Genomic DNA, 56,570 nt, shown 5'->3' on the forward strand with positions numbered 1-56,570 from the left:
TGGGCGCAACTTTCGCAGCTATTGCGCAAAAGCGCCTTGAAAATGCGCCGTTTGCGAGGTGTCGTGAGACATCTCGCGCGGGGCCACATTGGCCGCACTCTCGCGCTCACTCTACATTGCAGGTTGTTATGCCCACAGCGTCTAAACTCGTTGCCGCACTTTGGTTCGCCCTTTTAGGTTGGTTTGCCGCCGAACTGGCCAAAGGGCACATGCCCGATGGCACGCAGTTCGGTTGGTTTTCTTACATGACGGGCGTGATCGGCTTTGTCGTGGGGTGGAAGTTTTTGGGCAAACGCGCGGGCGACACCATGCGCGCGGCCTACGGCTACGGGTTCACGGCAAGTATATTATTGGTGTTTTGGGCGCTGCTGTACTTTTCGGGCGAGGAAATGATTCACCGCGCTTTGGACACGCGGTATCGCGGCCCGATGCATGCACTGGCGGGCATGGTCGATCTGTTCAAAGATTATGCGCTGAGCGTTGTGATCCGGTTCGATGTGGCCATTACCCTCGTCGTGGGCGGGCTGTTTGGCGGATGGTTGACAGAACAAACGGCGCGGCGGTGGTCATGACGACAGATCCGTTTGCGGGCCTTGGCGCTGAATTCTCCGATCATGAACACGCGTTTTTGCGTGCAGTACTCAAGGATCAAACTGGCCTGACCCACGATATCGTGCGTGCGGCGGCCGTTGAAATTTTGGCCCACAAACACAACGGGCGCAGCGTCGAGACCGTGCGCGGGCATGTGGCGCAAATCCTGACGCGGGCGTGGTCGCGGGTGCGCGCACAAAACAGTCCGCGCGCTCTTGACCCGCGCAGAGAGACCATGACGCGCACCGCCGTCACAACTGTGCGCCATGTGATGCCGTATTTGAACTACTTCACCTTGGAAGACAGCCATTTTACCCATGCCCGCTTTGACGGGACGCAATCGGGTGAGATGCAACGGGCGGTTTTTCATATGGCCGATGCCGTGACCGTATTGCCTTATGATCCTGTGCGTGACCGCGTTTTACTGGTTGAACAGTTGCGCTTTGGTCCGTTCGGGCGCGGCGATGTGTATCCATGGACCTATGAGCCTGTAGCGGGACGCATTGATCTGGGCGAGCCGCCAGAGGTGACCGCACGCCGCGAAGCGCATGAGGAGGCGGGGGTCACATTGGCGGCGCTGCACAAAGCGGGCGATTACTACGTCAGCCCTGGCGCTGCGACCGAGTTTTTGGTGTCATATGTCGGCATCGCGGATTTGCCCGATGATGCGGCGGGTGTCGGCGGATTGGCCGAGGAGCACGAGGATATTCGGGCGTTTCTCGTGCCGTTCGACGCCCTTATGGCGATGTGTGACGCGCATCAACTCGACACTGGCCCGCTGTATCTCACCGCACTTTGGTTGGCGCGTCATCGTGACAGGTTACGCAAAGAGTGCGGCGTAACGGCCTGACTTTAGGCCTCTTTTGGCTGCATCCAAAGCCAGATGAGAGCCGCACCCGCAAGCGTGAGAAACGGAATCATCGCAAGGTTGACCGCGTTCCATCCGTCTTGCGGTGATCCGCCCGAACAGTTCATCAAACCGCCTGAGGCCAGCGAGGCCACGGTTACGCCGCCAAAGACCAACAAGTCATTGACCCCTTGGATACGGCCGCGCTCGGAGGGCTCATGGGCCGAGGCCAACATGGCGGTCGCTCCGATAAAGCCAAAGTTCCAGCCAATACCAAGCAAGACAAGAGCGATAAAGAAATTCTCGACGTTGACGCCCGCCATGCCGACAATGCCTGCAAGACCAAGGATGATGAGACCCGCCGCCATGATCTTTTGCACGCCGAACCGCGCAATCAAACTACCGGTGAAAAACGAGGGGACAAACATCGCAAGGACGTGCGCCGACACGATATCGGCGGCCATGTTTTGCTCAAACCCGCAGCCGACGACCGCCAGAGGCGTCGAGGTCATCACAAGGTTCATCAACGCGTAAGACACCATTCCCACGATGATCGCCACGGCCACGCGTGGCGTGCGCAACAACGCCATGGTCGAGCGGCCAAGGTGTTCACCGTGTTTGGCCACGGGTGGTTTGGGGATTTTGAGAAACAGGAATAGACCCGAACCGATCAGGTTTATTGCGATAACGGCGAGATAGCTGCCAAGGAACGGGACGACCATGGCTTGGGACGTGGCTTTGACCAATTGCGGGCCAATGATGGCCGAGGCCAGACCGCCCGCCATAACCCATGAAATGGCTTTCGGTTTAAAGGCGTCGTCGGCGGTATCGGTGGCGGCAAAGCGAAAGAACCCTTGGCTCGACTGATACAGGCCGGTGAACAGGCCGCCGACAACAAAGAGCCAAAAGTTCTGTTGTAACAAGGCGATAGCGCCAATAGATGCGCCCACGGCCCCCGCAGATGTTCCAATCCAAAACCCAACGCGCCGCCCGAACCGCTGCATGATCCACGACAGCGGTGTGGCCGACAACATCGACCCGAGAACAACGGCGGTAATGGGCAATGTGGCAAAGCACAGGTTCGATGCCAACGACTGACCCGCTAGCCCTGCGATGATAAAGATCATCGACATCTGCGCGCCCAAGAATGCCTGAGCCGCCACAAGGATATAGACATTGCGGCGCGCGACATGGGGCAAAATGTGAGAGTGCGTATCTGGCTGAGCGGCTGACTGAGAGTCGGACATGGGAAACATTCCAAATTATATATCTGTTTGTGCTTTACCAACACGGTCCCCGCTTGGAAAGGGGGGCACCTCACGTCCCGCTCGATCGGTTTTGCACAGCCGCGCACGTTTGAGCGTGCACTGTGGTCCTATGTGCGGTCGATCAGGTGGACGAATGAGCCGCTCACAGCCCCGTGAACCAAGCCTTGTGGGCCTAAATCCGTACCTTCGGCGTCCGAGGTGTTCAAAAGCGGTGTCCCGTCGGCTTTGAGCGTGGTCGCGTAGTGAAATTCATGCGCGCTCCATGAGCCTGCAAAAGGGCCATGCATCACAGTTGCGCTGCGGTATCCCAAGTGCAACTTGCGCGTCTCGAATGATGTCTCAAGGGGCAAAAGCCCCGCCATTCGGTGGCGCACACCGTCTTTGTCGATCAACCCATCGCCCAGAACCATATAGCCACCACATTCGCCGTAAACGCGCCGCCGTGCTGCGGCTTCGCGCAAGGATTGTAAAAAACGGTGGTTCGCGGCCAGTTTGCCCGCGTGCAATTCGGGATAGCCACCCGGCAAGTAAATCAAATCGCTCGGCGGTGCCGGTTCGTCGGCAAGCGGAGAAAATGTTGTAATATCTGCGCCTTGTGCACGCCAGTCGGACAATAGGTGCGGATAGGCAAAGGCAAAGGCCGCATCGCTTGCCACCGCGATGCTTTGCGCAGGTGGCGGTGTGCGCGGGCCCGAGGCGAGGCTGTGAAACGCACTGGCACTGGTCAAAAGGGCGTCGATATCCACGCTCGCCTCGATGGCGTCCGCCGCGCGATCCAAAAAGGCGTTAAGATCGGATCTCTCACCGGCTTGGACCAACCCGAGGTGGCGTGATGGCGTGGCAAGGCTGGCATCACGCGGCAGGGCGCCAAGGACCGGAATGGACAGGGGCGCGAGCGCGCGGGTCAGCATCGCGGCGTGGCGCAGACTGCCCACTTTGTTGAGGATCACGCCCGCAATGCGTACGCGCGCATCATGGCCCGCAAATCCGGCGACCATCGCCGCCGCCGAGTGTGCCATACGAGAGGCATCCACAACGAGGATCACGGGGATATCAAACATTTTGGCCAGATCGGCACATGCGCCTTTGCCGTCTTGCGTGGGATCCGTGGCGTGGGGCGCGCCGTCAAACAGGCCCATTGCGCCCTCGATGATCATCAGATCTTCGGGACCATGGGCGAGTGCCGCGAGCCGCTCGGTCGTCATCGCCCATGCATCAAGGGTCACACAGGGCGCACCACTGGCCGCCTCGTGAAAGCGCGGATCTATATAATCTGGGCCGGATTTGGCGGACCGCACGGTGTGCCCGCGCCGTTTCAAGGCCCGCAATAGACCAAGGGTGACGGTGGTTTTGCCCGAACCGGACGCAGGTGCGGCGATCAAAACTCCGCGGCTCATCCTAGCGCTCTTCGGCGGGTTTGCCGCGTCCCAATGGATCGAGATTGCGCGGAGTCTCGCCGCGCTCCAAGGCCTGCCAGTCCAACACTTGCCGCATCAAGACGTTGCGCCCGACACAGATAATCGCGGGGGGCTCCATCTTTGTCGCGGCGATATCATCAAGCATCGCACCAAGCGTGGTTTCCAACACTTTTTGGTTTGGCGTGGTGGCTTGCGACACAATCGCCACAGGCTCGTCCTCACTGCGCCCCGCACCCAAAAGGCCGCTGCGGATAACTGGGGCGTGTTTCATGCCCATGTAGATGACCAGAACGCCCGAGGCGCGCGACAGGGCGTCCCAATCAAGGCTGTCTGGGGTTTCGCCGCGTTGGTCATGGCCCGTCACAAAGGTCACGGATTGATTGACATCGCGGTGGGTGACGGGAATGCCTGCATAGGCCAGACCGCCAATACCTGCGGAAATACCCGGAATGATGCGCACGGGGACACCGTGTTGAATGAGGGTCTGGGCCTCTTCGCCACCGCGCCCGAACACGAACGGATCGCCGCCCTTGAGGCGCAACACCCGTTTGCCCGCACGTGCCAGATCAACCAGTCGCAATGAAATGTCGACCTGTTTGGCCGAAGGCTTGCCGCCACGTTTGCCCGCATAGATCATGTCGGTACCTGCGCGCGCCCAGTCCAGAATTTGAGGGGCAACAAGGGCGTCGTATACGATCACATCCGCTTGGCGCAGAGCATTCACCGCGTGCAAGGTCAACAGGCCCGGATCCCCAGGGCCCGCACCACATAGCCACACCCATCCAGGTGTCAGTTCCGGCCAGTCGCCAGAGGGTAAAGAAAGCGTAGATTCGGTCATGTGATCCTTATGGCGCGGGTCTGGCCCTGTTGCAAAGGTAGAGCGTGCAATCTGTGTGTAAAAACAGCGTGGTCATTTGCGCGCTGCCCGCGATATAGTCGCTACATGAGTGAGACACCTGTCCTTAATCCCAAACCTTTGCGCCGTGGTTGGACCACAGGCGCCTGTGCGACTGCGGCCACGCGGGCCGCGCTGCATGCGCTTTGGGGGGCGGGCTTTCCCGATACGGTGCGCATCACATTGCCCAAGGGCGAGCGGCCGCGGTTTGCGCTGTCCTATACCGCGCAAGGGGACGGTTGGGCCGAGGCGGGTATTGTCAAAGATGCAGGGGACGATCCTGACGTGACGCATGGTGCGGAAATTCGCGCGCGGGTTGCTGTCTCAACGGGCGGTGTGACGTTCAAAGCGGGCGCAGGGATCGGCATTGTCACCAAGGCGGGCTTGCCCATTGGCGTGGGGGAGCCTGCGATCAATCCCGTGCCGCGCGACATGATGCGCGCGCAGGTTGCGGACATGGCGGCGCGATTGGGTCACGCGCCCGATGTCGAGATTACGATCTCCATTCCAAACGGCGAAGCGATTGCGAAAAAGACATGGAACCCGCGCCTTGGCATCAAAGGCGGGTTAAGCGTGCTTGGCACCACGGGCATTGTGCGGCCGTTTTCATGTGCGGCGTGGATTGCGTCCATCCACCGCGGTGTTGATGTGGCGCGCGCCGAAGGTCTTGCACATGTGGCGGGGTGTACCGGTGCAACCTCGGAGCGGGTGGTGCAGGCGCATTACGGCCTGTCTGATGGCGCGATGTTGGATATGGGCGATTTTGCCGGTGGTATGTTGAAATACCTCGCAAAACACCCTGTGGACCGCGTCACGATTGGCGGCGGCATCGGCAAACTTGCGAAACTGGCGCAAGGCGAAATGGACCTTCATTCCAAGCGCTCACAGGTTGATATGCAGTTTTGGGCCACGGAAATGCGTGATCCTGATGTGGCGGGGGCCAATACGGCCCTTGAGATATACGAGACCAAAGGCGCGTCCTTTGCCGCTCTTGTGGCGCACAAAGCCCTTGATGCGGTCAACGCGCGTTTTGGCGGGCAGGGCATGCGGTTCGACATTATTGTGATTGACCGTGCAGGTCAGATTATTGGGACGGCGCAATGATCCTTTTGTTGGCGGGTACGACTGAGGCGCGCAATCTTGCAGAGCATTTGGCGGATTGCGATATCGCTTGTGTGGCGTCCCTTGCAGGGGTGACGGACAGCCCTATTGCCTATCGCGGCGACACACGTGTGGGCGGCTTTGGCGGAGAAGCTGGGTTTGTGCGCTATCTCGAACAGGCGGGCATTCGCGCCGTGATTGATGCCACGCACCCGTTTGCCACGGCCATCACCGCGCGCACGGCGCGGGTCTGTGCGGCGCGTGGTTTGCCGTATTTGCGCTATGAGCGCGCCGAATGGCGCTCGCGTCAGGGCGACACATGGCACGAAGCCAAGGATCGTGCGGATTTGGCGCGGATCATCCCGCGCGGCAAACGCATCTTTTTGGCGACAGGGCGTCAGACCGTCGCGGATATGACCCATTTGAACCATAGCGCGATCTGGGCGCGGGTGGTGGATGCGCCACGTGATCCGTTTCCGATGTCGAACGGGGCGTGGATCACCGGACGCCCGCCGTTTAGCGTTGAGGCAGAAGTGGCGCTGTTTCGCGAACTCAAGCCCGACTGGCTTGTGGTCAAAAACGCAGGGGGCGCTGCGGGGCGGGCAAAACTTGATGCGGCGCGTGCCCTTGGCCTGTCGGTGGCGATGATTGCGCGGCCCAAGTCGCCCGATGGGGTGACGCGGCGCGAACAGCTTTTGGATGCGCTCGAATGGGCGCAAAGCCTATGAGGATCATCACCGAGACCGCGTGCGTGGCCGAAGGGGCGGCGTATTTGGCCGACCTTGAACCACGGTTTGCCTATGCGCTCAGCCAGACGGGACCATTGCCGCTGCGTCGCAAGACGGACGGGTTTGAACAGCTGTTATCCGCCATTGTCAGTCAACAAATCTCTGTGGCTGCGGCCAACGGGATTTGGGCGCGGCTGAAAGTGGCCAAATTGACGGGACCGCGCAAGATTATGTGGGCAAGCGACGACGATCTGCGCGCCTGTGGCCTGTCGCGCCAAAAAGTCCGCTATGCCCACGCATTGGCCGAGGCGCGCGTTGATTATAAGGCTTTGCGCACCGCACCCACCGATGAGGTGATCGCAACGTTGACACAGGTGTCGGGCATTGGCGTGTGGACAGCGGAGATATATGCGATGTTTTCTTTGGGTCACGCCGATGTCTTTGCCCCCGGTGATTTGGCCCTCCAAGAAAGTGCGCGGATGCTGTTTGATCTACCCGAGCGCCCCAAAGAGCGCGCATTGCGCCAGATGGCTGTGGCATGGTCGCCGTGGAGATCGGTTGCAGCGCGGCTATTGTGGGCCTACTACCATGTTGAAAAATCACGCGAAGGAATACGGTAATGGCAAATCTGGACAGTAAAACACGCGATAGTCAGTCGGGCCGCGTGAGCAATGTTGTGGTGTTCTTGCACGGCTACGGGGCGGATGGCGCAGATCTGTTGAGCTTGGCCGATCACATGGCTGAACACTTGCCCGATACCGTCTTTATGGCGCCTGATGCGCCAGAGCAATGCACCGGAAATCCAATGGGATTTCAATGGTTTCCAATCCCGTGGATTGATGGCTCATCGGAAGAAGAAAGCCGTGACGGGTTGTTGCGCGCCGTCGATGAATTGAACGACTACCTCGACACTATTTTGGTCGACTACAATCTCGAGCCGGATCAGTTGGCCCTCGTCGCGTTCAGCCAAGGAACCATGATGGCGCTGCATGTTGCACCGCGCCGCGAAGATGCGATTGCCACATTGGTTGGCTTTTCGGGCCGTCTGTTGGAGCCTGAACTGCTGGTCGATGAAAAACGCGTGACCTTTCCCGTTTTGTTGCTGCATGGCGACGAGGACGATGTTGTGCCGCCGCAATCGCTGCCCGAGGCCGCCGAAGCGCTTCAATCTGCGGGGTTCGAAGAGGTGTTTGCCCATATCGAGCGTGGCACAGCACATGGAATCGCCCCTGACGGTCTTTCGGTCGCTTTGGCGTTCTTGTGCGACAAATTGGGCTATGAGTGAGCGCTAAATCGGTGGCTTTTCTCTTGGTTTGCGGCAGTGCGGCGTAAAACGGCTAAATTTCGCCATAATGCGAAAGATCGGCTTGACGTTGCAGGCGGGGGTGTTACCGTCCCGTTACACAACTTGGAGGGTTATATGGACTTTATCGCGCTAACCGCACTCGCACTTGCTGCAATGGCTCTGGTGTCTTACGTTCTACGCCCAACCCAAGAGTGCGCACCTGTTCGTGTGCGTACGGATGATCGCCGCCGCTAACGCGCCCGACGAGACATCCAACGACAAAGAGCGCATCCATCGGGTGCGCTTTTGTCGTTTTTGGAGGCGAGACGGCCTGCGCAGACAAAGTTTCGCCCAAAGAATGGTCATCGCGCTGTTACATCGCCGTGCAACTGTGCCCTCAATCAAAACGGCATATCATGGGGCTTGTCAGGTTGCCGCTACGATATATAGTTTAATTATGAGTGGGGCGGGTGCCCGTCCTTAACTTGAACAGGTAGTCAAGGCGGAGGCGGCTGCGCGTCAAATGGATGGTGATTTTAGAACAGAGTTTGTGCGTGATCCAGGTTCAACGCGCATAAATCCCGCACTTGTGTTGAACGCAGATTACCGCCCGCTGAGCTATTATCCGTTGTCGTTGTGGCCATGGCAGGAGGCGATCAAGGCGATCTGGCTCGATCGTGTGGACATCGTGGCGCAATATGACAGTTATGTGCATTCTGCGAACCATAAAATGCGGATTCCGTCCGTTGTCGTCCTCAAAGATTACGTCAAACCGGCAAAGCGCGTGGCGTTCACGCGGTTTAATTTATTTTTGCGCGATGAATTTTGCTGTCAATATTGTGGCGCGCGGCGTGAATTGACGTTCGATCACGTTATCCCACGCGCACGCGGCGGGGTCACGTCATGGGAGAATATCGTGGCAGCTTGTGTGCCGTGCAATTTGCGCAAGGGGTCGCTATCGGTCAAGCAGGCCCGCATGCATTTGCGAAAGCCGCCGCGCATGCCGATGTCGGAGGAGCTGCGCAATAAAGGCCGCAAATTCCCACCAAACCATATGCACGATACATGGCTTGATTTTCTCTATTGGGATACGGAGTTGGAGGCCTAGTAAGGCATCACGCCGAACACGATGCCCCCCCCAGGACACAGAATTTGGCGCAATGCGGGTGGTTTAGCGCCACATCACGCGCCGCACCCTCAAGGGTGGGGCCAAGATCAAACTCAAGATCATAGGGCAGCAACGTGCAGGCCACAACGCTGGGCGCACAGCCTTTGCGTTTGACCACCATGCGGCTTGACGCGCACATCACGCTGTCGGGTGTCTTGCCCAGAATACCCCAGCACGCGGTGGTGATTTCGGGCACCTCTACTGTCTCGTCCATTTCGGGGAATATAACAGTCATAGCAGGGTCTTGCGCGTCGATGTTATAGTTGTGCGCGGCGAACATTTTTGCAAATCCCGCGCGGGTTTCGGCGTCTGTTTCATGCCACAGCGAGCGCGCCGCAACCGCCATTTTGACGCCCGCGCCGCGCAACCAGTCCATGCCTTTGAGGGTGCGCTCATAGCTGCCTGGGCCGCGCATCTCGTCGTGGGCGGCTTGTGACCAATGATCGAGAGAGACGCGCAATGTGAGTTTGTCGCCAAATTCCGCGCACAGTGCAGCCAAATCCGCCTGCACATTCGGCCGCATCATCGGCAGCATCGCGTTTGTGAGGATCAAGACCTCATACCCACGGCTCAACGCCTCACGCGCCATGGCGCACATCTGCGGGTTCATGAACGGCTCACCGCCGGTAAAGGCGATCTCGCGCACGGACCACGCAAGCCCGTCCAATTCATCCAGATAGCCGCGCAGATCATCCACGCCGATGTATTCAAGCGCATCGTTGGTGGGGGAGCTGTCTATATAGCAGTTCACACAGGTGATATTGCACAGCGTGCCGGTGTTGAACCAAATGGTTTGAGGATCGCTAAACGCCACGCGGGCGCGCGCACTGCCATCGGCGGTGATATCGGCGTTTTGGAACTTGCCCGCGTTTGCAATGGTGTCTTTCATTTGGCCCTCGTCTGTTTCAAAAGACGGTAAGAGATTGAGCTGGTGATGAAAAGTAGGCGTTTGCAGCCCCACGAGATCGTGAAAATCGGTTTTATTGTCGGTGGTGGGTTGTGAGAGGGGGGTGAGGTGCTAGACTTTGATCCAAGACAACGGTAAACGGCTATCGTTAGCGCTAACTAAGTCACTGCGATGTAGTGCGTGCCGGCGCGACAGACGCATAACACTAAAGCGGCGGCCTGATGCAAATGGCGCGCCGCAACTGGGAGACAAACGATGGTTTCACGTGTCATTCCGGTCGATGATTTCGACCTTGTGATTTTTGGCGGCACGGGCGATCTCGCACGCCGCAAAATTCTCCCGGGCCTGTACCGCCGCTTTTGTTCGGGCCAGATGCCAGAACAGGCGCGCATTATCGGCGCTGCGCGCGGTGACATGGATGACGCGGGATTTCGCGATCTGATCCGTGACGCGATCAAAGAATTTGCCAAAAAGAACGAGTGTGACGACGAGAAAATTGGCGCATTCTTGCAGCGGCTCCACTTTGTCACCATCGATGCCAAGGGGGAGGGCGGTTGGAGCGACCTGCGTGACCTGATGCGCGATGGCGTGGTCAAAGCCTTCTATTTCTCCGTTGCCCCAAGCCTGTTTGGTGATTTGGCCAAGCGCCTGCACGAATTCAAGATTGCCGACGACGAAAGCCGCATTGTGGTTGAAAAGCCGTTTGGCCGCGATCTTGCCACCGCCAAAGCGTTGAACGCGGGTCTTGCTGCGCATTTCGACGAAACACAGATTTACCGCATCGATCACTATTTGGGCAAAGAGACGGTTCAAAACCTGATGGCCGTGCGCTTTGGCAATATTTTGTTCGAACCACTTTGGAACAGCCAATACGTCGATCACATTCAGATCACAGTGGCTGAAACCGTGGGTGTTGGCGGGCGTGGCGAGTATTACGACAAATCGGGTGCGATGCGCGATATGGTGCAAAACCACCTGATGCAACTGTTGTGCCTCATCGCGATGGAGCCGCCATCACGCTTCGAGCCTGATTCCGTGCGCGATGAAAAGCTCAAAGTTATCCGTGCGTTGGAGGATATCGACCATCACCACATCGTGCGTGGCCAATACGATGCCACCGACACCGAACAAAGTTATCGTGACGATGCGGGTGATCCGCGCTCACGCACCGAGAGTTATATCGCGCTGCGTTGTTTGATTTCCAACTGGCGGTGGGCGGGCACCCCGTTCTATTTGCGCACAGGCAAAAAGCTCAAGGCCCGCACGTCCGAGATTGCCGTTGTGTTCAAAGATGCGCCACACTCGATCTTTGGCGAGGATGCAGGGCGTCACGCCAACGTCCTCACCATCCGGTTGCAGCCCAACGAGGGTATGACCCTCAAGGTGACGATCAAGGAACCCGGCCCGGGCGGCATGCGGTTGATTGATGTGCCACTTGATATGAGCTTTGCCGATGCTTTGGGCGAAGAGGCCGACGACATTCCAGACGCCTATGAGCGTCTGATCATGGACGTGATCCGTGGCAACCAAACGCTGTTTATGCGCGGCGACGAGGTTGAGGCGGCATGGGCATGGACCGATCCGTTGATCAATGGGTGGGAAGCACGCAATGATGTGCCCAAGCTGTATGACGCCTATTCATCAGGGCCAGAAGATGCCGCAATGATGTTGCACCGTGAGGGACGCCGCTGGCGGGAGGTCAAGGAATGAACATTGTAGAGTATCCCGACCGCGAGGCGCTTTTGCTCGATCTGGCTAACACAATCGCGGGAGAATTGCGGGCGGCATTGGAAAGCAATGACCGGGCATCTCTTTGTGTGCCCGGCGGCACCACCCCCGGTCCCGTGTTCGATACGCTGTCGGGCGTAACGCTGGATTGGGACCGCGTGGACGTGCTTTTGAATGATGAGCGGTGGGTGCCCGAGAGTTCTGATCGCTCAAACACGACATTGCTCAAGCAACGTTTGTTGGTGGATAAGGCGGCCGCGGCCACGCTCGTGCCGCTCTATGCCGACACGCCAACACCCGAAGAGGGGTTGGACGGCTTGATGGCCGCGATTGAGGCCACGTTGCCCCTTGATGTCCTTGTGTTGGGCATGGGCGCGGATATGCATACCGCAAGCCTGTTTCCGGGAGCGGATCAGTTGGAATTGGCGCTCAGTGATGCGGCCCCAACGCTTTTGGCAATGCGCGCGCCCAATGCGCCAGAACCACGCATTACCCTGTCCGCCAAGGCGCTCAAATCCGCAATGGCCACACATATTTTGATGACAGGCGACGAGAAACGCACCGCACTAGAGCGCGCCGCCACTTTATCGCCCATCGACGCGCCCGTGTCGGTGTTTTTGGCCCAAGCGACCGTGCACTGGGCGCCGTAGCGCGCCACGGTACGGGATATACGGATCCGTTTTCCACACCTTAACTGTTTTATGGTATCCACGCGCATGTCGCGCATTCAGATGAACGTAAGGACCACATATGCCTGTTGATTTTTCAGCGTTGAACGCGCTCCACACTGCGGCGGGATCGCGTCACATGCTCGATCTGTTCGACGCGGATAAATCGCGGGCCGAGGATTTTTCAGCCCGTGCGGACGGTCTGTTGTTCGACTATGCAAAGACCAACATTGATGTCCAAACGCGTGATGCCTTGTTTGCTCTGCTCGATGAGGCGGGTGTCGCCGACAAACGCGAGGCGATGTTCACCGGCGAAAAGATCAACGACACCGAAGGGCGCGCAGTGCTGCACACGGCGTTGCGTAACCTTGATGGCGGACCCGTTTTGGTGGACGGAAAAGACGTTATGCCCGAGGTGCTAAACACCTTAGCGCGCATGGATGATTTCGCGGATCGTATTCGGCGCGGGGACATCTCATCTGTGTCCGGATCGCCGTTCGAGGATATCGTCAATATCGGAATTGGCGGCTCAGACCTTGGCCCCGTGATGGCCTATGAGGCGATGCAACCCTACGTCGACGGGCCGCGCTGCCACTTTGTCTCCAACGTCGACGGGGCGCATATCCATGACGTTCTGGCCCGTGTGAACCCGCAAACAACCCTGATCATTGTGGCCTCAAAAACATTTACCACCATCGAGACGATGACAAATGCGCAAACTGCGCGTGACTGGCTTGTCCCGCATATCGGCGAAGATGGTGTTTCCAAGCATTTTGCAGCTCTCTCCACGGCCAAAGACAAAACGGCCGCGTTTGGTATCGACCCTGATCTTGTGTTCGGGTTTGAGGACTGGGTTGGCGGGCGCTATTCCGTGTGGGGGCCGATTGGTCTGTCGTTGATGATCGCCATTGGTCCGCAAAATTTTGCTGACTTCTTGCGCGGCGCTCAGGCGATGGACGTTCATTTTCGCACTGCAGCCCCCAAAGACAACTTGCCCGTCCTACTCGCACTTGTCGGGGTGTGGCACAATCAGGTGTGTGGACACGCGACCCGTGCCGTGCTGCCCTATGAGCAGCGCCTCGTGCGACTTCCGGCGTATTTCCAACAGTTGGAAATGGAAAGCAATGGCAAACGCGTCTCGATGGATGGCGAAGAGTTGCCCTATCATAGTGGCCCCGTTGTCTGGGGCGAGCCGGGCACCAATGGTCAACACGCGTTTTACCAGTTGATCCACCAAGGCACGCGAGTGGTCCCCTGTGAATTTATGGTCGGCAAATTCGGCCATGAGACCCATCTGGACCATCAGCATGAATTGCTCGTCTCCAACTGTCTGGCGCAATCCGAAGCGCTGATGCGCGGGCGCGATATCGATGAGGCGCGCGCTCTTATGGCGGCCAAAGGATTCGAGGGCGCCGAGTTGGAGCGTCAGGCGGCGCACCGCGTCTTCCCCGGAAACCGTCCTTCGACCACCTTGGCCTATGAGGTGCTCACGCCCTTTGTTCTTGGCCAGATCATCGCGCTCTATGAACACCGCGTCTTTGTTGAGGGTGTTATTTTGGGCATCAATTCATACGACCAATGGGGTGTGGAATTGGGCAAGGAGTTGGCACTGGCGTTGCAGCCGGTTCTGTCGGGCAACAAAAGTGGCTCGGACAAGGACGGTTCAACCCGTCACCTGATCGACTTTCTTAAGGTCTAAGAGATTATGATATAAAGACAATTTAGGGCAGGGGTCGCAATGATCCCTGCCTTTTTCGTGGTGCAAAGCTGTGTAAGGCCAGTCTCGCCTAGCGTGGCCTAGCCAAACAAGCTGCCAAACTTCATGGCCGTTTTTGCATCGCCGACGATTTTGAGTTTGCCAAACATCACCGCTTTCATCGGGTGCAATTCGCCGTGCAGAATTTTAGTGAATGTCTCTTGTGAGGCGATCACGGCCGCGTCCGCGCGCGCATCCGAGACCTGTGCATCGTGCCCGAGGATAAAGATATTGCCCACGTCGCTCACGCGCATCGACACGGATTTCTCGAACTCTACGTCCTTGAGGCGCGTCAATAGCTCTGCGACTGCCATGTCTAAAAACGGATCGGCCATTGAATGCTCCTGTTGCCCTGACCAATGGTGGCAGATGGACAGTCCAACCAACAGCGAGACGTTGCGTCGTGCAGTTGCATCGTGGTGATCTCATAGATTTGTGGATGTGGGTATTTGTTGGAGCGGGTAACGGGAATTGAACCCGTAACTAAAGCTTGGGAAGCTGCCGTGATACCTTTTCACCATACCCGCTCATGAGGTGAGAGGTAGTCAAACCCTGCGAGAGGGTCAAGGGATATGCGGCCCCGCGCGTTAAAAAAGCGCAAGGCCGCCTTTGGTTAGCGCCGTGCGCGGCGGCGTGGACGGCCACCGCCACCGCCCGCGTTAAAATCAACATCGGGGAGCGGCACCACCGCACGCAGGCCGCTAAAGGGCGCGGTTGCATGGGGAATGGCGTTGGCGGCGACGAAATGCTCTTGGAATCTCGGCTCGATTGCAGTCTCGATCTTGGTGATTTCATGCACAAGCGCCTCGACCTCGCGCCGCGCTGCCGCGTTCAACAGCGCAATCTGCGCCCCTGTCCCTGCGGCATTGCCCGCCGATGTGACGTGTTCAAGCGGACAGTCGGGGATCATCCCCAGAACCATCGCGTGTTTGGGCGAAATATGTGCACCAAATGCGCCCGCAAGCACCACGCGCTCAACTTCATCTGCGCCAAATTCATCCATCAGCAACCGTGCGCCCGCATAGAGCGCCGATTTCGCCAACTGGATGGCGCGAATATCACCTTGGGTCACTTCGATCACTGCGCCCCCCTCGGCGCTGGCGTCATGCAAGAGGTAGGAATAGGTGCGGCCTGAGGCGCGCAAGCGCTCCGTACCCGTGGCCTCGGCTGATCCGATCAACCCGTTGGCATCGACCAGACCCGCCATGCGCATTTCCGCGACGGCCTCGATAATGCCCGACCCGCAGATGCCCGAGACGCCAGATACAGCGGTTTGCGTGGCAAAGTCAGGATCGGTCGACCAAAGGTCACAGCCGATCACCTTGAACCGTGGCTCTTTGGTTATGGCGTCGATTTCCACGCGCTCTATTGCGCCGGGGGCAGCCCGTTGACCGCTTGAGATTTGTGCGCCCTCGAATGCGGGGCCTGTGGGGGATGAACAAGCCAAGACACGGGATTTGTTGCCTAAAATGATCTCGGCATTGGTGCCGACATCGACAATCAACGTGAGGGGATCGACTTTTTGCGGGGCTTCCGAGAGCGCGACAGCGGCGGCATCCGCGCCCACATGGCCTGCGATAAGCGGCAGGATATAGACCTGTGCCTCATCTGCGAGCGTCAACCCGATGGTGCGCGCAGGCAGGTCCATGGCCGAATTGGTCGCAAGCGCGAACGGCGCCTGACCCAAGGGTGTCGGATCAAGACCCAACAACAAATGATGCATGACGGGGTTCATCACGAACACCGCCTCATAGATGTCAGCCGTGGTGAGATCCGCTTCGGCCACCAACTCGGCGGCGAGCGTGTTCATCGCCTCGCGCACCGCGCGGGTCATCTCGCCCGCGCCGCCTTCGTTCATCATCGCGTAGGACACGCGGCTCATCAGGTCCTCGCCAAAGCGGATTTGCGGATTCATTACGCCACCCGAGGCCTTGACTTCGCCTGTCACAAGATTGGTCAAATGCGCGGCGATGGTGGTCGATCCAAGGTCCACAGCCAAGCCGAACAGCGCAGGCTCGGCAAAACCCGCCCAGACGCCGATCACCTGTGCCGCACCGTCGCGGGCGGTGTGAATGGCCACGGTTGCCTTGTACTCGGCGGCGATCAGCGCGGTTTGAAGTTTGGCGAGCATGGCAAGGGTTAGCGTGGCGCCCGTGATGTTCCATTGCTCGGCCAGCGCGGCTTGGGTGCGTTCCCAGTCGCCCGTGGGGGCGTGCATATCGGCGGGCTCGACCTCGATATAATAAAGCCGCGTTGCGGGGTCCATTTCGATGTGGCGCGTGGTTGCGGCCTTGCGCACCACCTGTTTGTGGACCTGACTTTCGGGCGGCACGTCCAACACGATATCGCCCTGAATACAGGCCTGACAGCCCAAACGCCGCCCCGTTTTGAGGCCGCGCACACGGTCGTAGCGCTCCTCAACCGAATTGAACGCGCTCAGCGCATCCTCTGACGCGGTGATCCCGTGTTTGGAGTGGTCGCCAAAGGCAGGTTGCACCTGACATTTTGAACAAATCCCGCGACCGCCACACACACTATCAAGGTCCACACCCATAGAACGCGCGGCCTCCAACACGGACGTTCCCGCAGGGACGCGGGCGCGTTTGCCGGACGGGGTGAAAACCACCAATGGGTCTTGTGAACTGCTCATAGCGTATCCCATGCGTTGCGTGGATCGGCGTCGCGCCATGCGCCGCTGTCGATCCCGTCGAGTGTATATGGCCCGATGGCCACGCGGATCAGGCGCAGGGTTGGAAATCCGACATGGGCCGTCATACGGCGCACCTGTCGGTTCTTGCCCTCGGTGATGGTCAATTGCACCCAACTGTCGGGCACGGATTTGCGGTAGCGCACGGGTGGCGTGCGCGGCCAAAGCCAGTCGGGGGCCTGCACACGCGCGGCGCGGGCAGGGCGGGTTTGACCGTCCTTGAGCATCACGCCACTGCACAAGGCGTCAATCGCCGCTGCGTCAATGTTGCCTTCGACCTGCGCCAGATAGGTCTTTGGCATCTTCGATTTCGGGTTGGCAATGCGGGCTTGTAGCTTGCCATCGTCGGTCAACAACAACAGGCCCTCGCTATCGCGGTCAAGACGTCCGGCGGGGTACACGTTCCGCACATCGACAAAATCGGACAGGGTGCGCCGCGTGCTGCCCTCCAATCCCTTGTCGGTGAACTGGGAGAGCACATCGAACGGTTTGTTCAAGGCGATTAACCGTGTCATCTGTGCGCTCCCTTTATGGTGTTTGCCCGAGTATGGGATTAACGGCGACGACGTCCGCCACTGCGACGCCCGCCACCTGATCCTGCAGCGGCCGCCGCCGTGGAGGCCTCGGCAAAGGTGGCGCCCTCGGCCACCGCATCAACGATACGGCTAAAGCTGATCCATTTTGCGCCGTCCGGATCGTGATCCATGAGCAAGTTGGCCGCACGGATCGCTTCCATCTCTTGCAACCGCACAGGGTTCATAATGGCTGATGTCATGCCCGCACCAATCGCCATGGGCAAGAACGCGGCATTGATGCCGTGGCGCTGTGGCAGGCCGAACGAGACGTTGGACGCGCCGCAAGTGGTATTCACACCCAATTCGTCGCGCAAACGGCGCACAAGCGTGAACACCTGTTGGCCCGCAGTGCGCATCGCACCGATGGGCATCACGAGCGGGTCCACCACGATGTCATGGGCGGGAATGCCGAAATCTGCAGCGCGCTCCACAATGCGTTTGGCCACGGCAAAGCGCACATCAGGATCCTCGGAAATCCCAGTGTCATCATTGGCAATCGCCACCACAGGCACGTTGTATTTCTTAACAAGCGGCAAAACCCGCTCAAGGCGCTCTTCCTCGCCCGTCACAGAGTTCAAGAGCGGACGGCCCTCGGCCATTTCCAAACCGGCCTCAAGCGCATCTGGCACAGAGCTGTCGATGCACAGTGGCACGTCAACAATTGCTTGAATGCGGGCGATGAGGTCACGCATCAGCGGCGGCTCGACAAAGTTGTTGTCGGCGTAACGGGGGTCTTCGGCCATCTTGTTGGAAAACACCGCGCCCGAATTGATGTCGAGAATATTGGCCCCACAAGCAACCTGTTCAATCGCGTCACGTTCCACCGTGGAGAAATCACCCAGCTCCAGTTCGGCGGCAAGTTTTTTGCGCCCCGTGGGGTTGATGCGTTCGCCGATGACGGCAAACGGCTCGTCAAAGCCGATGATGACGGTCTTACTCTTGCTCTCGATCACTGTGCGGGTCATGTTATTTGTCCTTTGGGTGCGGGCCGTGTGGCCGCGCAAAATATGCGCAAAATTTAGGCGGGCGCGTGCCCGTCATTGTTCACAAGCGCGATCAGGCGCTCTTTGTCATAGGCGGCGTCCAGTTCGGCCACTTTGGCGTCCACGGCCTCTTGGCCTTCGCCCTCAACCGCGATCACCACATCGCGCCACTCGGCGATATAGGCGTCTTGGTCGGTGGCCCCGATGCGCATGGCGACACGGTCGATGGCTTGCTCAAAGCGTTCGGGCAATACCGCACGCAATGCTTTGCGTCCACGGCCCATGCGTACTTGGGCAGGAATATCGCGCCAGTAAATAATTGTCATATCGGTCATGTGTTTTAGCCCTTGTTGTCGAGAAACAGACTTAGGCCAAGCGGGCATTGGGGGAAAGGGCTTGGTATCGGAAAAATCTTCATCACGTTTATGAACGAGGGCCATCTGATCTCTTGCGAGGGAACAAAAGCACGCGTAGTGTGAACCCAACTTGAAATGGAGGGCGTGTTATGGCGCCCAAGCGTCCCTATGGTGCGGGCGCGTTCCCGAAACCGGTTGAGCCACCCGTGCCTCAAACCGCAGATCGAGAAGAGCTATATGCCGCTCTCGATCTCGGCACTAATTCGTGTCGCATGTTGATTGCCCAACCAAAGGGCAGTCAGTTCCATGTGATCGACAGTTTTTCAAAATCCGTCCAGCTCGGGAACGGGCTGGAGGCGTCTGGCCGTTTGTCGCGTGGCTCGATCACGCGCACCATTCAGGCGTTGCGGGTGTGCCGCAAGAAACTTGATAAACACAAAGTCAAACGCATGCGTCTGGTCGCGACCGAAGCCTGTCGGCGTGCCAAAAATTCACGTGACTTTTTGCGCCGCGTCCAGCGTGAGACGGGGCTGACCCTCGAGATCATCAAACCCGAGGAAGAGGCGCGTTTGGCGGTGATTTCATGCGCGCCGTTGGTGTCGACCAAGACCGAACAACTCTTGGTCGTCGATATCGGCGGGGGGTCCACCGAACTTGTGTGGATTGATCTAAGTGCGGTTCCAATGGCGGATCGTCCGCGCGCGATTATGCGGCTGCACACAGGGTTCACGCCTACGGAACGTAGCATTTTCCCGCATGCCAAAGTCGTGGACTGGATTTCGGTGCCGTTGGGTGTCGCCACCTTGATGGAGCAGTTTTCGGATGTTGAGGATGATAGCGCGCGGTTTGCGTTGATGTCGTGGTTCTTTGAGGAAAAGCTCGCGGATTTCACGCCCTATGCCAACGAGCCCGCTCGTGACGGGTTCCAGATCATCGGCACATCGGGGACCGTGACAACCGTGGCGGCCTCGCACCTTGGCTTGCGGCGCTATGATCGCAACAAGGTCGACGGGCTGCGCATGTCGTCCGAGCAAATTGATAGTGTGATCCGAGATTACTTGCACCTTGGCCCTGTGGGGCGGCGCAATGATCCGCGCATCGGGCGCGACCGTCAGGCATTGATTATGTCGGGTGCCGCGATCCTTCAGGCGCTATTGCGGATCTGGCCCACAGACCGCTTGTCGGTGGCGGATCGGGGGCTGCGTGAGGGGTTGCTCTACGCACAGATGACTGCGGACGGCGTGCTTGAGGAGGCGCTCCCTTAGGAGAGAGGCGTTTAACAGCGCTCAGACATGAAAAAGCCCGCCGTAGTGGCGGGCTTTCATATGTCGAATAAATCCAAACTGTTACGGGATTATTCTCGTGTACTTTGTGCCCTCAATGGTCGCACCAGCGCGCAGGCCCGCTTGACCAAAGACCACACCAATTACGGGTGATAGCTGTGTTGTTGTGTCTGCCGACATCTCTTCGCCACGGTTGGAAATCGCATATTCGATATCCGCGCCCGCGGCCCATCCTTGGGAATTGCGGAAGTCTTGCAACGATTGTTCGGTCATAAAGAACAACACGTGCGCGTATTGCTGCGCGCCAATTTGCAGACCGATCGAGGCCTGAGCAGAGGAGTAATAATCGACCGATGCGCCGCCGACGCGCAATGCACCGCGCCCATATGAGCCGCCAACGCCAAAGCCGGCCTCGGTCACCAACGGCATGACCAACTGGCCCACGGATTTGTCACGAAGATCGCTTGTACCGGGGTAGTTGGAATAAAGCTCGTTCAGGGTACGATCAACGCGCGCGTCGATCACCGCGCTGCCGGTTGAGTTTAAACCATTGCCGCATGCGGTCAAAACAGCTGCGCTACCAAGGCCGATCAACAACGATCGGCGCGAAAAATGTGTCATGGGACTGCCCTTATAGTTACTGCCAGTTTCGAGCTCTCAAGGCTCTTTGGAGAGTATTATGGCGCAATTTTCATGCGCTGTCATTGTCTTATGTACAGGCGGGCCCGTTTGGGTGGTCCCCCGCCGATTCACGCACATGCGTCAGGCGTTTAACAGACGCGCGGCATCGCATGCAAAGTAGGTTAAAATGCCGTTACAGCCCGCACGTTTGAACGCCATCAGGCTTTCCATCATGACCTTATCGCGGTCCACCCATCCGTTTTGAGCGGCCGCGACCAACATCGCGTATTCGCCCGACACTTGGTAGGCAAAGGTCGGCACGCCAAAGGTGTCTTTAACGCGGCGACAGATGTCGAGATAGGGCATTCCGGGTTTCACCATCACCATATCCGCGCCCTCCATCAGGTCGCGCTCGATCAGGCGCATGGCCTCGTCGGAGTTGGCGGGGTCCATTTGATAGGTGTTTTTGTCGCCTTTTAAGGCGCCAGATGCGCCCACTGCATCACGAAACGGTCCGTAAAACGCCGAAGCGTATTTGGCGGCATAGGACATAATCGTCACCGTGTCGTGCCCGTCCGTCTCAAGTGCGCGGCGAATAGCGCCGATGCGTCCGTCCATCATATCGGATGGCCCGATGATATCCGCACCAGCCTCGGCCTGCGCCACCGCCATTTTCACAAGCGCCTCAACCGTCATGTCATTGACGATTTCACCATTCACAACAAAGCCGTCATGGCCGTTAATGTTATAGGGATCAAGCGCCACATCGGTCATAATCGCCAAATCCGGCACTTCGGCTTTCACGGCGCGAATGGCGCGGTTCACAAGGTTGTCGGGATGCCATGCGCCCGCGCAGTCCTCGGTTTTCAACTCAGGCTCGATGTAGGGAAACAGGCAGATGGCGGGAATGCCAAGGCCGTGTGCCTCAACCGCTTTGCGCACCAAACGGTCAATGGTCAGCCGCTCGACACCGGGCATGGAGGGGATCGGCGTGGCGTCATCCAGACCTTCGCGCACAAACACCGGCAAGATCAGGTCCGATACCCCAAGCGCGTTTTCACGCACAAGCCCGCGAATGGCGTCCATTTTACGGGTGCGGCGCAAGCGGGTCAGCGGGAAGGGGGCGGTGGAACGGGTCATGGCGGCTCTTTCGCGTGGGTGTATATATGCACCACTCAGGTGACATGGTTTTTGCCGCTCATCAAGGGTAGGAATCGCCGCGCAGCCACGCTAATGTCGCGCCAATCAGGGCATCGCGCCCGCAAATTCGCCCAAAAGAGCAGTCATCGTGAGTATCTGGCAAACCATTTTCGAAGTCATCGATATGCGGTCGTTTTCTAATCTTTGGTATTGGATCGCCTTGGCCGTGCTATGGTCGACCGCGTCCCACTTTGTGCTCGGCGTGCCGTTCGATTTGGCGCAAAAAGCGTTAAAACATGGCGGTGAGCGCATGCAGGATCTCGAAGATCTTGTTCGTATCAACGTCAACCGCTTGGGCAATATCGCAGAGATTTCCGGCCTCGTCATTGTGGCCATGGCCTCGGGTGGGTTGACCATCTTGTTTGCGCTCGGGGTCTTTTACGATGTCGAGTTTGCACAAGCCGTCTTTCTCATGGCCTTTCCAATGACGATTGTGTTCTTTTTGAATATCCGCACGGCGAAACGCATTTTGGTGAATGCGCCGCGTGGTGAGGCCTTGGTGGATGTCTTGCGGCGTCACCGGCTAAAAACGCAAATGATCGGCATGTTATTCATCTTTATCACGGCGATGTGGGGCATGTATCAAAACATCGTCACAGGACCGCTTGGCGGCTAGACGCAGTGGCTATCGCATCCAAATCCAACACCGCTCATGTTCAGATTGGCGGCGCGCCAGAGGGGTTTGACGCCTATCTTCTTGCGCGCGAAGTGGCCAAATCCGACGCCCCTGTGATCCACGTGGCCCGCGATGACAAACGTCTTGCGGCGCTCAAGGCGGCCCTTGCGTTCTTTGCACCCGATCTGCCTGTGATCGACTTTCCCGCGTGGGATTGTCTGCCGTATGACCGGATTTCGCCCAATGCCGATGTGTCCGCCTCCCGCATGGCGACCTTGGCCGCGTTAGCGCATGGGGCGATGCCCAAACGCTATGTATTATTGACCACATTGGCCGCAGCCACACAGCGTGTTCCCGCCAAAGAGACATTGGACGGGGCCGCGTTTTCACTGCGCAAAGGTCAGCGGGTCAACGAGGAGGCCTTGCGCGGCTTTTTTGTCCGTATGGGGTTCACGCAGGCGCCAACCGTTGTCGAACACGGTGATTATGCCATTCGCGGCGGCATCATTGATGTGTTTCCACCGGGCCATGATGCGCCGGTGCGTCTCGATTTCTTTGGGGATGAATTGGACGGGTTGCGCCGCTTTGATCCCGCGACACAACGCACCACCGAGACACTCGATGCGATCACATTCACGCCTGTGTCTGAGGTCATTTTGGACGATGCGGCGATCACGCGGTTTAGGCAAGCCTACCGGATCGAGTTTGGAGCCGCTGGCGCCGACGATCCCCTCTATGAGGCTGTTTCTGCAGGGAAAAAGCATGCAGGCCTTGAGCATTGGTTGCCGTTTTTTCACGACCATTTGGCCACCTTGTTTGATTATACGCCAGAGGCGACAATTGCATTGGATGACCAGACCACGGCGGCGCGGTTGGCGCGGTGGGACGGAATTGCCGATCAATACGACAGCCGCCGTGAGGCGATGACCTCGAAAAAGCGCCTTGATAGCGTGTATAAACCCTGTCCGCCTGCGTTGCTTTATCTGGATGATGCGGCGTGGGAGGCGGAAATTGCGGGCCGTAGGGTTCTTCATTTTCACCCCTCGGCGCAGGCCACAGGTCTTGGTGTTATTGATGCGGGTGGCCGCATTGGCCGCAACTTTGCACCCGAACGCCAACAAGAAAAACTAGATCTTTTCGGGGCGTTATCCGAGCATATTCATGCAAAACGTGAGAATGGTCATGTGGTCATGGCCTCATGGTCCGAGGGCGCGCGCGACCGGTTGCAGACGCTGCTCGAGGACCAAGACCTCGTTGATACGACCCTGATTTCCGATTGGCGCGATGTGCCGTCCGGAAAGGGTGGCGTGTTCTTAACCATTTGGCCGCTGGATGAAGGGTTCGAAGCCCCAACAGAGGCCGCGGATCACGTCACGGTCATCTCGGAACAAGATGTGTTGGGTGACCGCCTCATCCGACGACCTGGCCGCAAAAAGCGGGCGGATAATTTCCTCACAGAGCATTCCGCGCTTTCGGCGGGAGATTTGATTGTTCACGTGGATCACGGGGTCGGGATTTTTCGGGGCCTTGAGATCATCACCGCGTTGGGTGCGGCGCATGAATGCCTGTTGTTGGAATATGCGGGCGGAGACCGTCTCTACCTTCCTGTTGAAAACATTGAACTTCTGAGCCGTTATGGCAACGAAGAGGGGTTGCTCGACAAGTTGGGCGGCGGCGCGTGGCAGTCCAAAAAGGCCAAGCTGAAAGAGCGCATTCGTGAGGTCGCTGAAAAGCTGATCCGCATCGCCGCCGAGCGTCAGTTGCGCAAAGCGGATATTTTGGTGCCACCCGATGACATGTGGGAGGCGTTTTGCGCCCGTTTTCCCTATGATGAAACCGATGATCAGCTCAAAGCGATCGAGGACGTGTTGGACGATCTGGAGGCGGGTCTTCCGATGGACCGTCTCGTGTGTGGCGATGTCGGGTTTGGCAAAACCGAAGTCGCGATGCGCGCGGCCTTTGTTGCGGCGCTTTGTGGTCAGCAGGTTGCGGTGATCGCGCCGACCACATTGTTGGCCCGTCAACACTATCGCTCTTTTGCCGAACGCTTCCGTGGCTTTCCGATCAATGTGCGCCCGATGTCACGTTTTGTGAGCCAAAAAGAGATGACGCAAACCCGCGAGGGGCTTTTGTCCGGCGAGGTTGATATCGTCGTTGGCACCCATGCCTTGCTTGCAAAAAACGTTAAGTTTCATGATCTTGGCCTGTTGATTGTCGATGAGGAGCAACGGTTCGGCGTGACGCATAAAGAGCGCCTGAAGTCGATGAAATCCAACATCCACGTCCTGACGCTATCGGCCACGCCGATCCCGCGCACCTTGCAAATGTCGATGACGGGCGTGCGTGATTTGTCGATTATCGGCACGCCGCCCGTCGACCGTTTGGCCATTCGCACCTATGTCAGTGAGTTCGATACAGTGACGATCCGCGAGGCCTTGCTGCGCGAGCATTACCGTGGGGGGCAGTCCTTTTTCGTGGTGCCTCGCATCACCGATATCCCTGAAATTGAACAGTTTCTGGCCGATAATGTGCCCGAAGTCCGCTTTGTCGTTGCTCACGGCCAGATGGCTGCGGGTGAGCTTGATGACCGGATGAACGCCTTTTATGACGGCAAGTATGATGTGCTGTTGGCCACCACAATCGTGGAGAGTGGCATTGATATTCCGACTGCCAACACGATGGTCATCCACCGCGCAGATATGTTCGGCCTATCACAGCTCTACCAAATTCGCGGACGGGTCGGGCGCGCCAAAACCCGTGCCTATGCTTATTTGACAACCAAGCCGCGCGCGCCGTTGACCGATGCCGCGCGCAAACGGTTGCGTGTGTTGGGATCGCTCGACACCCTCGGTGCAGGCTTCACGCTTGCCAGTCAGGATCTCGATATTCGCGGGGCCGGCAATCTGGTGGGTGAGGAGCAATCTGGCCACGTCAAAGAGGTCGGGTTCGAGCTATATCAATCCATGCTCGAAGAGGCGATTGCCAAGATCAAATCTGGCCAAGAGGGTGTGACGCTGGACGATGATGGCGCATGGGCGCCACAAATCAATCTCGGCGTTCCTGTATTGATTCCAGAGGTTTACGTGCCTGATCTTGATGTTAGATTGGGTCTGTATCGCCGCTTGTCTGGGTTGCACACCAAGGTCGAGCTGGAGGGATTTGCGGCGGAATTGATTGACCGGTTTGGAAAATTACCCAAAGAAGTCAACACGTTGCTACTCGTTGTTCGCATCAAGGAAAAATGCCGCGCCGCAGGGATTGCACGTCTTGATGGCGGTCCGAAAGGCGCGACGATCCAGTTCCACAATGACAAATATGCAAATCCGGTGGGTTTGATGGAGTTTATCCACGACCAAAAAGGGCAGGCAAAGGTCAAAGACAACAAGATCGTTGTCCGCCGCGATTGGAAAACCGATCGTGACAAGATCAAGGGCGCGTTTGCCATTGCTCAAGACCTTGCGCGCCACGCGAAGAGCGCCACGCAAGTCGCTAAAAAGAAATAATTATACCTCTGCGTCCACGGTGCGGCGCAAGAGGAGATATGCGATGAGCGAGCAGATCAATGTGCCGAGTGTCAGCGGTATGACCGTGCCGTTAAAGGCCAATCCAATGGGCGCCGCGATCAAAACTGCGCCGATTGTCGATATCCCTTGGACCAATGAGGACGCGATCCCCGCGACATGGCCCAAACGTTCGAGTGACAGGGCGATGATATTGCCAAAGGTGACGCCCGCCATGAAAAACACCGAGACGGACCAGATAAAGAACACCGGAAATGCGAGGGCGTCAGGCAAGAGGCCGGAACCGATCAGGGCAAGAACGACCGATGATATAGCGATTTGGCCGATGTAGGCCGAAAGTGCGATACGGCGCATGCCAAGGCGCACCACGTATTTGGCGTTCATCAGGGTTCCGACGCCCGAAATCAGGGCTTGTGCGGCGAACCAAATTGGAAAACTGTCCGTTTTATCAAATACTTCGCCGTAGATTTGTTGAATGGAGGACAAGAGGCCAAACATTTGACCAAAGCCGAGCATGAGTACAAGGGTGTAGATCTGGACGGAGCGGTGCGAAAACGTCTCTTTCGTGCCCGCAATCAGGGTCGCCATGGAGAGCGCGCGGCGCTCCGCTTTGGGCAATGTCTCTTCTTGGCGGATGATCAGCCACAGCCCTGACAGGGCAGCAAACACAACGAAAGATCCAAAAATGCCACGCCATCCGAACCCGAGCATGATGAGCGAGCCAAGTGCAGGGGCGACAGCGGGCACCAGAATGAAAATCATCATGATAAACGATGAAATGCGCGCCATTTCGCGCCCTTTATAGAGATCGCGGATGAGGGCCATTGTGACCACGCGCGGGGCTGCGGCACCCAACCCTTGGATCACGCGCGCGGCAAGCAGGGTTTCAAGGGTAGGGGCGGTCGCCGCCAAAACGGCTGCGGCGGCATAGACGGTCAATCCGCCAATGATAACGGCTTTGCGGCCGAAGCGGTCTGACAATGGCCCGTTGATCAGTGTGCCCAGCCCCAATCCCAAGACAAACGCGGTCAGGACCAGTTGGGCGCGATTGACATCATCGGGCGTCAACTCGGACGCAATCAACGGAATGCCAGGTAGCATGGAGTCGACGGACAACGCCACGGTGGCGGTGAGCATGGCCATGAGGGCAACAAATTCGGGTTGGGCTAACTTACGGGGCATGACTAACTCACATATGGGGTAGACGCACCCTATGGGTGCCGCTTGGGTATGAAAAGGCCGCTTGGGGTGCGGGGGCTGTGCTTATGTGTGCGTGGGGTGGTGCGCATTGAGGTGCGCGGCCTCAACACGTGCGGCAAAGGCCAATGCAAGACAGCCAAGTGCGGCAATGAGGACCGCATGTGGCGCGCCTGCAATCAGGGCCAAGCCAACAAAGGATAGCCCTTGGCCGATATATTGCGGATGAGCGGTAAGGGCGTAGGGGCCACGTGTGCAGCGCGCCGCGGGCCACCCTGATGTGGCCTTAAGGCCCAATGTGGACGTGGCCCATGAGTGAAACAGTGATCCTGAGATGGCAAGAGTGCCGCCGATGCCCCAGCGCACAAAGGCGGACAGGTCCAATGTATTGCCGACACTGGAGCCAAGGCGCACAAGGCTGATGTAAATGACAATTGTCAGGCCCCATGACCAAATCACCGTCAATATGCTCGGCTGGCGTGGTGGCCAAAGGCGCGTGGCGGGATGGCGTGCAGCATGGGTCAAAACCGCAATCCACCCCAGTGCGCCGATAAGGCCCAACGCGAAATCAAACGCATATGGTGCGGCGGCGCTCATTTAGTCGGCGGCCTCGGCCAGTTCGTCGATCACTTTGATCCACAGGTCCGTGGCTTGCGCGCCCGGAACAGCGTGTTGGTTGGCCACAACATAGAGCGGCACGCCAGAAATTCCGCGTTCGCGGGCGTGTGCATCGCGCGCGCGGATCATGTCGGTGTCCTCGTCGGTGGACAAAAGGCGCGTCACGAGACTGGCATCCATACTCATGCTATCCGCGATATCGGCAAGGGTTTCTGTGTCCCCGATGTCGCGCCCCTCATGGAAATATGCGCGGTAGAGGGCGGCGACGATCGGGGTCTGCATACCCTCGATACCCGCCCAATGGATCAAGCGGTGCGCATTGAGCGTATTGGGGGTGCGTTTGATTATACCCAGATCAGCCTTTGGCAGCTCTGCGCCCATCGTCTCGACGATAGGGCGGTAGGCGTCAATCGCGCCCTGAACGCCGCCGAACTTGCCCTCAAGATAGGCACGCCGGTCCATGCCTTGCGCGGGCATGTCGGGGTTGAGTTGGAACGGATGCCACTCCACCACGAACTGATGGTTCGGGCGGGCTTCCATCGCGCGGTCAAGGCGGGCCTTGCCGATGTAGCACCATGGGCAGATCGGGTCGTGGAAAATATCAAGTTTTATCATGGGCTATGACATAGCGTGGCGCGGGGTGGTTGGCGAGAGAATAACAAAAGGAAAACGTTCCGCGCGCTCACATTTCGGGCGCACGGCGATGTTCCTCTTGCCCTACATCTTGTGTTTGGATGAGGTTTGCAACTTTGCAAAGTGGCGATGTTTTGGGTTTGTTCGCGTGGCGTTCTGGCGAAGTGTGGCGTGGACTTGTAACAGTCGCGGCGCTTTTCGGGCGATGAGAAATGTGGTTAAATAGCTGCAAGGATTGAGTTTTTAAGAGGTTCCCTCCCATGGCATATGTTTCCAACGACCGTTTCTCCACCGTACAAGGCCGCGCCAAACATCTCGGACACACAAAGGTGTCCAGACTTCCCGTAGTGACGCTTGGACTTGGAGCTGTAGCATCCCTCGCAATCGCAGCAGGAGCCTTTAACTGGCTTCCCGTTCAAACCAGTATCACCGATGAGTTGAGCAATATCGAGTTCCTCACCGGCACAGTCGACGGCACGCACTAACTGCGTGCTCCGATCAGGGCAGACAAGATGTCACGAGCAGTGATCCTCCCCCTGTCTCATCTGCCCCAAAGAGCCCCCGAAGATGCGGTAAACAGCATCCGGGGGTTTTCTTATGTCCCGCGAGCAAAACGGCTAGCTCTGTGAGCGGACGCGATGAAGGATACGGCGTATTGGGTGGGGATTAGAACACCACACCGACCGCCGATTTTGTCACTTTGGTTGTGGCCTTTACACCCGTTTTTAGGGTCTTTCCCGCAACATAGGCAGGCGCGCAGGCGGTCAATCCAACCGCCAACGCCGCCATGACAATAAATTTTCGTACCATATCTATTCGTTCCAATACCAAACATCCGGTTGCCAGCCGATCCAATCGCCGTAAATCGGCAATGTCTGAGGGTAGGTCAGCTCTTTGGCATGGGCCACGCGTGAGATATTCCACTGATATATCGGGATGACATAGCGGCCCGCGGTCAACACGCGGTCCAGTGCGCGGGTCGCGGCGATAAAGTCGTCTTTGCTTTGCGAGGAGAGCATCGTCTCAATCAGACCATCGACGGCCTTTGATTGAACGCCCATGACATTGCGTGATCCTTCGATCTCGGCCGCCTCTGACCCCCAGTAGGTCTTTTGCTCGTTGCCGGGCGACAGGGATAGTCCGCGGCGAAACGTGGTCATTCCGAAATCAAAGGTGTCCGAGCGCTCCCGGTATTGGGGGCGATCGACAACAGTGATGGTGGGCGTGATGCCAATCTGGATGAGAGACTGCGTGTAAGTATCTATAATGGATTGATTTTCATCATCACCGGACTGCAATAGGATCTCAAAGGTATAGGGCGCGCCGCCTGCGTCTTTCATCACGCCATCTTGCACGGTGTAGCCTGCGTCTTTGAACAGACCCAAGGCGCGCCGTGTGGATTGACGATCATTGAGCGATCCCGAGGTGGCGGGAAACACATATCCCTCGAGTGTGTCGGGCGGCAGATCATCGGCGTAGGGTGCGAGCATCTGCGCCACGCGTCCCTCGGCAGGTCCGGACCTCATCCCCAATACCGAGTTGGAATAGTATGAAGTGATGCGCGATTGCTGTGATCCCGTTTGCACCTCGTTGATGTATTCAAAGTTGAACGCCTCGATCAGGGCCTGACGCACGCGCCAATCTGAGAACTGGGGCAGGCGGGTGTTCATCACAAATCCGGTCATACCAGACGGGCGTTCATGCGGGATGATGGATTTGATCACATCGCCGCGCTCGACGGCGGGGAAATCGTACTGATCATCCCACGTCTGCACGTTGAATTCGCGGTGGCTATTGAGTTCTCCCGCTTTAAAGGCCTCGATCACCAGTGAGGAATCCGCGAAGAATTCCCACCGGATGGTATCGAGATTGGCCTGTCCGCGCATAAACGGCACGTCTTTGCCCCAATAGTCGGGATTGCGGGTCAATTCGACAAACGTGCCCGCATCGTAATCTGTCACCGTGTAGGGCGCTGAGCCGATGGGGATTTGATCAAAGCCCGACTGAGTGAAATCTTTGCCCTCCCACTGTGCTTTTTGCAAAATGGGGCGCATCCCGACCAAAAGCGCCAATTCGCGGTTATCGGTGTTGAATGTGAACTTGACCGAGGCGTCACCGGTTTTCTCGATAGATGCAATTTGCCCCCACAGCGAAGCGTAGCGGCCATGACCTTCGGTTCCCAGTTTCTCGTAGGACCAGATGACATCCTCGGGCGTGACGGGGCTGCCGTCAGAGAATCGGGCCTCAGGGCGCAGGGTAAATTCGGCCCATGTGCGGTCCTCATCGGTGTCGATTGTCTCGCACAACAGACAATATAGGGTGAAAGGTTCGCTATAGGCGCGGCCCATTAAGCTCTCCGCCAACATGTAACGAAGCTGCCACGGCGAGGTGCCTTTTTGCACAAACGGGTTGAGGCTATCAAAGGTGCCGCCCTCGCCAGTGATGATCTTTCCCCCCTTGGGGGCTGTCGGGTCCGCGTAGGGCAGAGACACGAAATCTTGTGGTAGGTCGGGGGTGCCATACATAGCTATGCCATGCATCGGCTCGGCATGCACAAGGCTTGATCCCGCGATGAGCGCCAATGCGGCGCTTGTGGTGCGTAGCGCGTAGAAAATATTCGTTGCCATATCGAGAACAAAGCCTCCGTCCCGTTTGTTATGTGAGGGTTAGCCTAAGCGGGTGGATCAGTGAATTCAAACTTTTAGCTTGGAGTGGCCCGTTGAAAGGCGTATAAAGACATCACTGCTCGATAGGTTTCTTGCCTGTATGAAACCTGCCTCAATAACTTTGCGCCGGCCTTGTGCCGGCGTTTTTTTTGGCAAAATTTCCAAAACTGACCTTAGGTCGCCCCCAACTATGCTTGGACTTAGGGCGTGCAGTGGCCCCACCTAAAGCACACTCCAGATATGCCAAAGTTTCGCGCGGTTCGGGGCGATTTTGAACCGTGGCACCGATTCTCTCTTTGCATTGCGCGTCAGGACAGTAAAGTGCGCCGAAAGGGCATCGAATGGAGATCAACATGGACCTAAAAGGTAAAACCGCGCTCGTGACGGGATCCAATTCGGGGATTGGCCTTGGTGTGGCGCGCGAATTGGCGAAAGCGGGCATCAACGTTGTACTCAACTCGTTCACCGACAGCCAAGAGGACCATGCACTGGCGCAAAGCATCGCCACCGAGTTTGGCGTTGAGGCGCGCTATATCAGCGCTGATATGTCCAAGGCCGATGAGTGCCGCGACCTGATCACGCGGGCGGGTGTGTGCGATATTTTGGTGAATAATGCAGGCATTCAATATGTTGCGGGGATTGACGAGTTTCCCGTTGATAAGTGGGACGCAATTATTGCGATCAACATGTCCTCGGCGTTTCACACCACCGCCGCCGCCCTACCGATGATGCGCAAAGCGGGATGGGGACGGGTGATCAATATCGCCTCGGCGCATGGCCTGACGGCCTCGCCTTACAAATCGGCCTATGTCGCGGCCAAACACGGGGTTGTCGGCCTGACCAAAGTGACCGCGCTCGAAACCGCGCGTGAGGCGATCACCGCCAATGCGATTTGTCCAGGCTATGTGCTGACCCCGCTTGTCGAGGCTCAGATCCCCGATACGATGAAAAAGTATAACATGGACCGTGAAACAGTGATCCGCGAGGTCTTGTTAGAGCGTCAGCCATCAAAAGAATTTGCGACCGTCGAGCAGTTGGGGGGGACGTGTTTGTTTCTTGCCTCGGATGCGGCCGCGCAAATCACAGGAACGACACTTTCCGTCGACGGCGGATGGACGGCTTTATAACACTGGTAAATGGTAAGGATCACTCTCATGCACTCGAATGACCCACTCATCTTCGAAAATACGGGACTGGCTGGATCAAAGATCTCGCGATGTAATTTATCCCATACGGTTGTAACGGGATGTAATTTTCAAGGGACGATGATCGAAGATTGCAATATGGAGCGCCTGTCGCTGCATAACGCCAATCTATCGCGCAGTCGCATCGACAACGTTAACTATTCAAATGCGACATTGACCAACTGCAATCTCAAAGGATTTGCCATCCTCAATTGCGGCCTTGAGGGCATGACCATCGACGGGATTGCCGTGACTGACCTGTTGAAGAAATGGCACGAGGGTTGATCTGATAATCTCGTCCGCAAGGCACGATGATCGCCCTAAAAAAGAGGCGCCCATAAGGGCGCCTCTTTCTCGTGTGCTTGGGAGGTCTTAGTTGGACAGCGTAAAGGGCGCTGTGTAGTTGGCCACATTGTCTGATGTGATCAACAGGCAGTCGAACAACTGCTTTTCGGTTGCGACCATAGCTTCGCCGTTTTTGATGTAGTGATCGGCTTGAATAACCGCTTCGCGGGCGAAGACGGCAACAGGCTGAAGCACGGTATAGGCCATTTCTCCGGCGGCAACGGATGCAACCGCATCTGGTGAGCCGTCAAATCCGCCAACGACAACACCGTCGAGGCGACCCGCTTCTTTGAGTGCCGCAATCGCGCCAAGCGCCATTTCGTCGTTCCCTGAAATCACGGCATCAATTACAGGGTTTGCCTGAATAATTGATTGCATCTTGGTGTAGCCCTGTGTGCGGTCCCAGTTTGCGACTTCTTCAGCGACTTTGACGAGGTCGGGGTACTGGCTGAGCACGGTGTTGTAGCCGTTGGAGCGTGTCGCGGCGTTGTTGTCGGACGGGTTGCCAAAAAACTCGACATAGCTTGCGGCGTCACCGACGACCTCTTGCCAAGCGATTGCACCAAGGGCTGCGCCCTGTGCGTTGTTCGAGACCAACTGACCGATGGCCAAGCCGCTTTCGTTGATTTCCGCGTTCACGAGAAACACGGGAATGCCCGCTTCGGTTGCTTTGCGCACAACGCCCACGGAGCCGTCAGCGTTTGCAGGATCAAGAATGATCGCAGCCGCACCGTTGGTGATTGCCGCGTCAATGAGGTTCGACTCGAGGTTGGTGTCGCCAGTGTGAGCGGACACGGTGGCCTCGTAACCGAGCTCTTCGGCGGTTGCCTTGGCCACTTCGCCTTCGGTGAACCAATAGGGGTTCGCAGGGTCGTTGACGATAATGGAGATCAATCCATCGGCCCAAGCGGAGCCTGCCATCAGGGGCAGGGCTGTCGCTGCGGCGAGCAAAGTGCGTGTTGTAAACTTAATCATGTTGGTCTCTCCCTTTGGTGTCTAAATGCCGAAAGATCGGCGGGTTTCGTAGCGCTCCGTCCCATCGCAAGCGCGTACAAACTGTGGTGAGGGCGGCGCTAGGATGTGCGGCCTTTGCCCCCGTAATTGATGGAGTTAAGCAAGACGGCGAGCACGATCACCGCGCCTGTAAAGACGGTCTGCCAGTAGGACGACACACCCGTGATCACGAGGCCCGCGCCCAGAAAGACGATCACGAACCCGCCCAAAAGCGTGCCGCGCACGGTGCCACGCCCGCCCGTCAACGCGGCCCCGCCGATCACCACGGCGGCGATTGCGGTCAGCTCATAGGTCGTGCCTGCAGTCGGACCTGCGGATGTCAGTTGCGAGCTGAGGACAAGCCCCGCAATTGCTGCACAGACCCCAGACAAGACATAGACCCAGATCAGAACTTTGGAGACGGGCACCCCCGATAGGCGCGCCGCATTGGGGTTGCCGCCTGCCGAATAGAGCCAGCGTCCAAACGGGGTGCGCGACAGCAACAGATACACCGTGATGGCCACAAGGCTAAGTGCAAAGATGCTAATCGGCACGCCCCAAAGGCGGTTGAACCCAAGCCATTCAAAGCCAGTATTCCCCAATTCGGCACGCCCCGACAGGTTGTTAAACGTCAAACCATTGGTCATCAGCAACGCCGCACCGCGTGCCACATAGAGCGTACCCAGTGTGGCCACGAACGCCGGAACCTTGAACCATGCGACCAAGATGCCGTTGATCACTCCGACAAAGGCCCCCATGGCAAGGGTACACACCACCACGGCCCAAACGGGCAGATAGATGATAATTCCAAGGGACTCCAATTCGACGCCCTGCATCAAAAATCCCGCAAACACACCGCAAAGCGCCAATGTTGATCCAACCGACAAATCAATTCCGCCACTTAGAATGACAAGCAGCATACCGATCGCCAACAGGCCGAAAATGGCCACTTGTGACGTCATGATCAGAAAGTTTGGCAGGCTGAAGTAGTTGGGCGACAGCATTGAAAAGATAACGATAATTGCGATCAGCGCAAAGAACGCACGTCCCTCCAACAACAGGTAGCCAATGTCGAGGCGCCGCTTTGTGGGCGTGGATTGTGCCGCTTTTGAGGTCGTGTCCGACATGGTGCAAGCTCCTTGAGAGTCGATCAAGCAACCACAGCTTCGCCCGAGGCGGCCATGATCTCTTCTTTGGTGACGTTTTGGGTGAATTCGGCGGAGATGCGCCCACGGCTCATGACGATGATCCTATGGGCAATCGAGAGGCATTCGCCGACCTCGGATGTGGTGTATACAACGGCAATCCCTTGGCGGGCGCGCTCGGCCAATAGGCCAAACACTTCGGCTTTGGCACCGATATCGATGCCGCGGCTGGGTTCGTCCAAAAGGATTACACTGGGCGATGTGGCCAACATTTTGCCGATCACAACCTTTTGCTGATTGCCGCCCGACAAAGACCCGATCATTGCGTCCGGCCCATCGGTTTTGACGGTCACATCGCGAATGGTGTCGGCGATAATCACGTCCTCGGCGCTGCGCGAGGTGAACAAGCGTTTGGTAAAGGCGCGGATAGAGGCCAGCGACAGGTTCGTGCCGACACTCATGGTTTGCACCAATCCATCGCGCTGACGGTCTTCGGGCACCAAGACAAGGCCCGCGTCAATCCGCTGTGCAATCGTCAGTCGCGAGACATCTTGGCTATGGAGCAACACGTGGCCGTGCGCTGCACTCATGCGACCGGCGGCACATTCCATTAGTTCGGTGCGCCCTGCGCCCATCAAGCCGTAAATACACACCACTTCGCCGGCGTTCACGGTGAGGTTGAGCCGATCAACGGCAAGACCGGTGCCCGATGCGTCTGTCACGCTGAGGTCTTTGATCTCAAGGGCGGGTGCGCCAAACGCATAGCCCGAGGGTGGTGCGCCGAGGTCAAAGTTCTCGCCAACCATATTGCGCACAATCCATTCCAGATCGATCTCGCTGCGCGGTGCATAGGCCGTCATGGCCCCATCACGCAGCACAACGGCGTGGTTGGTCACTTGCAATGCTTCTTCGAGGTGGTGCGAAATATAGACGATCGAGACGCCGCGCGCCGTCAGATCGCGAATAACTTTGAACAGAACTTCGACTTCGCTGGCGGAGAGCGCCGATGTCGGCTCGTCCATAATCAAAATGCGCGAATTGACCGACAGGGCGCGCGCGATTTCAACGATCTGTTGCTGTCCAAGGCGCAAATCTTCGACGAGGGTGAGCGGATCGATATCTTCTTCGAGCTCTTGCATGAGGTTGCGGGCTTGGCGTTCTTCCTCGGCAAAATTGACGCCCGTTGGACCCGTGATTTCGCGCCCCAAAAAGATGTTGTCGCGCACGTTCATGTTGGGCGCGAGGCTCAGCTCTTGATGGATGATCGAAATGCCGAGGTTGAGCGCATCCGTGGTCGACGACAGTGTCACAGGCACCCCGTCCACCAAAATCTCGCCCGAGGTGGGCAATTGCACGCCCGACAGGATTTTCATCAACGTCGATTTGCCTGCGCCGTTTTCGCCAAACAACGTGGTGACTTGTCCGCGATGAATGTCGAAATTGACGCCTTTAAGCGCGTGCACCGCGCCGAAGGATTTGGCGATGTTGCGCGCGGCCAATACGACTTCGGCCGTGTCGGGCGTGGCCGTTGGGACGTCGATATGTGACACATCGGGGATCATTGGACATCAAACTCCACCGGCGTGATCAGCCAGTTTTTCGGGTTGATGAGCTTAAAGACGCCCGTGACAGTGAGTGTGCGTCCGGTCAGAGCATCGCGATCAACATCTGACAAAATGGCCTCGGACATCGCGCGATTGATGCCTGCTCCGGCGTCCTGGTATTCGATTTGATTGGTGAAGGCCCCAAAGGCGATATCACCCGTGGCATCCCGTAAATCCGTACCATTAATGGCGGGGCCCGTTTGGACGCGGATGCGGATGGTGTCGGGAACGCCCGCCACAGTGACGTCATAGATGCCCGAGCGACCGTTTGCGACCACACCTGTCAAGCGGACAGGGATCACGGGGCCGATCCCGTCACCCACACCGTATGCGGCAATGGCTGCGGCTTTGTCGGCGGTCAGTTCTGTGGCGAGCTTTGCGGCATCTATGGCGCGTTCGGTGACAGATGACTGGATAGCGGGGAACTGTGCCGCGCCATATGCGTCAGGCGAAAACGCCTGTTTGCGTGCATCAAGGTCAGAGCCGATCTGAACAACAGTTGTATCAAGGGCCATCGCGCCCATCACGACCACAACAGCTGCAGCTATCATCAGCGGTGTTCTGGATGTCGCCTTTTGGCGGGGCGTGGTGTCGGTGATGGCCATTGCGCTATGCTTTCTGGTCATTGGCCGCGAGCGGCCGTTGCACGTGGAGATGCGCGCAAAGGCGGCATCCGTTTATCGATGTTGTGAAGATAACCCGACCGTCCTCCAACGGTTGAATTGTCCTCCTCCCTGGGTCCGACACGCAGGGCCGCAGTGAAGCGTAATCTGTGTGTCGGTGAATCAGAGCCTAAGTGAAATAATTTACGTTGTCTGCAAAAAAATTCACACAATAGAAAAATGATGTGCTAAACCTATCGAGCGAAAGGATAGATTTGCGCGGAACGCGGCGCGGTTTGTCGAGGGCGCAAAGGCGACGCATAAACGACGTGGGCGACCACAATAGAATACAGGGTGCAGGCGGCGAGCGGTATGATGTCGCCGGTGCAGGCCAGACGAACAAGGGCGGAGGCATGAATGGCACAGTGTGACATCATCATTGGAATTGACGCGGGCACATCGGTCATCAAGGCTGTCGCGCTCGATCTGAGCGGTCGACAAATCGCTACATCCGCCGCACTCAATACCTACCGCACAGGCGCAGACGGATCAGCGGTGCAATCGTTGCCCCAAACATGGGCCGACTGTGTAAAGGCGATCAGGGGTCTATTTGACCGCGTTGACAATCTTGCGGCGCGCACTGCGGCGATTGCCGTGACGGGGCAGGGCGATGGCACGTGGCTTGTCGGGGCGCAAAATGCCCCCGTTACCGATGCGTGGTTGTGGCTTGATGCGCGCGCGGCGCCAACGGCGCGGGCCTTGTCGCAGGGGGCGGGTGAGCGCGCGCGCTTCGAGGCCACGGGAACAGGCCTGAACACGAGTCAGCAATCGACGCAAATGGCGCATATGGATCGTCATATGCCCGAGCTGTTGGATCGCGCCGAGGTGGCCTTGCACTGTAAGGACTGGCTGTTTGCCAATCTCACGGGGGTGCGCGCCACCGATCCGTCCGAGGCCAGCTTTACCTTCGGCAACTTTCGCACACGCGACTATGATGACACTGTTCTGAATGCGCTCGGCCTGAGCCACCGCAAATCATTGTTGCCACCCATTGTTGATGGCAGTCAGACGGTGTTTGCATTGACGCCCGATGCCGCACAGGCCACGGGCCTTTTGGCGGGGACACCAGTGTCTCTGGGCTATGTCGATATGGTGATGACTGCACTGGGTGCGGGTGTTCACACGGGCCACGCGGGGTCTGCGTGTTCCACCATAGGATCAACGGGTGTGCATATGCGCTCTGTGTTGTCGTCTGATGTCCACCTCAATGGTGAGGGAACGGGCTACGTGATTTGCTTGCCGGTTGCGAATTATGTCACCCAAGTGCAAACCAACATGGCCGCGACGCTCAATATCGATTGGGCGCTGCGCATGGCCGCAGATATGATGACCGACCTTGGCTATGAGCACTCCTATTCAGATCTTGTGCCGCGCATCGACGATTGGTTGACGCGCTCTGATCCCGGCACGCTGCTGTATCACCCGTATATTTCCGAGGCGGGGGAACGCGGTCCGTTCGTGAACGCCAATGCGCGGGCAAGCTTCGTTGGACTAAACGCCAATCACCGGTTTGCAGACCTGCTGCGCGGTGTGGTCGAGGGATTGGCACTGGCGGCGCGCGATTGTTATGGCGCTATGGGCGACATGCCGTCCGAAGTGCGCCTGACGGGTGGGGCGGCGCGATCGGATGGATTGCGCGCAATCCTGTCGGGATGTCTCAACACACCCGTGCGCGTGTCTGCCCGTGATGAGGCGGGTGCCGCCGGATGTGCGATGATGGCGGCCGTTGCGATCGGCGCTTATGAGACCATGGATGAGTGTATTGCGACATGGGTCACACCCTTGCTCGCACAGACGGAACGCCCCGATCCAGCGCTGGTAGCCACCTATGATGGCCTCTATGCGGCCTACGCCAGAACACGTAGCGCACTGACCCCGATTTGGGACGATCTTGCGGCGCACCAAGCGGCCATGACTGTTCCCCCCGAAGATCACCATACCGAAATGACAACAGACGCACGTCCTGCGTCACGAGGAGCGTAACATGACAGCAATCCCATCAGTCGATCTTTTCGTAATTGGCGGCGGCATCAACGGCGCAGGGATTGCGCGGGACGCCGCAGGGCGCGGGCTTAGCGTGGTGTTGTGTGAAAAGGACGATCTGGCCGAGGGCACATCGTCGCGTTCGGGTAAGCTTGTGCATGGCGGGTTGCGCTACTTGGAATACTACGAGTTTCGGTTGGTGCGGGAGGCGTTGATTGAGCGCGAAGTCCTGATGAACGCCGCGCCGCACATTATTTGGCCGATGCGCTTTGTCTTGCCGCATTCCCCCGATGATCGTCCGGCTTGGCTCGTGCGCTTGGGGCTGTTTTTGTATGACCATCTGGGCGGGCGCAAAAAACTTCCCGGAACGCGGACGCTGAATTTGCGCCGTGACCCTGAGGGGGCACCGCTGCTTGATCAATACAAACGCGGATTTGAATATTCCGATTGCTGGGTCGATGACGCCCGTTTGGTTGTACTCAATGCGGTTGATGCGGCAAATCACGGCGCGACTGTGCTGACACGCACCGCTTGCACATCCGCGCGGCGCGAAGAGGGCGCATGGCGGATCACGACCACTGACACGCTCACAGGCGAGCCGCGCCAGTTTCGCGCAAAGGTTCTGGTCAATGCCGCAGGGCCATGGGTGAGCGATGTTCTAACCCGCGTGGCGGGCGCAAATTCAAGCCGCAACGTGCGTCTCGTTAAAGGCTCGCACATCGTTGTGCCAAAGTTCTGGGAGGGGCAAAACGCCTATCTGGTGCAAAACCACGACAAGCGCGTGATCTTTATCAACCCCTATGAGGGCGACAAGGCTCTGATCGGCACCACGGACATTTCGTATGAGGGCCGCGCCGAGGATGTGACGCCCGATGAGAGCGAAATTGAATACCTGATTACGGCGGTGAACCGCTACTTTAAGGAAAAACTGAGCCGCAGTGATGTGGTTGAGAGCTTTTCGGGCGTGCGTCCGTTGTTTGATGACGGGCAGGGCAATCCCTCTGCGGTGACGCGCGATTATGTGTTTGATCTCGATGAGGTGGGCGGTGCGCCACTCCTGAATATCTTTGGGGGAAAGATCACCACCTTTCGCGAGTTGGCCGAACGCGGCTTGCACAAAATTGCGGGCTTTTTCCCAACCATGGGCGCGGATTGGACGAAAACCGCACCGCTTCCGGGGGGCGATATTCCAGACGCGGATTACGCGGCATATGCGCAAACCCTCAAAGCGCAATACCCGTGGATGCCGCGCAGTCTGCGCTTGCACTACGGGCGGCTTTACGGCGCACGGATCGACATGGTGGTGGGAGAGGCAACCACACTTGACGGATTAGGACAGCACTTTGGCGGTGATCTGTATGAGGCCGAGGCACGCTATCTCATGGCGCATGAATGGGCACAAACCCCACAAGACATCTTGTGGCGGCGGACCAAACATCGGTTGCACCTCAGTGATGCACAACAAATAGCCTTTGGCGCGTGGATGAATGCCGCCACGCAAAAGGCGGCTTAATATGGCGCTGTCTCTTTCGTTGAACACCAACCCGTTGGTCAACCGCTTTGCCGAGCCGGATGATTTGATTGACGCCGTTGCACACACGCTACGCATTCGGGATCTGCAACTGACTCATGAGTTTATCAACCCGAGTTGGCCCGCCTCGGTCATTCGCCGGTTGACGCGTGATATGGCGCAGGCGTTGAGCCGCACCGGTGTGCGCGTGACAAGCGGGATGACGGGGCCATACGGACGTCTCAACCATTTTGGTCACCCCGACCATGACGTGCGTAGGTACTACGTGGAGTGGTTCAAAACATTCGCGGACATCACGGCGGAATTGGGCGGAACATCTGTGGGTACGCAGTTTGCGATTTTCACCTATAAGGATTTTGACGATCCCGCACGGCGCGAGGCGTTGATCGAGATCGCGATTGAGTGTTGGGCCGACGTGGCCGAACATGCGAAGGCGGCAGGATTGTCATATGTGTATTGGGAGCCGATGAGTGTCGGGCGCGAATTTGGAGAGACGATCCAGACATGTCTCGCCCTGCAAGAGCGGCTCACAGCGACCAATATGGCCCTTCCGATGTGGATGATGGCGGACATTGATCATGGCGATGTCACCAGTCCGAACCCTGACGACTATGACCCATATGCGTGGGCGCGCGCCGTTCCGCAGGTCAGCCCGATCATCCATATCAAACAAAGCCTGTTGGACAAAGGCGGGCATCGTCCCTTTACGGCCGCGTTCAATGCACAAGGTCGCATTCAGCCCGCCCCGCTATTGACCGCACTGGCACAGGGTGGCGCGCGTGACAATGAAATCTGCCTTGAGTTGAGCTTCAAAGAGCGCGAGCCAAATGACCGCGAGGTGATGTCCCAAATTGCCGAGAGTGTCGCGTTTTGGGCGCCACACATCGAGACGGGTGCACAAGATTTGAACATCTAAGACCATCAATCGCTTGATATGCAAAATAATCATAGCTTTATCAGGTCGACGCATTATTAATCACGGGCCGATACGGGAGAGATCGGGTGTGGGGCGTGCATCGCCGCGCAGACGCGAGGGACGGAGCACCGCTGATGGCAAAGGTCGTAGGCACGAGCACAAACGAGCAAAGCCTCGCAATTCGCGCCGCTTGGCTGCACTACGTTGGCGGCTTGACACAGGCGGCGGTGGCCAAAAAGCTGGGCCTGCCTTCTGTTAAAACCCACCGCCTTATTGCGCGCGCTGTCGCGGATGGTGCGGTTAAGGTCGCTATTGATGGTGATATTATTGAATGCATCGAGTTAGAGGCGCAACTGTCCGAGCGGTTTGGCCTAAGCACGTGCGAGGTTGCTCCAGATCTGGGCGAGGAGGGGTTGCCCCTTCGCACGCTTGGCGTAGCGGGGGCCGCGTTTTTGCAACGGCTGTTGGAAAGTGGCTCACCCACCACCATCGGGATCGGTCACGGGCGCACCCTTGCGGCGGCTGTGCGTCAATTGCCGCGTTGTGATGCAACGTCCACGCGGTTTGTCTCGCTTTTGGGTGGATTGACCCGCAACTTCTCTGCCAATCCGCATGACGTTATGCACCGGTTGGCCGAAAAGACCGGTGCGACCGCCTATGTGATGCCCGTGCCGTTTTTCGCCAATACCCCCCATGACCGTGAGGTGTTATTGGCGCAAAAAGGCGTGCGGGATGTCTTTGAAATGGGACAACGCGCGCCGCTAAAAATTGTCGGCATTGGCACTGTCGCGTCCGAAACCCAATTGGTGACGTCAGGCATGATCGAGCAAAGCGAAATTCACGAGATTTCGGCTGCGGGTGCGGCGGGCGAATTGCTTGGCAGTTTCTTTAGTGCGCAGGGGTGTAGCCTTGAGACCACATTGACCGCGCGCACCTTGGCCGTTGCGTGTCTGTCGGGGGGACAAGATCAAGTGGTCGCCTTGGCCGGTGGTCCCGACAAAGTAGCCGCAATCCGCGCCGTTCTCTCGAGCGGTTGCCTATCCGGCCTGATCACCGACGAGAAAACAGCCAAGGCGCTTATGGCCTAACTTGCGGGCCTTAGTCGCGTGGCGCCTGGTCGCCAGACGCCCCCGACATTTTGCGCTCGTCCTCTTTCAGCTCCAGCCACATTGCGTTCATCACCGCGAAAATAGCCGCCAGTGGAAGTCCCAGTATCCATGCAAAATACCACATAAGATGTCCTTTCTTTAATACACAGAGTGAGAGTTTTCGGACACATCGGCTTCGGTGACCTTGCCCCACAAAACCTTGTAGACCCATGCGGTATACATCAAAATCAGCGGCATAAAGATCACCGTGGCCACCAGCATGACAAACAATGTCAGGTGCGACGAGGAACTGTTCCACACCGTGAGCGATGATTTTGGATCGCTCGACGAGGGCATGATGAACGGGAACATGGTCAAACCGACCGATGAGATCACGCCCAAAATGGCCATCTTGGACACGAGGAGCGTGGAGATTTCACGCCCCGCGCGCAGACCTACAAAGGTAAGCAAGCCGCCGATGATGCCCAAAGCGGGCGCAATCGCAATCCACGGACGCACGCTATAGGCCGACAACCAGCTTGATGTGCGCGCCACCTCGAAATGCAGCGGGTTTGACGGACCATCGGTGACATAGGCGCCCACGATTTCAAACCCTTGGATGCCAACAGCCAGCCACACACCCGCAAGGATGTATCCACCCACCGCAACAAGGGCCGCAACCGACCCGATGGCGCGGGCGCGTGTTTGTACGGGGCCGTCCGCCTTGAGCGTGAGCCACGCACTGCCGTGCATCACAAGCATGGACAGCGACACCACGCCAGCCAGAAGCGAGAACGGATCAAGCAGGCCGATAAACTTCATATACCAAGCCCCCTCATAGATGGTGTGCAAATCATCGGTAAAGTGGAATGGAACCCCTTGGATGACGTTGCCCACAGCCACGCCAAACAAAAGTGCGGGAACGGCACCACTTGCAAACAAGGCCCAATCCCATGTGCTACGCCACCGCGGGTCGTCACGTTTGGAGCGGTATTTGAACGCCACGGGACGCACAATAAAGGCGGCAAGGATCACGAACATCGCTAGGTAAAAGCCCGAAAAGCTGACGGCATACAGTGGCGGCCACGCGGCAAAGATCGCACCACCCCCGAGGATAAACCAAACTTGGTTGCCCTCCCAAACCGGCCCGACCGTGTTGATCGCCACGCGGCGTTCGATGTCGGTTTTGGCCACAAAGGGCAAGAGTGCGCCCACGCCCATATCAAACCCGTCCGTTAGGGCAAATCCGATGAGCAATACGCCAAGCAATCCCCACCAGATCACGCGGAGCAGTTCGTATGTCATAAGGTCATGTAAAATCATCTGTCTTACTCCGCTGGTGTCGCGATGGCGTCGGCATTGCGCCGACCCGCCAAGCGATCAGTATGGCGTTTGTTCCACGCATCGGTTTCGTCCACGTCCTGATAGGGGCCTTTACGGATGTATTTGAGCATCAGACCCATCTCGACGATGAACAAGATTGTGTAGAAAATCACAAATCCGGCCAGTGTTAGCGCAACTTCGGTCATCGATAGCGCGCTGACGGACATGGCGGTCGGCAAGACACCGTCGACGGTCCACGGCTGACGGCCGTATTCGGCCACAAACCACCCGAGTTCTGCGGCGATCCACGGTGCGGGGATCATCCAGACGGCCAAATGCAATGCAGGGCGCGGAAACTTCATGCCCTTGAACGAGGCGCGGTAAAAGAAATACGCCATGGTTGCGATGAACCCGAACCCGAGCCCAACCATGATGCGAAACGCCCAAAACAATGGCCAGACCGTGGGCACAGTGTCATTTGCTGCGGCAATAATTTGGGCTTCGGTGGCGTCCATCGGATTGTCGACGTACTTTTTAAGCAAGAACGCAAAGCCAAGGTCGGCGGAATGCGCCTCGAAGGTGGCCATGACGGCGGGGTCTGTGGCCTCACGGTTGACCCGCACATCCAGTAGCGCTTCATAGGCGATTATCCCCGAGCGCACGCGCTGTTCTGCGTTTGCCACCAACTCGTTGATTCCGGGAATTTCGGTGGTCAAGGACCGCGTGCCAATCAACCCCATCGCCCACGGGATTTCGATTGCGTAATGAGTCTCACGGGCCTCTTGGTCGGGAAAGCCGATCAGATTAAAGGGGGCAGGGGCATCATGTGTCTCCCACATTGCCTCGATCGCCGCGAGTTTCATTTTCTGGCTGTGGGTCGCGGAGTAGCCTGACTCGTCCCCAAGCAGCACAACCGAAAACGCAGCAGCGAGGCCAAACGCGGCCGCAACCGTGATGGAGCGGCGCGCCAGTTCGACATGGCGGTCGCGCAGCAAATACCACGCAGACACCCCGATCACAAAGACCGATGCGGTGACGTATCCGGCGGACACGGTGTGTACAAATTTCGCTTGAGCCACTTCGTTGAACATGACCTCAAAGAAATTAGTCATTTCCATGCGCATGGTCATCGGATTGAACTCGGCCCCGACCGGATTTTGCATCCACCCGTTAGCGATCAAAATCCACAGTGCCGAAAAATTCGACCCGATTGCAACGAGCCACGCCACGCTGAGGTGTCCGACCTTGCTGAGTTTATCCCATCCAAAGAAGAATAACCCGACAAAGGTTGCTTCTAAAAAGAACGCCATAAGCCCCTCAATGGCCAGAGGGGCCCCGAAAATGTCGCCAACATAATGGCTGTAATAGCTCCAGTTCATTCCGAACTGGAATTCCATGGTGATGCCCGTGGCGACCCCAAGCACAAAGTTGATGCCGAACAACATGCCCCAAAATTTGGTCATTTGTCGCCAAATCGGTCGGTTGGTCATGACATAGACCGTTTCCATAATGGCGACGAGGATCGACAGTCCCAACGTAAGCGGTACGAAGAGAAAGTGGTACATGACCGTTACGGCAAACTGTAGACGGGATAATTCGACGATACCGAATTCCATTGATTTAGCTCCAACTTGTATGAGGCGACGCGGGTCACAAACTATTCAATTATGGGAATGCATAGCGCTTCACTTGGGGCGAAACGTTGATCTAGGTCAATAAGGGATATCTTAGATGTAGCTTAGGTGATCGGCAAAATCCGATCCGCGCAGTCGATTTCGACACGGCGGTGAGCCGCGATCAATATAGCGGCGTTCGGTAAAAACGTCCGCACACCTTGTAGGACCATCAGCGCGGTAGGATCATCCAACCCTTCGGTCGGCTCGTCGAGCAATAGCACGTTTGGATGTCGCAGCATCGCGCGTGCCAAGGTCAATCGCCGTGCTTCGCCGCCCGATAGTCCATCGCCGCGTGCCCCGATCCGTGTGTCAAGCCCGTCGCGTGCGCGCATCGTGGCGGCCAGTTGCACCACCTCAAGCACTTGCCACAGCGCGGTGTCGTCACACTGAGCGGCCCCAAGGTGCAACGCATCACGTACAGATCCCGACATCACCGCGCTGCGTTGTGGCAAAAGCGCGAGTGAACCGCGCAAACGGTCCTCAGTGCAATCGAGCACAGACGTCTCGCCAAGCAAAATGTGGCCCGCAGCAATCGGATGGAGGGCCGCGATCGCCAGCAACAGTGTTGATTTTCCAATCCCGCTTGGCCCTGTAAGGGCGACTGTTTCACCCGCATTCACCGTGAGGCTCACAGCGTTAAGAAGGACATCGTTCGTACCTGCGCGGTGCACGGTCACCGATTGCAAATGTAGTGCGCCCTCGCATGGGGCGCCATCGGTGTTCACAGGCGCGTTTGATACGGGCGCGTCTGACACGGGCGCGAGAGGCACGGGCGCGGTTGCGATATCGGGCAACATCCGCCGCGCTGCCTCCATCATGCCACCAATATCACCGGCGGCCCTGCGCATCGGCACGATGGTTTCCGCCAGTGCAAGTGTCGTAAAAAACGCAAGAGCGGCGAGGGGCGGGCCGATGGTGCCCGATTGCGCCAGTGTTATACCGTGCCAAAGTGTGCCCGCCGACACCACCACCGCGATGATCTGGATCGCGGCACCTGACAGGCGTTCCACCCGATCCTGATGGCTGCGCAACGCGAGGCGGCGGGTTTCGGCCTTTAGGGTCAGATCAACCTGCGCGGTCATTTGCCCGTAGGCTGCAAGGTCACGGCGCGCTCGGATCAGGTCAATGAAACGAGCGCGAAACGCGTGTGATGCCGCTTGCGTGCGCCGCGACAAGGATGCGGTTTTGCGCAGGGTCGCCCAAAAAACCACACCCGCCCCAAGGCTGAACCCTAAGAAGATCCAAAGTGCGATTGGCAAGCTCACGAGCCACCAAAGTGCCACAAACGCGATCAATTGCGCACATAGCCCCGCCAATACGGGCAACACCAGACGCAAAGACACGCCATCCAGAGTGTCCACATCCAATGTGAGCCTGTTTAAGGCTTGCGCGCCTCTCAGCCGGATCACTCGGTCGTAGCGCGCCGCCATTACGCCGCGCAAAACACTCACACGCAGCGATTGCAGTGCGCGCAAGGTGGCGTCATGGGTCAGCACACGTTCACCGTATCTGGCCGCGGCACGCCCCAATGCCAAGAAACGCACCATTGCCGAGGGACGAAACACATCAAACATCGCGCCTACGCCCGCCAATCCCGCAGCGGCCGCCGCCGTGATGAACCATCCCGACAGGCCTAACAGTGCGGCCCCCATACCAAGGACAATCACGCCAAGCAGCGCGCCACGACTCATTGAAACCCGTTGCTCGCGCAAAATGAGCGCAAAGATTTGCCAAAGCGCGCTCATTGTAACGCCTCGATAGAAATGATCCTGTCCATCTTGGCCGCCAAATCTGGATCATGGGTTGCAACAATCACCGTGGCCCCGCGCGCGACCTGCGCCAAAAGGCCATTGGTGACCGCGTTTGCGGTCTTTCGATCCAAATCTGCTGTGGGTTCATCGGCGATGATCACGTCCGGTTCGCCGAATATGGCGCGCGCCAGTGTCACTCGCCGCGCCTCACCGCCCGATAACCCGCCACCGGTTTCGCCCAACCGTGTGTTGAGACCTTGGGGCAGGCGGTTGATCACGGCCTCCACGGCTGCGTGTTCTAGGGCAGCTGATAAATCGCCCGCGCGGCCAAGTTGCACATTGTGGCGCACACTGGCGTTGAGAAAATGCGGAGCTTGGGGCATCCAACCGACACGGGCGCGCCATGGATCAGCAGTTGCGTCCGTAAGCGCCACTCCCGCAAGCGTGATCTGCCCGACATTCGGTCCCTCTAGCCCCGCCATGAGCCGCAGGGCCGTGGTTTTGCCTGCGCCACTTGGCCCCATGATCGCCACACTCTCGCCCGCTGCAATGTCGATGTCGGCCAAGACTGTGCCGTTGTGCAGCGCACATCCGCGCAGCGCAATCGAGGGCGCTCCTGTCAAAGGCGCGCACGCGCCGCCTTGACCCATTAAGACCGCCGTTTGTTGGGCGTCCCATATGTGCAGTTCGTCAAACACCGCGTCTGCCGCAGCTTTGTCATGCCACGCCGCCGACAAATCTCGCAGGGGTTGATAGAACTCGGGTGTCAACAACAGCAAAAAGATCCCGACTTGCGGCGTCAATGCGCCGTTCCATGTCCCAAAGCCGAGCGTGCCGAGCAATGAAAACCCGACATAGACCGCGACCATCGCCACACCGATTGCTGCGAACAACTCGAGCACCGTGGAGGACAAAAACGCCACGCGCAAAACGGCCATCGTGCGGTGACGCAAATCCGTGGCCTGACCTGAAAACCCGTCTAAAACCGCGTCCCGCGCGCCCAAAAGGCGGATATCGACCAAGGCCGATAGTCTTTCGACCAACATGTCGTTGAGGTTGCCAATTTCCCTTAGGTGTTTCTGGCTCGTCTCTTTTGCGGCCATGCCGATGAGCGCCATGAAAATGGGGATCAACGGGCCGGAGATCATAAGAACAAGAGCCACCGCCCACGATTGCGATAGTGCAAGCATCAAGATCACAAGCGGCACCACCATCACACGCGCCCGTGCAGGGGCGTAGCGCGTGATAAATGGCACAAGCAGGTCGAGCTTTTCACTGGCCAATGCCGTGATAGCGCCGGCCCCACCAAAGGGGCTATCTGCGGCGCGGCGCGCTTCAACAGCTACGATATGCGCGCGTGCGCGGTGAATGATCGTCTGTGCGGCGGCCTGCGCGTATGCCTCGCTTGCCATCGTCAGTCCCGCCCGCAATAGCCCAAGGCCGGCAAAGGCTATCGCGATGCCAAGCGCAAAGACCGTCTGTCCGTTGAGCAATCCGCCCAAGGCATAGGCCACGACCGCCGCTTGTACGGGCCACAGCAGTCCTGACGCCACGGACAAAACACTGGCGCGGCGATGCTGGGCCGCGCCAGCTGCCATCAGCCCTACACGCGAGACGGGGCTGTCGGTGTCGTTTGCTATGGTGTTGGGTGTGGTTGAGGTCACGAGAACTCGCGATATCGTTAAAAGCTGGTTTGGTCTATGCGGCCTGTCATATCACGGCCGTGTCGAAATGGAAGCTGTCGGGCGTTGTCCGTTTCAACGCAGGTTTAACGTGTCAGAGCTATGCCGCGCTTGGAAAGAGCTATGTTTGCGCGTCCTATTTTTGCGCGCGCAATCGTGCAAATACGCGCCTTTAGAGTAGTTTGGCCGATTTCAAAGGGTATGCCCTAAATGGTTTTTGACCCCTCATGTCTTGGAGGTCAAGGAATGCAACGGGGGTGTGCAGAACGTTTCGGGCTGATTTGACGCAGGTAAGCTTTCATTTGTGATGAACTTATGGTCCTGATGATGTCAGAGGTCCAAACTTGACAGAAAAGAGACGCAACAATGCGCCCCAACGCCATCGCCTTTGACGCCTACGGAACCTTGTTCGATGTGTATTCGATCAGCGCGTTGGCCGAAGATCTGTTTGCGGACAAGGGCGCGCAGTTGGCTGTTATTTGGCGCGACAAGCAAATTGAATACACCCGCTTGCGCACGTTGTGTGACCAATATGCGGATTTCTGGCAGGTGACGGGCGATGCGCTTGAGTATGCGTGCGAGGCGCTTGGTCTTGATCTGACCGCCGCCGCACGAGATCGCTTGATGGGGCAGTATGCCACGTTGTCGGCGTTTCCCGAGAATGTCGACCAGTTGCACCGCCTCAAGGAGGCAGGGATCACCCTCTCGATTTTGTCCAATGGCACGCCGTGGATGCTTGATCAGGCCATAGCAGCCTCAGGGCTTGGCGGATATTTCGAGCATGTTTTGAGTGTTGATGCTGTGAAGCAGTTCAAGACCGCGCCACAAGCCTATCAAATGGGGCCGGATGCCTTGGGATCTGCGGCCAAAGATATTTTGTTTGTGTCATCGAATTGTTGGGATATTTGTGGTGCAACCTGGTTCGGTTACCATACCATCTGGCTCAACCGGTACGGGCATCCTATGGAGCGTCTTGGCGTTGCGCCGCATCACATAGGATCGTCCCTGAAAGATGTGGCGGACTACGCCCTCGGGATTACCGCCTAAGTGTCTCGCCCGAACACCCGTAGTTTACGACCGTGTTGCATATGAGTTTCCGGCGGTTATCGCTCCATATTCTGCCCATGACTGAACGTGCTGTTCGCAAAGGAATACAAAGTGTCCGATCCATCATCCGAAGTGATTTTCCACGCCTATCCGCAATCTCCCGTCGCTGAAAAAGTCAGAGTCGTCTTTGGGATCAAAGGGCTTGCGTGGCGCAGTGTGGACATTCCGCGCCTGCCGCCCAAGCCAATGCTGACGGCGCTCACGGGCGGGTATCGCCGCACGCCTGTGATGCAAATCGGTGCGGATATCTATTGCGATAGCCAGTGTATTATCCGCGAACTTGAGCGGCGGTTTGAGTCACCCACGTTGATGCCCACATCAGAGCAGGGGTTAATGTGGTGCCTGAGCCGGTGGACGGACGGGGCTTTGTTCGATCAGACCGTGCGCCACATCCTAGGGGCTGCGGGTGATGGTCTGGACAAGGCCTTTGCGCAGGATCGCGGGCGTCTTTATCTGGGCGAGGATTGGGCAGCAGCGCTCAAACAAGCCAACGCTGATCTGCCTCATCTGGTGGCGCAAGTGCGTGCGCCGCTGTCATGGCTGAACACACAACTGTCTGACGGGCGGGCGTTTTTACTGGGCGACCAGCCCGCCGCGATTGACGCACAATTCTACCATGTGGTCTGGTTTTTGCGGGGCAGGTGGGCAGATGGTCCATCCTTTCTGGCGCAATTCAAAGAGCTCGAACGTTGGGAGGCAAATGTTCAGAGCATCGGCCATGGAACGTCTCGTGAGATGGACCCGCAAGATGCCATTTCGCGCGCAAAGGGGCTGGAGCCTACCGCACAGACGGGCGTGGCCGCTCACGATCCTCAGGGCCTCGCGGTTGGACAATCCGTAACGGTCCGACCCGATGTGAATGGCGGTGAGCAGCCCGTTGCAGGGACGTTGCGCTATGCCGATGCCGAGACCGTGGTGATTGAGCGCACCGCCGAAGATGTGGGCACTGTGTGCGTACATTTCCCGCGCGCAGGCTACAGAATCGATGTGACGGATACGGCAGCATGACGCCGCATGATCATGACAGTGACAAAACACGCACAGACACACGCGAAAGGCCAATAGATGATTGATCTCTACACATGGACAACACCGAACGGCCGTAAGGTGTCAATCTTGCTTGAGGAACTTGGCGTGCCGTACACGGCGCATGCCATCGATATCACCAAAGACGAGCAATTCGCGCCTGATTTTCTTAAAATCGCCCCGAACAACCGCATTCCCGCGATTGTTGATCATGAGACGGGCATACAGATGATGGAGACGGGGGCCATCATGATGTACCTCGCGAACAAGTTCCAAAAGTTCCAATGCGAGGGCGATGAGTATTGGCGGATGGTTGAGTGGTTGATGTGGCAAATGGGCGGTTTGGGTCCAATGCTGGGTCAGGCCCATTACTTTTTGAAATATAACAAAGGTCAATCAGAGGTGGCTGAAAAGCGTTACGCCACCGAAGCGCAGCGGTTGTATACGGTGTTGAACACCCGACTGGAGGGGCGCGACTTTATCGCGGGGGCGGGGCGTGGCACCTATTCCATCGCAGATATGGCGTGTTGGCCGTGGGTGTCGCGGTTTGAATGGCATGAGGTTGATTTGACTGCCTTTTCGAACATCAAAGACTGGTATGTGCGGATCGCCGAACGCCCCGCTGTGCAAGCGGGTTATAACGTGCCCAAGTTTACGACCGATATCCCCATGCCGTGAGAAATGCGCCGTTTCGATCGCGCGCGACAACCGCACAAATCCCCATAGGAGACGACCATGACCAAGCCAAAATTGCTGATTACGCGCAAACTTCGCCCCCAAGTGGAGGCACGTGCGGCGCGTGACTATGACGTGGTGTTTAACGCTGATGATCGCCAGTTTGATCGTGACGAGTTGATTGCTGCGTGCCGCACCGTCGACGCGGTTTTGCCCTGTCATTCCGAGCACTTCAGTGCCGATGTGATCGCCGAACTCGGTCCGCGCCTCAAGATCATCGCAAACCATTCTGTTGGCACCGACCACGTCGATTTGGAGGCCGCGACATCTGCGGGTCTTGTTGTCACGAACACCCCCGATGTGTTGTCGGATGCGACTGCTGAAATTGCGATGCTATGTATGCTCGGCGCGGCACGTCGTGGTGCCGAAGGGGACGCAATGGTACGTTCCGGTCAATGGAATTTTTGGTCGCCCGCCTTTATGGTTGGGCGTCAGGTCACGGCGAAACGCTTTGGCGTTCTGGGCATGGGCCGTGTGGGACAAGTCACGGCACAGCGCGCGCGGGGCTTTGGTATGGAAATACACTACCACAATCGCCGCCGCTTGCCCGAGCATCTCGAACAGGGTGCAATTTATCACGAGACCGTCGAGGGCTTGTTGGCCTGTTCTGACGTGTTGAGCCTGCATTGCCCGTCCAGCGCCCAAAACGTTGGAATAATCAATGAAAGAACCCTGTCCCTTTTACCGGATCGTGCGATTTTGGTGAACACGGCACGCGGCGCTTTGGTTGATGAAGCCGCGTTGATCGATGCATTGACCTCGGGCAAGTTGTTCGCTGCGGGCTTGGACGTTTTCCAAACCGAGCCGGGCGGCAACCTAGATCTCGCAGCTTTGCCCAATACGTTTTTATTGCCGCACATTGGGTCCGCAACCGAAGAAACACGCGATGCAATGGGGTTTCGAGCGCTCGATAATTTGGATGCATATTTCAATGGGGACGAGCCGAAAGACCGTATCGCATAATTTTGAAAATAAACGAAAAATCAGTGTCTGGAAACGCGTTTTCCACATGGTGGAAAGTTGAGTTTAAATATATTGATTTTGTTTTTTTCATAAACAATGGTGTAATGAGATTAAGGAACGCACAAAGTGTTTCAAATCGTCTGGGAGGACAAATATGACAAATAAACCTAACTCCACGAGTCTGTCGCGCCGTTCGTTCTTGCGCACGGGTGCCATTGGCGGGTCGGCTGCTGCCGCAACCGTTCTTGCTGCGCCAGCTGCAATGGCGCAGGCGCCAATCGTGATGAAGATGCAAACATCTTGGTCTGCCTCCGACATCTGGATGGATTTCGCGCGTGAGTATGTTGAGCGCGTAGAAGCCATGTCCGGCGGTCGTCTGAAAATCGACTTGTTGCCCGCGGGCGCTGTTGTTGCTGCGTTCCAGGTTATGGACGCTGTGCATGATGGCATTATCGACGCGGCCCACACTGTTCCAGTATACTGGTATGGTAAGTCCAAAGCGGCATCGTTCTTTGGCACCGGCCCTGTTTTCGGTGGCTCTGCTACAACCATGCAGGCGTGGTTCTACCAAGGTGGCGGTGCTGAACTGTACCGCGAACTCACACAGGACGTCCTTGGCCTGAATGTTGTCGGTATGATGGGTATGCCAATGCCTGCGCAGCCATTCGGTTGGTTCAAAGAAGAAGTGAACACGGTTGCTGACCTCAAAGGGTTCAAATACCGCACAGTGGGCCTTGCGGCGGACCTTCTTCAGCAGATGGGCATGTCCGTGGCTCAGCTTCCAGGTGGCGAAATCGTCCCTGCGATGGAGCGTGGCGTGATCGATGCGTTCGAATTCAACAACCCATCGTCTGACCGTCGTTTCGGTGCACAGGACGTTGCGAAAAACTACTATCTGTCTTCGTACCACCAGGCGTCTGAATCCTTCGAATTCCTGTTCAACAAAGACTTCCTCGAAGATCTTCCAGAAGATCTGCAGGCGATCCTCAAGCACGCTGTTGAAGCGTCCTCGACATCGAACACCGCTTTGGCGATGCGCGAATACTCCAAAGATCTGTCCGAGCTTCAGGCCGATGACGGCGTTGCAGTACACCGCACTTCCAAAGAAATCCTCGCAGGCCAGTTGGAGGCATGGGACACATTGATCGCAGATCTGGAAACAGACGATTTCAATGCCCGCGTCATGGAAAGCCAGCGTGCCTGGACCGAAAAAGTTGCGTACTACGAACTGATGAACGCACCCGACCTCGGTTTGGCATACGAGCACTATTTCCCAGGTAAGTTGAAACTCTAATCATCGCAGCGAAAAGGCGTGGGAGACCACGCCTTTTTCACCTTGGACATGTCTCGACTGGAGCTATGAATGCTAAACTATATCCGATTTGCTGATAATCTATCCGCGTGGTTCGGCAAAGCCTTTGGATGGCTGATCATCCTGATGACCTTTGGCATGAGCTATGAGGTCTTTGTGCGTTACCTGTTGAACAGTCCAACGCCTTGGGCGCTCGACATCAGTTTTATCATGTATGGAACTGTGTTCATGATGGGGGGAGCCTATACGCTATCGCGCGGAGGTCACGTGCGCGGCGATTTTCTATACCGCCTTTGGTCGGATAGAACGCAGGCTATTCTCGATTTGACGCTGTACATCTTGTTTTTCTTCCCGGGCATCCTTGCACTTATCTTTTCAGGTTGGAAATACGCAAGCCGCTCCTGGAGCTACACAGAGGTGTCGGTGAACAGTCCGGCTGGCATCCCGATTTACCAATTCAAGACCGTCATCGTTGCGGCTGGACTATTGTTGTTTGTGCAAGGTATCGCACAGGTTTTCCGCTGCATCATTTGCATCAAAGACGGCAAATGGCTTCCGTTGGCATCCGACGTTGAGGAAACAGAAACCCTACTCATGAAACAGGCAGCCGAAGGTAAGTAATCTGGTCCAGACGACGCGTTAGGACCGACTCTTCTGCTTTCGAAAATTGGAGTTCACACCGTGACCGATCCACAAATCGCCATATCTATGCTTGGCATATTCATTGCCTGCGTGTTTTTAGGCTTCCCGATTGCCTACACCTTGATGGCGATCGGCATAGGCTTTGGCTACTATGCTTATTATGACGCCGCACGCATGTGGCGCAGCTTTGACCGTCTGGCCGAGGATACACCTTGGTTGGAATCCACACAATTATGGCTCGAAGGGTTCTATAATAACCGAATATTCGATCTCTTCATAAACCAAACCTATTCGGTGATATCAAACGAAGTTCTAACTGCAATCCCGCTGTTCCTCTTTATGGGCTACATCGTGGAGCGCGCGAACATTGTGGATAAACTGTTCAGCACACTCGCCGTTGCCACACGCAATGTTCCAGGTTCGCTTGGTGTTGCTGCTTTGATCACTTGCGCGCTGTTTGCGACTGCAACGGGGATCGTGGGTGCGGTTGTGACGCTGATGGGTCTGCTGGCTCTGCCACAGATGCTCAAGATGCGGTACGACCACAGCTTTGCGGCTGGTATCATTTGCGCGGGCGGCACGCTCGGTATTTTGATCCCGCCGTCGATCATGTTGATTGTGTACGCGGCATCGTCGGGCGTTTCCATCGTGCGCCTTTATGCTGCGGCATTGTTGCCAGGTCTGGTTCTCGTTGGCCTCTACATCACATACATCGTTGTACGCGCGGTTCTGAATCCGAAATTGGCGCCAAAACCAACCAAAGAAGAGTTGCCCGAAGTTCCACTCGGAAAGATGCTTTGGATGCTGGCCACCAGTTTCCTACCGCTCGCGGTTCTGATCTTGTCGGTTCTCGGTTCGATCCTGTTTGGTCTCGCAACGCCAACCGAAGCCGCATCTATCGGCGCACTCGGTGGCATGGTTCTCGCGGTTGCGTACCGTGCGATGACCTTTGATCGTCTGCGTGAAAGTGTCTATCTGACAGTGCGGACCACCGCGATGGTGTGTTGGTTGTTTGTTGGCTCTTACGTCTTTTCCTCGGTGTTTAGCTACCTTGGTGGCGAAAAGGTTATCGAAGAGTTTGTGACGCACCTCGATTTGACACCCATCCAGTTCCTGCTGATTGCGCAGTTGATTATCTTCTTGCTGGGTTGGCCGCTCGAATGGTCCGAAATCATTATCATTTTCGTACCTATCTTCTTGCCGCTGTTGCCTTTGTTCGGGATTGATCCGCTGTTCTTTGGTGTGCTTGTGGCGCTGAACCTTCAGACCAGCTTCCTAACGCCGCCTATGGCTATGAGTGCGTACTACCTCAAAGGGATTGCACCGCCGGAGGTCAAGTTGATCGAGATCTTCAAAGGGGTTTTGCCGTATTGTGGTATGGTCGTCATCGCGATGTTCTTGATGTACACCTTCCCACAGATCGTCTTTATGCTGCCGGATGCCGTCTATGGTCCACAGCGTTAATCGTCAGGCGATACTTGGATTGGGGGCGGTCGCATTGCGCGACCGCCTCGCATCTGGTGCATTGAGTGCGGTCGAACTGGTTGAGGCGTGCCTCGAGCGGAT

52 protein-coding genes and 1 tRNA gene are annotated in these 56,570 nt (G+C 57.4%); 27 read left to right on the forward strand and 26 right to left on the reverse strand.

Annotation, left to right across the window (positions count from 1 at the left end):
* The coding region (locus ACTG34_RS02455) for a TrgA family protein (protein WP_439103451.1) at positions 1-572 on the forward strand (572 nt) is incomplete at its 5' end.
* On the forward strand, positions 569-1,441 hold the full coding sequence (locus ACTG34_RS02460) for an NUDIX domain-containing protein (protein WP_439103452.1): 873 nt from the start codon (positions 569-571) through the stop codon (positions 1,439-1,441). The genes ACTG34_RS02455 and ACTG34_RS02460, both read left to right, overlap by 4 nt.
* Positions 1,442-1,443: 2 nt before the next feature.
* Here ACTG34_RS02460 and ACTG34_RS02465 read toward each other — a convergent pair whose 3' ends face one another.
* The 3 genes from ACTG34_RS02465 to cobA form a co-directional block, all read right to left on the reverse strand.
* Positions 1,444-2,685, reverse strand: a complete 1,242-nt coding sequence (locus ACTG34_RS02465) for an MFS transporter (RefSeq protein WP_439103453.1) — start codon at positions 2,683-2,685, stop codon at positions 1,444-1,446.
* A gap of 128 nt (positions 2,686-2,813) precedes the next feature.
* Positions 2,814-4,103 (reverse strand): cobyrinate a,c-diamide synthase, encoded by a 1,290-nt coding sequence (locus tag ACTG34_RS02470; RefSeq protein WP_439103454.1) that lies wholly within the window; start codon positions 4,101-4,103, stop codon positions 2,814-2,816.
* A 1-nt stretch (position 4,104) separates the two neighbouring features.
* Complete coding sequence (gene cobA, locus ACTG34_RS02475; protein WP_439103455.1) at positions 4,105-4,962, reverse strand: uroporphyrinogen-III C-methyltransferase; 858 nt, start codon at positions 4,960-4,962, stop codon at positions 4,105-4,107.
* A 105-nt stretch (positions 4,963-5,067) separates the two neighbouring features.
* Between cobA and ACTG34_RS02480 the strand changes: the two genes are divergently transcribed.
* The 5 genes from ACTG34_RS02480 (at position 5,068) to ACTG34_RS02500 (ending at position 9,241) form a co-directional block, all read left to right on the forward strand.
* Positions 5,068-6,123, forward strand: coding sequence for a cobalt-precorrin-5B (C(1))-methyltransferase (locus ACTG34_RS02480; RefSeq protein WP_439103456.1), 1,056 nt, complete (start codon positions 5,068-5,070; stop codon positions 6,121-6,123).
* Positions 6,120-6,848: a cobalt-precorrin-6A reductase gene (locus tag ACTG34_RS02485; protein WP_439103457.1), complete on the forward strand. Its 729-nt coding sequence runs from the start codon at positions 6,120-6,122 to the stop codon at positions 6,846-6,848. Before ACTG34_RS02480 ends, ACTG34_RS02485 begins: the two co-directional genes overlap by 4 nt.
* Positions 6,845-7,468: a DNA-3-methyladenine glycosylase family protein gene (locus tag ACTG34_RS02490; RefSeq protein WP_439103458.1), complete on the forward strand. Its 624-nt coding sequence runs from the start codon at positions 6,845-6,847 to the stop codon at positions 7,466-7,468. The genes ACTG34_RS02485 and ACTG34_RS02490 overlap by 4 nt, the downstream gene beginning before the upstream one ends.
* Complete coding sequence (locus ACTG34_RS02495; RefSeq protein ID WP_439103459.1) at positions 7,468-8,133, forward strand: alpha/beta hydrolase; 666 nt, start codon at positions 7,468-7,470, stop codon at positions 8,131-8,133. The genes ACTG34_RS02490 and ACTG34_RS02495 overlap by 1 nt, the downstream gene beginning before the upstream one ends.
* A gap of 523 nt (positions 8,134-8,656) precedes the next feature.
* Entirely contained in the window at positions 8,657-9,241 is a 585-nt protein-coding gene (locus ACTG34_RS02500; RefSeq protein ID WP_439103460.1) for an HNH endonuclease, read from the forward strand.
* Between the two features lie 7 nt (positions 9,242-9,248).
* Here ACTG34_RS02500 and ACTG34_RS02505 read toward each other — a convergent pair whose 3' ends face one another.
* On the reverse strand, positions 9,249-10,190 hold the full coding sequence (locus ACTG34_RS02505; RefSeq protein ID WP_439103461.1) for a radical SAM protein: 942 nt from the start codon (positions 10,188-10,190) through the stop codon (positions 9,249-9,251).
* A 273-nt stretch (positions 10,191-10,463) separates the two neighbouring features.
* Between ACTG34_RS02505 and zwf the strand changes: the two genes are divergently transcribed.
* The 3 genes from zwf (at position 10,464) to pgi (ending at position 14,303) form a co-directional block, all read left to right on the forward strand.
* A complete protein-coding gene (gene zwf / locus ACTG34_RS02510) occupies positions 10,464-11,918 on the forward strand; it encodes a glucose-6-phosphate dehydrogenase (protein ID WP_439103462.1) in 1,455 nt (484 codons plus the stop codon).
* Complete coding sequence (gene pgl / locus ACTG34_RS02515; protein ID WP_439103463.1) at positions 11,915-12,586, forward strand: 6-phosphogluconolactonase; 672 nt, start codon at positions 11,915-11,917, stop codon at positions 12,584-12,586. The genes zwf and pgl overlap by 4 nt, the downstream gene beginning before the upstream one ends.
* 100 nt (positions 12,587-12,686) lie before the next feature.
* The gene (gene pgi / locus ACTG34_RS02520; RefSeq protein ID WP_439103464.1) at positions 12,687-14,303 is read left to right on the forward strand and encodes a glucose-6-phosphate isomerase; all 1,617 of its coding nucleotides are present in this window, start codon (positions 12,687-12,689) and stop codon (positions 14,301-14,303) included.
* A gap of 98 nt (positions 14,304-14,401) precedes the next feature.
* Here the strand turns inward: pgi and ACTG34_RS02525 are convergent, their stop codons facing one another.
* The 6 genes from ACTG34_RS02525 to ACTG34_RS02550 form a co-directional block, all read right to left on the reverse strand.
* Positions 14,402-14,695, reverse strand: coding sequence for an SCP2 sterol-binding domain-containing protein (locus ACTG34_RS02525; protein WP_439103465.1), 294 nt, complete (start codon positions 14,693-14,695; stop codon positions 14,402-14,404).
* Positions 14,696-14,813: 118 nt separating this feature from the next.
* Positions 14,814-14,887 (reverse strand) — tRNA-Gly (locus ACTG34_RS02530).
* Positions 14,888-14,973: 86 nt separating this feature from the next.
* The gene (locus ACTG34_RS02535; RefSeq protein WP_439103466.1) at positions 14,974-17,010 is read right to left on the reverse strand and encodes an ASKHA domain-containing protein; all 2,037 of its coding nucleotides are present in this window, start codon (positions 17,008-17,010) and stop codon (positions 14,974-14,976) included.
* Complete coding sequence (locus tag ACTG34_RS02540) at positions 17,007-17,582, reverse strand: pseudouridine synthase (protein WP_439103467.1); 576 nt, start codon at positions 17,580-17,582, stop codon at positions 17,007-17,009. Before ACTG34_RS02540 ends, ACTG34_RS02535 begins: the two co-directional genes overlap by 4 nt.
* A 38-nt stretch (positions 17,583-17,620) precedes the next feature.
* On the reverse strand, positions 17,621-18,607 hold the full coding sequence (locus ACTG34_RS02545) for a methyltetrahydrofolate cobalamin methyltransferase (protein WP_439103468.1): 987 nt from the start codon (positions 18,605-18,607) through the stop codon (positions 17,621-17,623).
* A gap of 53 nt (positions 18,608-18,660) precedes the next feature.
* Entirely contained in the window at positions 18,661-18,960 is a 300-nt protein-coding gene (locus tag ACTG34_RS02550; protein ID WP_439103469.1) for a virulence factor, read from the reverse strand.
* Positions 18,961-19,130: 170 nt separating this feature from the next.
* Between ACTG34_RS02550 and ACTG34_RS02555 the strand changes: the two genes are divergently transcribed.
* Entirely contained in the window at positions 19,131-20,246 is a 1,116-nt protein-coding gene (locus ACTG34_RS02555) for a Ppx/GppA phosphatase family protein (RefSeq protein WP_342842377.1), read from the forward strand.
* 81 nt (positions 20,247-20,327) lie between these two features.
* Here the strand turns inward: ACTG34_RS02555 and ACTG34_RS02560 are convergent, their stop codons facing one another.
* Positions 20,328-20,885, reverse strand: coding sequence for a YSC84-related protein (locus ACTG34_RS02560; protein ID WP_062215287.1), 558 nt, complete (start codon positions 20,883-20,885; stop codon positions 20,328-20,330).
* 141 nt (positions 20,886-21,026) lie between these two features.
* Positions 21,027-22,025: a porphobilinogen synthase gene (gene hemB, locus ACTG34_RS02565; protein ID WP_062215285.1), complete on the reverse strand. Its 999-nt coding sequence runs from the start codon at positions 22,023-22,025 to the stop codon at positions 21,027-21,029.
* A 148-nt stretch (positions 22,026-22,173) separates the two neighbouring features.
* Here hemB and ACTG34_RS02570 point away from each other — a divergent pair, with 148 nt between their 5' ends.
* A complete protein-coding gene (locus tag ACTG34_RS02570; RefSeq protein ID WP_062215283.1) occupies positions 22,174-22,701 on the forward strand; it encodes a hypothetical protein in 528 nt (175 codons plus the stop codon).
* 5 nt (positions 22,702-22,706) lie between these two features.
* Complete coding sequence (gene mfd / locus ACTG34_RS02575; RefSeq protein WP_439103470.1) at positions 22,707-26,204, forward strand: transcription-repair coupling factor; 3,498 nt, start codon at positions 22,707-22,709, stop codon at positions 26,202-26,204.
* Here mfd and ACTG34_RS02580 read toward each other — a convergent pair whose 3' ends face one another.
* The 3 genes from ACTG34_RS02580 to ACTG34_RS02590 all read right to left on the reverse strand — a co-directional run bounded on the left by ACTG34_RS02580 (position 26,205) and on the right by ACTG34_RS02590 (position 28,652).
* A complete protein-coding gene (locus ACTG34_RS02580) occupies positions 26,205-27,404 on the reverse strand; it encodes a multidrug effflux MFS transporter (RefSeq protein ID WP_439103471.1) in 1,200 nt (399 codons plus the stop codon).
* 81 nt (positions 27,405-27,485) lie between these two features.
* A complete protein-coding gene (locus tag ACTG34_RS02585; protein WP_439103472.1) occupies positions 27,486-28,016 on the reverse strand; it encodes a methyltransferase family protein in 531 nt (176 codons plus the stop codon).
* Complete coding sequence (locus ACTG34_RS02590) at positions 28,017-28,652, reverse strand: DsbA family oxidoreductase (RefSeq protein WP_439103473.1); 636 nt, start codon at positions 28,650-28,652, stop codon at positions 28,017-28,019.
* 278 nt (positions 28,653-28,930) lie between these two features.
* Between ACTG34_RS02590 and ACTG34_RS02595 the strand changes: the two genes are divergently transcribed.
* Positions 28,931-29,155 carry a hypothetical protein gene (locus ACTG34_RS02595; RefSeq protein ID WP_439103474.1) on the forward strand — a complete coding sequence of 75 codons (225 nt, stop codon included), beginning with the start codon at positions 28,931-28,933 and terminating at the stop codon, positions 29,153-29,155.
* Positions 29,156-29,336: 181 nt separating this feature from the next.
* On the opposite strand, the gene ACTG34_RS02600 is transcribed toward ACTG34_RS02595, so the two are convergent.
* Together ACTG34_RS02600 and ACTG34_RS02605 are read right to left on the reverse strand one after the other, a co-directional pair.
* On the reverse strand, positions 29,337-29,480 hold the full coding sequence (locus ACTG34_RS02600; RefSeq protein WP_439103475.1) for a hypothetical protein: 144 nt from the start codon (positions 29,478-29,480) through the stop codon (positions 29,337-29,339).
* Positions 29,481-29,482: 2 nt separating this feature from the next.
* Positions 29,483-31,297: an extracellular solute-binding protein gene (locus tag ACTG34_RS02605; protein ID WP_439103476.1), complete on the reverse strand. Its 1,815-nt coding sequence runs from the start codon at positions 31,295-31,297 to the stop codon at positions 29,483-29,485.
* A 392-nt stretch (positions 31,298-31,689) separates the two neighbouring features.
* Here ACTG34_RS02605 and ACTG34_RS02610 point away from each other — a divergent pair, with 392 nt between their 5' ends.
* Entirely contained in the window at positions 31,690-32,463 is a 774-nt protein-coding gene (locus ACTG34_RS02610; RefSeq protein ID WP_439103477.1) for a 3-hydroxybutyrate dehydrogenase, read from the forward strand.
* Positions 32,464-32,490: 27 nt separating this feature from the next.
* Positions 32,491-32,805: a pentapeptide repeat-containing protein gene (locus ACTG34_RS02615; RefSeq protein WP_439103478.1), complete on the forward strand. Its 315-nt coding sequence runs from the start codon at positions 32,491-32,493 to the stop codon at positions 32,803-32,805.
* A gap of 87 nt (positions 32,806-32,892) precedes the next feature.
* On the opposite strand, the gene ACTG34_RS02620 is transcribed toward ACTG34_RS02615, so the two are convergent.
* From ACTG34_RS02620 to ACTG34_RS02635, 4 genes are all read right to left on the reverse strand, one after another.
* Positions 32,893-33,840 carry a D-ribose ABC transporter substrate-binding protein gene (locus ACTG34_RS02620; protein ID WP_439103479.1) on the reverse strand — a complete coding sequence of 316 codons (948 nt, stop codon included), beginning with the start codon at positions 33,838-33,840 and terminating at the stop codon, positions 32,893-32,895.
* A 98-nt stretch (positions 33,841-33,938) separates the two neighbouring features.
* A complete protein-coding gene (locus tag ACTG34_RS02625) occupies positions 33,939-34,985 on the reverse strand; it encodes an ABC transporter permease (protein ID WP_439103480.1) in 1,047 nt (348 codons plus the stop codon).
* 23 nt (positions 34,986-35,008) lie between these two features.
* The gene (locus ACTG34_RS02630; RefSeq protein WP_439103481.1) at positions 35,009-36,553 is read right to left on the reverse strand and encodes a sugar ABC transporter ATP-binding protein; all 1,545 of its coding nucleotides are present in this window, start codon (positions 36,551-36,553) and stop codon (positions 35,009-35,011) included.
* An 8-nt stretch (positions 36,554-36,561) separates the two neighbouring features.
* Positions 36,562-37,212 (reverse strand): DUF2291 family protein, encoded by a 651-nt coding sequence (locus ACTG34_RS02635; RefSeq protein ID WP_439103482.1) that lies wholly within the window; start codon positions 37,210-37,212, stop codon positions 36,562-36,564.
* Positions 37,213-37,626: 414 nt separating this feature from the next.
* Here ACTG34_RS02635 and ACTG34_RS02640 point away from each other — a divergent pair, with 414 nt between their 5' ends.
* The 4 genes from ACTG34_RS02640 to ACTG34_RS02655 all read left to right on the forward strand — a co-directional run bounded on the left by ACTG34_RS02640 (position 37,627) and on the right by ACTG34_RS02655 (position 42,787).
* Positions 37,627-39,252, forward strand: a complete 1,626-nt coding sequence (locus ACTG34_RS02640; protein ID WP_439103483.1) for an FGGY-family carbohydrate kinase — start codon at positions 37,627-37,629, stop codon at positions 39,250-39,252.
* A 1-nt stretch (position 39,253) separates the two neighbouring features.
* On the forward strand, positions 39,254-40,765 hold the full coding sequence (locus ACTG34_RS02645; protein ID WP_439103484.1) for a glycerol-3-phosphate dehydrogenase: 1,512 nt from the start codon (positions 39,254-39,256) through the stop codon (positions 40,763-40,765).
* 1 nt (position 40,766) lies between these two features.
* Positions 40,767-41,699 (forward strand): sugar phosphate isomerase/epimerase family protein, encoded by a 933-nt coding sequence (locus tag ACTG34_RS02650; protein ID WP_439103485.1) that lies wholly within the window; start codon positions 40,767-40,769, stop codon positions 41,697-41,699.
* Positions 41,700-41,833: 134 nt separating this feature from the next.
* The gene (locus ACTG34_RS02655) at positions 41,834-42,787 is read left to right on the forward strand and encodes a sugar-binding transcriptional regulator (RefSeq protein WP_439103486.1); all 954 of its coding nucleotides are present in this window, start codon (positions 41,834-41,836) and stop codon (positions 42,785-42,787) included.
* A 10-nt stretch (positions 42,788-42,797) separates the two neighbouring features.
* Here the strand turns inward: ACTG34_RS02655 and cydX are convergent, their stop codons facing one another.
* The 5 genes from cydX to cydD form a co-directional block, all read right to left on the reverse strand.
* Positions 42,798-42,932 (reverse strand): cytochrome bd-I oxidase subunit CydX, encoded by a 135-nt coding sequence (gene cydX / locus ACTG34_RS02660; RefSeq protein ID WP_439103487.1) that lies wholly within the window; start codon positions 42,930-42,932, stop codon positions 42,798-42,800.
* A 14-nt stretch (positions 42,933-42,946) separates the two neighbouring features.
* Entirely contained in the window at positions 42,947-44,110 is a 1,164-nt protein-coding gene (cydB, locus tag ACTG34_RS02665; protein WP_439103488.1) for a cytochrome d ubiquinol oxidase subunit II, read from the reverse strand.
* A 5-nt stretch (positions 44,111-44,115) separates the two neighbouring features.
* Positions 44,116-45,726 (reverse strand): cytochrome ubiquinol oxidase subunit I, encoded by a 1,611-nt coding sequence (locus ACTG34_RS02670; RefSeq protein WP_439103489.1) that lies wholly within the window; start codon positions 45,724-45,726, stop codon positions 44,116-44,118.
* A 122-nt stretch (positions 45,727-45,848) separates the two neighbouring features.
* Complete coding sequence (locus ACTG34_RS02675; RefSeq protein WP_439103490.1) at positions 45,849-47,531, reverse strand: amino acid ABC transporter ATP-binding/permease protein; 1,683 nt, start codon at positions 47,529-47,531, stop codon at positions 45,849-45,851.
* Positions 47,528-49,201, reverse strand: a complete 1,674-nt coding sequence (gene cydD, locus ACTG34_RS02680; protein ID WP_439103491.1) for a thiol reductant ABC exporter subunit CydD — start codon at positions 49,199-49,201, stop codon at positions 47,528-47,530. The genes ACTG34_RS02675 and cydD overlap by 4 nt, the downstream gene beginning before the upstream one ends.
* Before the next feature lie 384 nt (positions 49,202-49,585).
* Here cydD and ACTG34_RS02685 point away from each other — a divergent pair, with 384 nt between their 5' ends.
* The 7 genes from ACTG34_RS02685 to ACTG34_RS02715 all read left to right on the forward strand — a co-directional run bounded on the left by ACTG34_RS02685 (position 49,586) and on the right by ACTG34_RS02715 (position 56,468).
* The gene (locus ACTG34_RS02685; protein ID WP_439103492.1) at positions 49,586-50,266 is read left to right on the forward strand and encodes a haloacid dehalogenase type II; all 681 of its coding nucleotides are present in this window, start codon (positions 49,586-49,588) and stop codon (positions 50,264-50,266) included.
* Between the two features lie 111 nt (positions 50,267-50,377).
* Positions 50,378-51,334 carry a glutathione S-transferase family protein gene (locus ACTG34_RS02690; protein WP_439103493.1) on the forward strand — a complete coding sequence of 319 codons (957 nt, stop codon included), beginning with the start codon at positions 50,378-50,380 and terminating at the stop codon, positions 51,332-51,334.
* A gap of 57 nt (positions 51,335-51,391) precedes the next feature.
* Entirely contained in the window at positions 51,392-52,030 is a 639-nt protein-coding gene (locus tag ACTG34_RS02695) for a glutathione S-transferase family protein (RefSeq protein ID WP_439103494.1), read from the forward strand.
* A 57-nt stretch (positions 52,031-52,087) separates the two neighbouring features.
* A complete protein-coding gene (locus ACTG34_RS02700) occupies positions 52,088-53,050 on the forward strand; it encodes a 2-hydroxyacid dehydrogenase (protein WP_439103495.1) in 963 nt (320 codons plus the stop codon).
* A 154-nt stretch (positions 53,051-53,204) separates the two neighbouring features.
* A complete protein-coding gene (locus ACTG34_RS02705) occupies positions 53,205-54,344 on the forward strand; it encodes a TRAP transporter substrate-binding protein (RefSeq protein ID WP_439103496.1) in 1,140 nt (379 codons plus the stop codon).
* Positions 54,345-54,413: 69 nt separating this feature from the next.
* Complete coding sequence (locus tag ACTG34_RS02710; RefSeq protein ID WP_439103497.1) at positions 54,414-54,983, forward strand: TRAP transporter small permease subunit; 570 nt, start codon at positions 54,414-54,416, stop codon at positions 54,981-54,983.
* A 60-nt stretch (positions 54,984-55,043) separates the two neighbouring features.
* Positions 55,044-56,468: a TRAP transporter large permease gene (locus ACTG34_RS02715; RefSeq protein ID WP_439103498.1), complete on the forward strand. Its 1,425-nt coding sequence runs from the start codon at positions 55,044-55,046 to the stop codon at positions 56,466-56,468.
* Positions 56,469-56,570: the final 102 nt, after the last annotated feature.

This window comes from Celeribacter marinus (genome assembly GCF_965656515.1).
Taxonomy (GTDB): domain Bacteria; phylum Pseudomonadota; class Alphaproteobacteria; order Rhodobacterales; family Rhodobacteraceae; genus Celeribacter; species Celeribacter marinus_D.

Excerpts from the sequence above, each read along its gene's own strand:
- ACTG34_RS02675 (WP_439103490.1), bottom strand. The coding sequence starts at position 47,531 with ATGAGCGCGCTTTGGCAAATCTTTGCGCTCATTTTGCGCGAGCAACGG.
- hemB (WP_062215285.1), bottom strand. The coding sequence starts at position 22,025 with ATGACCCGTTCCACCGCCCCCTTCCCGCTGACCCGCTTGCGCCGCACC.
- ACTG34_RS02610 (WP_439103477.1), top strand. The coding sequence starts at position 31,690 with ATGGACCTAAAAGGTAAAACCGCGCTCGTGACGGGATCCAATTCGGGG.
- ACTG34_RS02545 (WP_439103468.1), bottom strand. The coding sequence starts at position 18,607 with ATGACCCGCACAGTGATCGAGAGCAAGAGTAAGACCGTCATCATCGGC.
- pgl (WP_439103463.1), top strand. The coding sequence starts at position 11,915 with ATGAACATTGTAGAGTATCCCGACCGCGAGGCGCTTTTGCTCGATCTG.
- ACTG34_RS02595 (WP_439103474.1), top strand. The coding sequence starts at position 28,931 with ATGGCATATGTTTCCAACGACCGTTTCTCCACCGTACAAGGCCGCGCC.
- cobA (WP_439103455.1), bottom strand. The coding sequence starts at position 4,962 with ATGACCGAATCTACGCTTTCTTTACCCTCTGGCGACTGGCCGGAACTG.
- ACTG34_RS02625 (WP_439103480.1), bottom strand. The coding sequence starts at position 34,985 with ATGTCGGACACGACCTCAAAAGCGGCACAATCCACGCCCACAAAGCGG.
- ACTG34_RS02620 (WP_439103479.1), bottom strand. The coding sequence starts at position 33,840 with ATGATTAAGTTTACAACACGCACTTTGCTCGCCGCAGCGACAGCCCTG.
- ACTG34_RS02555 (WP_342842377.1), top strand. The coding sequence starts at position 19,131 with ATGGCGCCCAAGCGTCCCTATGGTGCGGGCGCGTTCCCGAAACCGGTT.
- ACTG34_RS02645 (WP_439103484.1), top strand. The coding sequence starts at position 39,254 with ATGACAGCAATCCCATCAGTCGATCTTTTCGTAATTGGCGGCGGCATC.
- ACTG34_RS02590 (WP_439103473.1), bottom strand. The coding sequence starts at position 28,652 with ATGATAAAACTTGATATTTTCCACGACCCGATCTGCCCATGGTGCTAC.
- ACTG34_RS02655 (WP_439103486.1), top strand. The coding sequence starts at position 41,834 with ATGGCAAAGGTCGTAGGCACGAGCACAAACGAGCAAAGCCTCGCAATT.
- cydX (WP_439103487.1), bottom strand. The coding sequence starts at position 42,932 with ATGTGGTATTTTGCATGGATACTGGGACTTCCACTGGCGGCTATTTTC.
- pgi (WP_439103464.1), top strand. The coding sequence starts at position 12,687 with ATGCCTGTTGATTTTTCAGCGTTGAACGCGCTCCACACTGCGGCGGGA.
- ACTG34_RS02705 (WP_439103496.1), top strand. The coding sequence starts at position 53,205 with ATGACAAATAAACCTAACTCCACGAGTCTGTCGCGCCGTTCGTTCTTG.
- ACTG34_RS02460 (WP_439103452.1), top strand. The coding sequence starts at position 569 with ATGACGACAGATCCGTTTGCGGGCCTTGGCGCTGAATTCTCCGATCAT.
- ACTG34_RS02600 (WP_439103475.1), bottom strand. The coding sequence starts at position 29,480 with ATGGTACGAAAATTTATTGTCATGGCGGCGTTGGCGGTTGGATTGACC.
- ACTG34_RS02470 (WP_439103454.1), bottom strand. The coding sequence starts at position 4,103 with ATGAGCCGCGGAGTTTTGATCGCCGCACCTGCGTCCGGTTCGGGCAAA.
- ACTG34_RS02710 (WP_439103497.1), top strand. The coding sequence starts at position 54,414 with ATGCTAAACTATATCCGATTTGCTGATAATCTATCCGCGTGGTTCGGC.
- ACTG34_RS02480 (WP_439103456.1), top strand. The coding sequence starts at position 5,068 with ATGAGTGAGACACCTGTCCTTAATCCCAAACCTTTGCGCCGTGGTTGG.
- ACTG34_RS02535 (WP_439103466.1), bottom strand. The coding sequence starts at position 17,010 with ATGAGCAGTTCACAAGACCCATTGGTGGTTTTCACCCCGTCCGGCAAA.
- ACTG34_RS02540 (WP_439103467.1), bottom strand. The coding sequence starts at position 17,582 with ATGACACGGTTAATCGCCTTGAACAAACCGTTCGATGTGCTCTCCCAG.
- ACTG34_RS02695 (WP_439103494.1), top strand. The coding sequence starts at position 51,392 with ATGATTGATCTCTACACATGGACAACACCGAACGGCCGTAAGGTGTCA.
- ACTG34_RS02670 (WP_439103489.1), bottom strand. The coding sequence starts at position 45,726 with ATGGAATTCGGTATCGTCGAATTATCCCGTCTACAGTTTGCCGTAACG.
- ACTG34_RS02465 (WP_439103453.1), bottom strand. The coding sequence starts at position 2,685 with ATGTCCGACTCTCAGTCAGCCGCTCAGCCAGATACGCACTCTCACATT.
- ACTG34_RS02650 (WP_439103485.1), top strand. The coding sequence starts at position 40,767 with ATGGCGCTGTCTCTTTCGTTGAACACCAACCCGTTGGTCAACCGCTTT.
- ACTG34_RS02700 (WP_439103495.1), top strand. The coding sequence starts at position 52,088 with ATGACCAAGCCAAAATTGCTGATTACGCGCAAACTTCGCCCCCAAGTG.
- zwf (WP_439103462.1), top strand. The coding sequence starts at position 10,464 with ATGGTTTCACGTGTCATTCCGGTCGATGATTTCGACCTTGTGATTTTT.
- ACTG34_RS02500 (WP_439103460.1), top strand. The coding sequence starts at position 8,657 with ATGGATGGTGATTTTAGAACAGAGTTTGTGCGTGATCCAGGTTCAACG.
- ACTG34_RS02685 (WP_439103492.1), top strand. The coding sequence starts at position 49,586 with ATGCGCCCCAACGCCATCGCCTTTGACGCCTACGGAACCTTGTTCGAT.
- ACTG34_RS02635 (WP_439103482.1), bottom strand. The coding sequence starts at position 37,212 with ATGGCCATCACCGACACCACGCCCCGCCAAAAGGCGACATCCAGAACA.
- ACTG34_RS02495 (WP_439103459.1), top strand. The coding sequence starts at position 7,468 with ATGGCAAATCTGGACAGTAAAACACGCGATAGTCAGTCGGGCCGCGTG.
- cydB (WP_439103488.1), bottom strand. The coding sequence starts at position 44,110 with ATGATTTTACATGACCTTATGACATACGAACTGCTCCGCGTGATCTGG.
- ACTG34_RS02585 (WP_439103472.1), bottom strand. The coding sequence starts at position 28,016 with ATGAGCGCCGCCGCACCATATGCGTTTGATTTCGCGTTGGGCCTTATC.
- ACTG34_RS02580 (WP_439103471.1), bottom strand. The coding sequence starts at position 27,404 with ATGCCCCGTAAGTTAGCCCAACCCGAATTTGTTGCCCTCATGGCCATG.
- ACTG34_RS02615 (WP_439103478.1), top strand. The coding sequence starts at position 32,491 with ATGCACTCGAATGACCCACTCATCTTCGAAAATACGGGACTGGCTGGA.
- ACTG34_RS02640 (WP_439103483.1), top strand. The coding sequence starts at position 37,627 with ATGGCACAGTGTGACATCATCATTGGAATTGACGCGGGCACATCGGTC.
- ACTG34_RS02560 (WP_062215287.1), bottom strand. The coding sequence starts at position 20,885 with ATGACACATTTTTCGCGCCGATCGTTGTTGATCGGCCTTGGTAGCGCA.
- ACTG34_RS02525 (WP_439103465.1), bottom strand. The coding sequence starts at position 14,695 with ATGGCCGATCCGTTTTTAGACATGGCAGTCGCAGAGCTATTGACGCGC.
- ACTG34_RS02485 (WP_439103457.1), top strand. The coding sequence starts at position 6,120 with ATGATCCTTTTGTTGGCGGGTACGACTGAGGCGCGCAATCTTGCAGAG.
- ACTG34_RS02605 (WP_439103476.1), bottom strand. The coding sequence starts at position 31,297 with ATGGCAACGAATATTTTCTACGCGCTACGCACCACAAGCGCCGCATTG.
- ACTG34_RS02505 (WP_439103461.1), bottom strand. The coding sequence starts at position 10,190 with ATGAAAGACACCATTGCAAACGCGGGCAAGTTCCAAAACGCCGATATC.
- ACTG34_RS02550 (WP_439103469.1), bottom strand. The coding sequence starts at position 18,960 with ATGACCGATATGACAATTATTTACTGGCGCGATATTCCTGCCCAAGTA.
- ACTG34_RS02490 (WP_439103458.1), top strand. The coding sequence starts at position 6,845 with ATGAGGATCATCACCGAGACCGCGTGCGTGGCCGAAGGGGCGGCGTAT.